This is a genomic window from Pseudomonas sp. SM4, assembly GCF_051913165.1.
GTDB lineage: Bacteria > Pseudomonadota > Gammaproteobacteria > Pseudomonadales > Pseudomonadaceae > Aquipseudomonas.
Genome location: NZ_JBODOE010000003.1, coordinates 446,578 through 503,999 on the forward strand (window position 1 = coordinate 446,578; position 57,422 = coordinate 503,999).

Here is a 57,422-nt window from a genome sequence, read left to right on the forward strand (position 1 = left end):
ACGCTACGACGATACGCATAATGCAATCCTTTCAGAATTCGATGACCCTGTAGGAGCTGCCGAAGGCTGCGATCTGTTGATCTTGATCTTGAACAAGCAAAGTCAAAAGATCGCAGCCTTCGGCAGCTCCTACAGGTTGTTGGTTGATCAGGAGAACCTGATCATCCAGTTACAGATCAGCGAGGGTCGAGACCAGAATCGCCTTGATCGTGTGCATGCGGTTTTCCGCTTGCTCGAAGGCGATGCAGGCTGGGGACTCGAACACGTCGTCGGTCACTTCGATGCCGTTTTTCAGGTGCGGATACTGCTCGGCAATCTGTTTGCCGACTTTGGTATCACTGTTGTGGAACGCCGGCAGGCAGTGCATGAACTTGGTGCGCGGGTTGCCGGAGGCTTTCATCAGCTCGGCGTTGACCTGGTACGGCAGCAATTGCTGGATACGCTCGGCCCAGGCTTCCACCGGTTCGCCCATCGACACCCAGACGTCGGTGTGGATGAAGTCGACGCCTTTGACCGCCGCTTTCGGGTCTTCAGTCAGGGTGATGCGCGCACCGCTTTCTTCCGCATATTTGTGGCAACGCTCGACCAGATCATCCAGTGGCCACAAGGCTTTCGGCGCGCAAATGCGCACGTCCATGCCGAGCTTGGCGCCGACCAGCAGCAGCGAGTTGCCCATGTTGTTGCGCGCATCGCCGAGGTAGGCGTAGCTGATTTCATGGATCGGCTTGTCGGCGTGTTCACGCATGGTCAGCACGTCGGCGATCATTTGCGTCGGGTGATATTCATCGGTCAGGCCGTTGAACACCGGTACGCCAGCGAACTTGGCCAGCTCTTCGACGATTTCCTGTTTGAAACCACGGTACTCGATGGCGTCGTACATGCGCCCCAGCACGCGGGCGGTGTCTTTCATGCTTTCTTTGTGACCGATCTGCGAAGAGTTCGGGTCGATGTAAGTGACGTTGGCGCCTTGGTCATACGCCGCCACTTCGAACGCGCAACGGGTACGGGTCGAAGTTTTTTCAAAGATCAGGGCGATGTTGTTGCCCTTCAGGTGCTGTTGCTCGGTGCCGGTGTATTTGGCGCGTTTGAGGTCGCGGGACAGGTCGAGCAGGTAACGCAGCTCACGTGGGGTGTGGTGTTCCAGGCTGAGCAGGTTACGGTTGTGAATGTTAAAAGCCATGATGGATCTCCTTCGGTGTCGGTTATCCCCCTGGCCGCACGTTGTAAGTGTCGGCCAGGGCTCAGAGGTTTAGTAATCGATCGGGTCGCGGATGATCGGGCAGGTCATGCAGTGGCCGCCGCCACGGCCTCGGCCCAATTCACCGGCGCTGATGGTGATGACTTCCACGCCGGCCTTGCGCAGCAGGGTGTTGGTGTAGGTGTTGCGGTCGTAGCCGATTACCACGCCCGGTTCCACCGCAACCACGTTGTTGCCGTCGTCCCATTGCTCGCGTTCAGCGGCGAAGCTGTTGCCGCCGGTTTCCACCACGCGCAACTTAGGCAGGTTGAGGGCTTTGGCCACGGTGTCGAGGAAGGTGCCTTCCTCGCGGCGGATGTCGATGCCGCCCTGTTTGCTTTCGTCTGGTCGCAGGGTGAAGGCGACGATCTGATTGACCACCTCAGGGAAAATCGTTACGAGGTCGCGGTCGCAGAAGCTGAACACGGTGTCGAGGTGCATCGCCGCGCGGGATTTCGGCAGGCCGGCGACGATGACTTTTTCCACGGCTTTGTTTTTGAACAAGTTCAGCGCCAGTTGGCCGATGGCCTGACGTGATGAGCGCTCGCCCATACCGATCAACACCACGCCGTTGCCGATTGGCATGACGTCGCCACCTTCAAGGGTGGAGCTGCCGTGCTCCTTGTCCGGGTCGCCGTACCAGATTTCGAATTCGGCGTTGGTGAACTGTGGGTGGAATTTGTAGATGGCGGTGGCCAGCAGGGTTTCCTGACGGCGCGCTGGCCAGTACATCGGATTCAGCGTCACGCCACCGTAGATCCAGCAGGTGGTGTCGCGGGTGAACTGGGTGTTCGGCAGCGGCGGCAAAATGAAGCTGGAGTGGCCGAGGAAGTCGCGGAACATCTGGATGGTCTTGCCACCGAAGCTGTCCGGCAGATCATCGGCAGACACGCCACCAATCAGGAATTCGGCGATGTGCCGTGGCTCCAGGCTTTTCAGCCAGGATTTCACTTCGTTGATCAGGCCCAGGCCCACCGAGTCGGCGGTGACCTTGCGCTCGAGAATCCAGTCCAGCGCTTCCGGGATGGCGACGATGTCGGTCAGCAGGTTGTGCATTTCCAGCACATCGATGCCGCGCTCGCGCATTTTGGTGACGAAGTCGAAGTGGTCGCGCTTGGCCTGGGCCACCCAGAGCACGTCATCGAACAACAGCTCGTCGCAGTTGTTCGGGGTCAGCCGCTGATGGGCCAGACCTGGGGAGCACACCATGACTTTGCGCAGTTTGCCGGCTTCGGAATGTACGCCGTACTTAACTTTTTCCGTGGTCATTTCAGATCCTCCAGATAACAAAACAATCAGGGGTTACAGAGTCAGGAAGCCGTCGTAGAGACCGTAGGCCGCCACCAGGGCACCCACGACCACTGCGGCGAAAATCAGCTTCTCGACGTTAGTGAAAATCGGTTGTTTGAGTTCCAGCTTGGCTTTGGCGAACAGGATCGCGCCAGGTGCGTAGAGCAGGGCCGAGAGCAGCAGATACTTGACCCCGCCGGCATACAGCAGCCACACCGCGTAGATCAACGCGATGCCGCCGATTATCAGATCCTTGCGCCGCTCGGCCGCGAAGCCCTCGTAGCTTTCACCGCGCACCGCAAGCAGCAGGGCATAGGCCGCCGACCACAGGTACGGCACCAGAATCATCGAGGTGGCGAGATAGATAAGCGACAGGTAAGTACTGGCCGAGAACAGCGTGATGATCAGGAAAATCTGCACCATCGCGTTGGTCAGCCACAGGGCGTTGACCGGTACGTGGTTGGCGTTTTCCTTACGCAGGAACTCCGGCATGGTGTGGTCTTTGGCAGCAGCGAACATGATCTCCGCGCACAGCAGCACCCACGACAGCAGCGCGCCCAGCAGCGAAATAATCAGACCAACACTGATCAGTACCGCGCCCCAGTGACCGACCACGTGCTCAAGCACGGCGGCCATCGACGGGTTCTGCAGTTTTGCCAGTTCCGGTTGGGTCATTATGCCCAGCGACAGCACGTTCACCAGCACCAGAAACAGCAGCACGGTGATGAAGCCGATCACGGTGGCCTTACCGACGTCCGAGCGTTTTTCGGCGCGGGCCGAGAAGATGCTCGCGCCCTCGATGCCGATGAACACCCACACGGTGACCAGCATCATGTTGCGCACCTGGTTCATCACGCTGCCCAGATCCGGGTTTTTGATGCCCCAGATGTCGGCGGTGAAGATGTCCAGTTTGAAGGCGAACACCGCGATCAACACGAACAGCAGCAGCGGCACGACCTTGGCGACCGTGGTCACCAGGTTGATGAACGCCGCTTCCTTGATCCCGCGCAGGACGAGGAAGTGCACGGCCCACAGCAGCACCGAGGCACCGATCACCGCAGCAACCGTGTTGCCTTCACCGAAAACCGGGAAGAAATAGCCGAGGGTGCTGAACAGCAGAACGAAGTAACCGACGTTGCCCAGCCAGGCACTGATCCAGTAACCCCAGGCGGACGAGAAACCCATGTAGTCACCGAAACCGGCCTTGGCGTAGGCGTAGACACCGCCGTCCAGGTCAGGCTTGCGATTGGCGAGGGTTTGAAAGACAAAAGCGAGGGTGAGCATGCCGACAGCGGTGATGGCCCAACCGATCAGTACCGCGCCGACGTCGGCGCTGGCGGCCATGTTTTGTGGCAAAGAGAATATCCCGCCACCGATCATCGAGCCGACTACCAACGCAACCAGTGCACCTAGTCGTAGTTTTCCGGGAGCTTCAGACATTGCATGACTCCATTGCAGGAGAGAAGAGATCACAGCGTAGTTCTGTTGTCTGTTCAAACAGCTGACTTAGATCAGTGCATGGTCACATTCCATTGTTAATGAATGACTTAGGCAGCCACTGCAGGCATAAAGCTATTGTCTGAAATGCCCGTTCTAGAGGCTTTCTGGTGATGTTCTTGGGAATGGCTATTATTACTTTCGAATTATCACGCTAGTTCTTTTTGGCGGTTTGGCAAATTTTCCGCGTCTGTTTTCAGTACAGAATTGATTTATTAGGATCAGCGCACAAAATTGTCTTAGCGTGCTAGGCGTTAGCGTCATCGGCTATATATAAATGGGTGTTTGTTGGCGTTATCTAATAAACGTACTTACTCTTTACCCATTTAGTTAGTTAAGACATAAACCTGTGGTGAGGGGATTTATCCCCGATGGGTGGCGAAGCCGCCCCAAAGCCTCAGAACTCGTTCTGTCTGATACACCGCACTGACTGGATCTGGGGCGGCTGCGCCACCCATCGGGGATAAATCCCCTCGCCACAGGGGGGCGTTGCATCTGGGGTTTGGGTGGATCTTGGGGTTTCGGTAGAAATTGAGAATTCGTTGATCAGGAAGGGAGATTTGAATGTCGCAACCGACGCAAAAGCTGCGATTAGGCGCGTTGATCGCCCTGGTGGTGGGGTCGATGATTGGCGGGGGGATTTTCTCGTTGCCGCAGAACATGGCAGCACGCGCCGACGCCGGGGCGATCCTGATCGGTTGGGGTATCACCGCGATCGGCATGTTGACGCTGGCGTTCGTCTTTCAGACTCTGGCCAACCGCAAGCCGGAACTGGACTCTGGGGTCTACGCCTACGCCAAGGCCGGGTTTGGCGACTACATGGGGTTCTCTTCGGCGTGGGGTTACTGGATCAGCGCGTGGCTGGGCAACGTCGGTTATTTCGTCCTTTTATTCAGCACCCTTGGCTACTTTTTTCCGGTGTTCGGCCAGGGCAACACGCCGATCGCCATTGCCTGTGCGTCGGTGCTGCTGTGGGCCGTGCATTTTCTGGTGATGCGCGGGATCAAGGAGGCGGCGCTGATCAATCAACTGACCACGGTGGCCAAAGTCGTGCCGCTGATCATGTTCATTGTCATCGCGGCGGTGGCGTTCAAGGCTGACATTTTTACCCGCGACATCTGGGGTACCAGCAACCCGAATTTCGGCGGGGTGATGGATCAGGTGCGCAACATGATGCTGGTCACCGTGTTCGTCTTCATCGGCATCGAAGGCGCCAGCGTGTACTCGGCGCGGGCGGAGAAACGCAGTGACGTCGGCCGCGCCACGGTGATTGGTTTTGTCGGCGTGCTGGCGCTGCTGGTGCTGGTCAACGTGCTGTCGCTGGGAATCATGAGCCAGCCGGAACTGGCCAATCTGCAGAACCCGTCACTGGCGGCAGTGCTTGAGCACATCGTCGGGCCGTGGGGGGCGCTGTTGATCAGCATTGGTCTGGCAATTTCCCTGCTCGGTGCCTTGCTGTCGTGGGCGCTGCTGTGTGCGGAAATTCTTTTCGCCACGGCCAAGGACAAAACCATGCCGGCGTTCCTGAAGAAGGAAAACAAGAACCACGTGCCGGTCAATGCGTTGTGGCTGACCAATGCGATGATCCAGATTTTCCTGCTGATCACGCTGTTTTCGGCGGGCACTTACACCAGCCTGATTTATCTGGCGTCGTCGATGATTCTGGTGCCGTACCTGTGGTCGGCGGCGTACGCGGTGTTGCTCAGCGGGCGCGGCGAAACTTACGAACACGCTTCGGCCGAACGCACCAAGGATTTGCTGATTGGCGGCATCGCACTGGGTTATGCGGTGTGGTTGTTGTATGCCGGTGGGGTGAAGTATTTGCTGCTGTCAGCGCTCTTGTATGCCCCAGGAGTGATTTTGTTTGCCAAGGCCAAGCATGAGGCGGGCGAACCGTTGTTCACCCATGTCGAGAAAGGCATTTTCACCTGCGTGGTCATCGGCGCGGGGCTGGCGGCATACGGGTTGTACAGCGGTGTGCTGTCGTTGTGAGGTTGGCACTGGCTTATCAGCCACCCAATGACTGGCAGGCGATGTTGGGGGGCTCGCGGCCCGTGCGGCGTGTTGAGGCGTGGCGGCCGTATGGGGGATGCGGCGCTGCTGTTGTGGACATCGTTATGCCGGGCTGACCGATCCGGGATTTTTGTTGGCAGAACTGGCCTCATCGCTGGCAAGCCAGCTCCCACAGGTTAAGCGTTGTACAGATAACCTGTGGGAGCTGGCTTGCCAGCGATGGGGCCCGAATTGGCGCTACCACTTTGGTGGGTGTGAACCCAATGCTGTAGCCGGCGACGCCCACTGAATCGGCGTACCGCTGATCTTCACCGGCACCTGCAACCGATGCGCCGGTCCCCATGGGGTCTGTTCCACCAGCACCTGTTGATCCTGCTCATTCTCGGCACGCAGCGTTTCAGTTGTGCCCGACCCAGACTCAATCAACAACTTCGCCGTACGCGCCAGCGACAAACGCGCCGAGCCACCGCGACCATTGCGCAAGCGCTCGGTGAGCAACTTGAGCGCACTCGCTGCCAGCAAATACCCCGTCGCATGATCCAGCGCCTGCACCGGCAACGGCGTCGGTTTGTCAGCTTGCTGCCAACGCTGCCCGGCCTCGGCGATGCCGCTGCTCATTTGCACCAGGCTGTCGAAGCCTCGACGGTTCTGCCACGGGCCGCTCCAGCCGTAGGCATTGAGGCAAACGTCGATCAGCCCCGGCGCCAGTTGGCGGCGGCGTTCTGCGCCGAAACCGAGATGCTCCAGTGCGTCGGCGCGATAGCCATGCAGCAGGATGTCGGCGTCTTTCAACAAACTTTCGAACACCGCTCGATCCGCCGCAACCTGCAGATCCAGTCGCGCACAGCGTTTACCCAAGGTCATTTCCGGGACGACACCGGGCTCATTCCAGGTCGGCGGATCGATGCGCAAAACCTCCGCGCCGAGCCCCGCGAGGAAACGACTGGCGGTAGGGCCGGCGAGCACTCGGGTCAGATCCAACACCTTGATCCCGGCCAATGGGCGTTCCACTGAGCCTTGCCACGATTTCGCATGTTCATCCTGATTAGTGATGAAGTGAACAAGCTGCTCGGCATTCACCGCCAACCCTTGCGGATGCTGTTGCCACTGCGCCCAACTGCGCATTTCGGCGGCGCAACCCTTGGCGTCGACCACCGCTTGCTCCAGCTCCGTGCTCGTCCATTGCGCGACTTTCGCTGCCATCGCTGAGCGGTCAGCGCAGGCACCGAGCACGCGTTCAGCGGCAGCGCGATGATGCGGGGCGTTGGTGTGCAGACGAATCCAGCCGTCGCAGGTTGGGTAATCACCAGCAATCGGGTCCCACAGTGGCGGCACCTGCCAGCCGATCGGGCGCAGTGAACTTGAGAACCAGAACGAGGCCAGGCGACGCTCGACTTCAATGGTGGGCAGTTGGCCGGTTTGCTGATGCAGCAGTTCGCTGACGGCTTGTCCGGCAGCGGCAATGCTCGCGCACGCAAGGTCAGTGACGGCGAACGCCGAGGGCAGGGCGCCGTGATCGGTGAACGGAATTGGCGTGTGCGACAAGCCGAGTGCGGCTTGAATGGACGTGAGTAAATCAGTCATCGAAGGCCCTCCGGAGCGAGAGGGCGATGATAGTGCAAAACAATCCCGAGTCAGATGAAATCCCCGATTGCAGGGTTGCCACTTGACCCTGTGGGAGCTGGCTTGCCAGCGATAGCGGAGGGTCAGTCAACAATGTACTGACTGATCTGCCGCCATCGCTGGCAAGCCAGCTCCCACAGGGGTTTGCGGTGATTTTCGCTAGGTGTTTATACGCGGAACTGGTCCATCAATTTCATCTGTTGGCTGGCCAAGGCATTGAGCTGGCTGCTGATCGCGGCCGATTCAGTGGCTTGGCCGGTCAAGGTTTCGGTCACGGTACGAATCGCCGAAACGTTACGGTTGACCTCTTCGGCCACCGCGCTTTGCTGCTCGGCGGCGCTGGCGATTTGCAGGTTCATGTCGCTGATCACCGTCACCGCGTCGCTGATCTTGCCCAGCGCATCCACCGCCTGACGAATCTGCCCGGCGTTGTTGTGCGCCTGGGTCTGGCTCGAATGCATGGTCGCGACCACGCCACGGGTGCCGGTCTGGATGCGTTCGATCACTACGCGAATTTCTTCCACCGAATCCTGCGTGCGTTTGGCGAGGTTACGCACCTCGTCGGCGACCACCGCAAAACCACGTCCGCTTTCGCCGGCACGGGCCGCTTCAATGGCCGCGTTAAGCGCGAGCAGGTTGGTCTGTTCGGCGATGCTGCGGATCACTTCCAGCACCGAACCGATCTGCTCGCTGTTGACCGCCAGCGCTTCAACTTCAGTCACCGCTTTGCTGACTTCATCGGCCAGTTGGTTGATGTCGCGGGTGCTGCGCTCGATGATCGACATGCCGTCCCTGGCCGACTGATCGGCACCCTTCGCAGCATTGGCCGCGTTCGAGGCGCTGTTGGCAACGTCGTGGGCGGTGGCGCTCATTTCGTTGGAGGCGGTCGCAACCTGGTCGATTTCACGGAACTGTACCTGCATGCCTTCGCTGGTCTGGCGGGCAATTTCCGAGGACTGGTCGGCGGTGCCGCGCGCTTCGGTGATGCTTTGTTTGATCTGCGCGATGGTCGGTTGCAGCTTGTCGAGGAAACGGTTGAACCAGTTGACCAGTTCGCCGAGTTCGTCCTTCTTGCTGTAGTTCAGGCGTTGGGTCAGATCGCCTTCACCGCTGGCAATGTTCTTGAGCATTTCGGCGACGCTGTTGATCGGCCGGGTGACGCCGGACGCGGTGAGCCAAATCAGCAACAGGCCAATCACGCCGGCCACGATGGCGACCAGCAGCGCGGTGATCACGCCGGTTTCCTGTGCGTCATCAAGCACCGCTTGCAGCTTGACCGAGTCGGCCAGCAACACTTGTTTCGGCAGGTCGATGACCACGCCCCAGGCGCGCGCGTTGCCGATCGGATCGACTGGATACACCGCACGGATCAGATCGCCCTGTTCGATGATTTTCGGCGTGCCGGAGGCGAGCAGTTGCAATACGTCCTGGCCATTGGCGCCGAGGGTGTCGCTGATCTTTTTGCCGACCTTGGTCGCGTCCGAACTGTCGGCAGCGAGCACGCCACTGCCGGAGACGATCAGCATGTGCCCGGCGTTGTTGAAGAGGTTGCGTTGCGACTCGACAGCGGCCGCTTGCAGGGCGTCGAGGGCGATGTCGACACCGACCACACCGATGGCCTTGCCGTCGACGATCAGCGGCACGGAAATGGTCGTCATGAGCATTTCCTTGCCACCGACGGTGTCGGCATACGGGTCGAGCAGGCAGGTGCGCTTGTTGTCGCGAGGGCAGGTATACCAGCTGTTGTACGGTGTGCCGCTGACGCTGAGGGTGGTCTTGGTCAGGTCTTCCTCGACCATGATCGTGTTCAGCGAGGAACCGGCGGCGCGACTCCAGTACGTGGCGAAACGCCCGGCTTCGTTGGACTGGCGCGCGGCGTCGTTGGCGAATTCACTGTCCTTGCCGTCGAGGCCGTTCGGTTCGAACGCGAGCCAGATGCCGAGCACCTTGTCGTTGCGCTCGAAGGCGGTTTTCAGGCTCAGGTTCAACTCTTCGCGCAGGGCACCGGCGTCCAGTGAACGCTTGGCGGCCATCACCCGCATGTCCTTGATCTGATCCGCCAGCGCGGTGATCACCAACAGGCTTTCACCAAAGGTCTTCTGCACCCGCACCGCTTGTTCGGCGGCCTTGGCTTGCAGCAGATTCTGCACACTGGCGGTGAGCAACTGGTTGCTGGAGGTGCTGACCAGTTCGTCGTTCTGGTTGGTCTGGTAGATGTTCATGCTGACGATCAGCGCGACCACACCGAGCAGGCACAGACCGGAGAGCAAAACGATTTTCAGGCGAATGGACAGAGAGTCGAACATGGGGCGATCTCGCGAATGAATAAACGGGTGGCTGGCGGACATTAACTATCCGGTTCGCCAAATCCATTCAGCGCCATTTAATGCTCATCGGCGCGAGGCGAGAGGGCATGAGCCGGCTACCGACGAACGGTCATCGCTAAACGTTTGCGCAGGGGAAAGTGCTGGAAATCAGAACAATTTCAGGGAAGTGTCTGCGTGTTTTGGAGGGCACTTGTGGCGAGGGGATTTATCCCCGTTCGGCTGCGAAGCAGTCGTTAGACCAGAGAATACGGTCTGTCAGTGGGACGGGGGGACGGGTTTGGGGCGGGTTTGGGGCCGCTTCGCAGCCCAGCGGGGATAAATCCCCTCGCCACAGGGTTTATGTATGCCGCAGATTTGGAGTGATCTTTGAAAAATCAGGCCGGTTTAGTGATGGTTTCCGGGCGCGACCAGATCCACAGGTTGCCCAGACTCATCCCGGCAATCGCCAGATAAACCGGCCAGCCGTGATCAAGCATCACCAGCATCAACGTCGCGCAGAGCAGCATGCTCACCGTCGCACTGACCTTGGCCTTGCGCGCGATGATCTTGCCGTTGCGCCAGTTACTCAGAATCGGCCCGAACAGCCGATGGTTTTCCAGCCAGGCACTCAGGCGCGGCGAGCTGCGGGTCGCGGCCCAGGCGGCGAGGAGGATGAACTCGGTGGTCGGCAGGCCGGGCACGACAATGGCGATCAGGCCTATGCCGAGGCTGACGTAGGCCAAGAGGCCGAACAGCACGCGGGCGAGTTTTGAGGAGGCGGGTTGCGGCATGGGCTCAGCGGATTGCTTCTGAAGCGGAATGGAGATCTTACAGACTTACGCGCCCCCCCTGTAGGAGCTGCCGCAGGCTGCGATCTTTTGATGTTGATTGCAAGATCAAAAGATCGCAGCCTGCGGCAGCTCCTACAGGGGGATTTGTGTGGCTCAGGCGAGTTCGGCTTCGGTGGCGTAAGCCTGTTCCAGCAGCACGGTGAAGCGGTTGAACGCGTCGATCGCGCCTTGCTCCACTTCGGCTTCTTCTTCAGCACTGAACTGCAGCGAGTCGAGGGTACGCACGAAACTCTTCCAGCCTTCGGCACGACCACCTTCGGGCTCACCGAGGTGACGGGCGCCGAACGTTTCGCTCAGCTCCAGCGCCACGGCACGCTTGATCAGGAACGCTGCGCCGAGCTTCGAACCTTCGGACACAAAGATCCAGCCGAGTGCACGGGCCTTGCTCGGGTTTTTTACTGCGCCGGCGACCGGTGCAGGGACTTCGGTGTCGAGGTCGGCGAGGTCAGCCTTGGCCGCTTCGGCGCGGCAACGCGCGGGCAGGTCAGGCACGATCGCGGTCAGTTCGGCATCGTTGTACAGGTCGACCAGTTCTGACTGGAACAGGTACTGCGCGACCACGAAACGGGCGAAGTTGGCGCGGGTCTCGAACGGCGCATGCGCCTTGACCAGCGCATCGAGCTTGGTGTGCGGCTCGTTGGTGATCTGGTTCAAGCGCTGCGAACGCAGGGCAGGGCGTTGTTCGGTGTCTTGAGCGGTCATGACAAATCCTTGAGAAATTGAGGCGCTTGCTAACGAGACGAACCAGCCAGCGAGCGAGCGTAAAAAAACCTCACGGGGCGGTGCATGAACACGCGCCGTGAGGTTTGCCGGATCAGATGTCCCAGACCAGATTGATCGCGAAGTTGCGGCCCGGTTGGGTCAGGCGATCAAGGTTGGCCGGTTGCGTGACCGAGGCTTCGCCGACGCTGTCGTAACCGCGCACGTCATCCCACTGCCAGTATTTCTTGTCGGTCAGGTTGTAGAGACCGGCGTTGACGGTCACGTCGTCGGTGACTTTGTAGAAGCCCGCCAGGTCGAGCACGCCATAACCCGGGGTCTTGAACTGGGTGCTGGTGCCGTCCGGCGTCTTGAACATGGTGCTGTCGACACGATCCTTGCGCTTGACCAGCGTCCAGCTCAACAGAGCACCGTATTTGTCCTGGTCATAACCGAGACCGAACACGCCGGTCAGCGGGTTGACGCTGTTCAGCGGCTGACCGCTGTCGTCATTGCGGCCATACAGGTACGCCATCGAGCCTTGGGTGTAGAGGCCGGTCGGCGCGCCAAAGGTGTCAAGGTTCAGGCGACCCTTGAGCTCAACGCCTTTGATGGTGGCGTGTTTGATGTTGTTGCTCTGGAACGTGGTCTCGCTGTAGCCCGGAGTGATCGCGTTTTCATCGATGAAATCACGGTACTTGTTGTAGAACACCGCAACATCGAAGGTGCCCGCTTCAAACTGGCCACGCAGGCCGGTTTCATAGCTTTTGCTTTTTTCCGGTTCAAGATCCGGGTTCGGCGCGACCTGGTAGCCGCCCGCGAGGTTTTCAAAGCGACCGTACAAGGCCTTGGCGGTCGGCGTGCGGAAGCCTTCGGCGTACTGACCGTACCAGGTGTAGTTATCGTTGAAGCTGTAGGTCGTGCCGAACTTCGGCGACAGACGATGCCAGGTTTTTTCCTTGTCGCTGACTTGACCGTTACCGCTCTGGTCGGCAGTGGCGAGGAACTCATCGGTGATGTGCGGCTTGAGTTGGGTGTAGTCGTAGCGTGCGCCCGGCAGGAACGTCCAGTTGCCCCAACTGATTTGATCCTGCGCGAACAGGCTGTAGCTGTTGATGGTCGGATCCGGGAAGTCGCTGGCCGGTTTCAAAGTGTCGGTGGCGCTTGGCGCACCGATTACCCGGCAGGCGCCGCTGACGGTCAGGCAGGTGCCGTTGCCGGTGCGCAGTCCGGTGACTTTGTCCTGCTTGATGGTCGTGCCGTAGGTAATGGTGTGATCGGTGTCGGCGATGGCAAATGACTTGTCAGCCTGCGCATCGAATACCCACTGGCGATCCTTGTAATTAGTGTCGCGGTTACGCAATACGGTGCGCGACGGCGCGTAGATTTCCTGGGTGCTCTGGTCGGTCTTGGCGATCTGATAGTTGAGCGACCACTTGATGTTGTCGGCCAGCACAGTGTCCAGCGCGAAGCGGTGTTCCAGACCAAAACGCTCGCGGGTGACGGTGTCGTTGCCGGTGCGCGCCTTGTAGAAACCAAACCCGCGTCCAGCGTTGAACGGGCCACCGACGGCGCTCAACTGGTTGGTGTCGCGGTCGTCTTTGTAGTGTTCGTAGGTCAGGCCGAAGCGCGCGTCGTCAGCGTAGTTCCAGCCGAGTTTGGCCAGCACGTTGGTGGTGCGCACGTCTTCCGGGTTGGCCTCGGTGCGGTTCAGGCCGGTGCCACCGGTTTCGCCGTAGGACTCGGTTTCGTGACCGTTGCGCTGGCTCAGGTGCAGCAAACCGTCGAAGTCACCGGTGCGGCCGGCAACAGTGCCGGAGGTCAGCCAGCTGTCATCGGCCGAGCTGTAACCGGTTTTCAGCCGTGCGCCGACGTCCTGGCCAGGCTTGATGATGTCGTCCGGATCGAGGGTGTAGTAGCTGACGGCGCCGCCAATCGCATTGCTGCCGTACAGCACCGAGGCCGGGCCACGGAGAATTTCGACGCGTTTGACGATTTCCGGGTCGACGTAATTGCGGTTGGTCTGTGCGTAAGGGCCGTTGAAAAAACTGTCCGGCACTTGCACGCCGTCGACCTGAGTCAGGACACGGTCGCCATCGATACCACGAATGTTGTAGCCGGTGATGCCGGCACGCTGACCGGCACCGCCCACCGAAACGCCCGGCTCGTAACGCACCAGATCCTTGATCGAATTGACGTTGTTGCGATCGAGATCTTCGCGGGTCTGCACGCTGACGGTGGCCGGCACGCTGCTCACCGACTGTTCCTGACGCGTGGCGCTGATGGTCACCTGATCCAGATTGAGCGTGCCGCTGGCGTTGCGTTTTTCCAGCACGACGTTGTTGTTGCTCAGCTTGCGGAAGCTCAGGTTGGTCCCCACCAACAGACGCTCGAGGGCTTTTTCCGGTGGCAGCGAACCGCGCACGCCCGGCGACGATACGTTCTGCCCCAGTTCCGCCGGCAAACCGACCTGCCAGCCCGTCACGGCGGTGAAGGCATTGAGCGCCGACACCAGCGGTTGCTGACTGATGGAGAACGAGTAATCACCCATGTTGCGTGCCGGTTGCTCGGTGGCAGCCATCAGTGGCGCGGTGCCGGCCATCAGGATGGCAGCGGTCAGCAGCGACAATACGCGGGAAGGGGATGAGGTCTGGCGGGTAAGGCGTGAGGACATCGATAGCGCTCCGTGTCGCACGAATCTTTATAGGTGCTGATTCACTTCCGAGGATGCGAATCAATTGCATTGGCTATAACGAGACGAACGGGCTTCAGCTATCGAGTAAAAATAATTCTCATTTAGTTCAAGATCACCAGCGCCGGGAATTCCTGCAGGCGCGCCGAGGTGATGTGGGCGAGGGAACGAACGACGTCGAGCGGCTGATCGAGGCGGTAATTGCCGGTCACGGCGACGTCGGCCAACTGCTCGTTGGTGTTGATGATCCAGCCCGGGTAGTAGCGGCGCAGCTCGGCCAGCACTTGATTCAGCGGACAATTCTCGAAAACCAGTCGGCCCTGAACCCAGGCCAGATCGGTCGCAGCATCGAGTTTGGCCGGGCGATCAAAACCGTTCGGGCCGATGCGGATGCTTTCGCCGGCCGACAAGCGCACGCGGGCATCGTTATGGGTCGCGCGCAAATCGACATCGCCGCGTTGCACGTTGACCTGCGTCACGCCATCGAGATAACGCACGGCGAACGCAGTGTCACGCACGCTGGCCTTGACCGGGCCGGCATCGATTTCCAGGGGCTGAGTGCGGCTGCCGGCGATCTCGAAATACGCTTCACCCTGATACAACCGCGCGACGCGCTGTTGATCGTTGATGGTGCTGGAGAACGCCGAGTTGGTGTTGAGCAGGACTTTCGAGCCGTCCTCCAGTTGCAGGCGCTGACGCTCGCCCACCACCGTCAAATGATCGGCCTGCAGGCGCATTGGCAAATTGCTGAAACTGAACAGCCCGAGTACCAGCACAGCGGCCGTGGCCAGTGGTTTCCAGTGCGGGCGCAAACGCTTGAGGAAGGTGACCTTGGCCGGTTTCGCCGCGAGGCTTTGCGCGCATTGAATCACTAACGGGCCGTCCCAGATCGCTTGCGCCTTGGCGAACGCTTCAGCATTCAACGGATCCGCCGCCAGCCAGGCATGGAACTGCCGGGTCTGCTCCTCGTCCGGGCTGCCGAGCACGATGAGCCAGTCGAGTGCCTGGTCCATTGCGTTTGCAGCGTCCTGCGCCGAATCCGGCGAAGGCGAGCGGTGGGTGTCCGTCACGGTGTTTCCTCGGCAGTGTCTGTGCACGGCTGTTTTTTTAGTGAAGCGTAAAAGTCGGGCAAGGGTAACAAAGCCCGATGATCAGTGCAGTCGATCCTGACATTTATGGAAACGTTCAGTCGCCATTCAAGCGTTCGGCGACGCCGATGCAAATGGACATGATCAGTTTCAATTCTTTCTGCACGGTGCTGAGGGACACGTTCAGTTCGTCAGCGATTTCCTGGTAGCTGTTGCCGTGCAGGCGGCTGAGAATAAAAATCTGCTGCTGACGCGGGCTGAGTTGACTGAGGCTCACGTTCAAGCGCTCCAGCAGTTGTTCGGCGTGGGCGGCGTCTTCGGCGCTGCTGGCAGGGGCGGCGATGCTGTGCACAACGTCCTGCGGCACGTCATCGACCATCGTCCGTGAATGAATCTTGCGCGCGCGCAAATGATCCAGCGCCAGATTGCGCGCGGTCTGGAAGACAAAAGGTTCGAGGTGATCGATGGCCCGCTCGCTCAGCGCCCGCGTCACGCGCAGGTAGGTTTCCTGCAGCAGGTCTTCAGCGGTGCTGTGATTGTTGACCATCCGTTCCAGCGTGCGCAGCAAGGACGTGCGCTGGGTGAGGAAGACGTGGTTGAAGCGCGATTGACTCACGGGGGAACCTGATCCATTTCGAGCGAATGATAATGCTTATCATCTAGTTGAATGGTCAAGTATTGTTTTGCGATCAAAGCAGATAAATGTAGGAGCTGCCGAAGGCTGCGATCTTTTGATGTTGATCTTAAAAACAAGATCAAAAGATCGCAGCCTGCGGCAGCTCCTACCTGGATTTACGTTAGGCCATCAGGTGAGCGCACCCCGCCAATGTCGGATTACTCGGCGTTACACAGCGCCAGGCAGTTATCCAGCATGCGGTTGGAGAACCCCCATTCGTTGTCGTACCAGGCCAGCACCTTCAGCAGTTTGCCGCTGGATTTGGTGTGGTTGGCGTCGAAGATCGACGACAGCGGGTTGTGGTTGAAGTCGCTGGACACCAGCGGCAGGGTGTTGAAACCGAGAATCTTCGAGTGCTGGCTCGCAGACTTCATCAGTGCGTTGACCTCTTCGGCGCTGGCTTCTTTTTTCAGCTGTACGGTCAGGTCCACCAGCGACACATTGATCACCGGCACCCGCACCGCCATGCCGGTCAGTTTGCCGGCCAGTTCCGGCAGCACCAGGCCCACTGCTTCAGCGGCGCCGGTCTTGCTCGGGATCATGTTCTGCGTGGCCGAACGCGCGCGGTACGGGTCGGTGTGATAAACGTCGGTGAGGTTCTGATCGTTGGTGTAGGCATGAATGGTGGTCATCAGACCGCTTTCGATGCCCAGCTCACGGTGCAGCACCTGCGCCACCGGTGCCAGGCAGTTGGTGGTGCACGACGCGTTGGAGATGATCTGGTGCGACTGGCGCAGAATGTCGTGGTTCACACCATATACGACGGTGGCGTCGGCGCCTTTGGCCGGGGCCGAGATGATCACTTTGCGCGCGCCGGCAGTAATATGCGCGGCCGCTTTGGCGCGATCGGTAAAGAGACCGGTGCATTCGAACACCACATCAATCTTTTCCGCCGCCCATGGCAGTTCGGCCGGGTTGCGAATGGCGCTGACCGCAATGCGGTCGCCGTTGACGGTCAGGCTTTCATTGTCATGCTCGACTTGCGCGTCAAACGTGCCGTGAACGGTGTCGTATTTGAGCAGATGGGCATTGATCGAGCTGTCGCCCAGATCGTTGATGGCGACGATCTGCAAATCCTGTCGATAGCCTTGGGTATACAGTGCGCGCAGGACATTACGGCCGATGCGGCCAAAACCATTGATTGCGATTCGTAGAGTCATGGAACAGCGCCGCCGTCGTTTTGTTGTTGGAATTACAAGATTATTCGCATAAAAATAGAAAACAAGCCTTTTTAGTGGCAATATTTTGTTTTATCTACAACGAGTGACCTGAATCAACTGGTCCGATTGGTCAAAAAAGCCGTCTGTCATTCCAACAACAACGGCGTTTGATCAGCATAGACAATCAGGTCGCCACATCCGTTAGCCTGGAGTTCTACACATGCATCCCCGCGTTCTTGAGGTCACCGAACGGCTTATCGCCCGCAGCCGCGCCACGCGTCAGGCTTACCTTGCACTGATTCGCGGCGCCGCCACTGACGGGCCGATGCGCGGCAAGCTGCAATGCGCCAACTTCGCCCACGGCGTGGCCGGTTGCGGCAGTGAAGACAAACACAGCTTGCGGATGATGAACTCGGCGAACATCGCCATTGTTTCGTCGTATAACGACATGCTCTCGGCGCACCAGCCGTATGAAGTGTTCCCGGAACAGATCAAAAACGCCCTGCGCGAAATCGGCTCGGTCGGCCAGTTCGCCGGCGGCACCCCGGCGATGTGCGACGGCGTGACCCAGGGCGAGCCGGGCATGGAACTGAGCCTGCCGAGCCGCGAAGTGATCGCCATGTCGACCGCGGTGGCGCTGTCGCACAACATGTTCGACGGCGCGCTGATGCTCGGCATCTGCGACAAAATCGTCCCGGGTTTGATGATGGGCTCGCTGCGTTTCGGCCACTTGCCGACGATTTTCGTACCGGGCGGGCCGATGGTCTCGGGGATTTCCAACAAGGAAAAAGCCGACGTGCGCCAGAAGTACGCCGAAGGCAAAGCGACCCGCGAAGAGCTGCTGGAATCGGAGATGAAGTCCTACCACAGCCCGGGCACCTGCACGTTCTACGGCACCGCCAACACCAACCAGTTGCTGATGGAAGTCATGGGCCTGCACTTGCCGGGCGCTTCTTTCGTCAACCCGAACACGCCGCTGCGTGATGCGCTGACCCGCGAAGCCGCGCACCAGGTCACGCGCCTGACCAAGCAGAACGGCAACTTCATGCCGATCGGCGAAATCGTCGACGAGAAGTCGCTGGTCAACTCCATTGTGGCGCTGCACGCCACCGGCGGCTCGACCAACCACACCCTGCACATGCCGGCCATCGCCATGGCCGCAGGCATTCAACTGACCTGGCAAGACATGGCCGACCTCTCCGAAGTCGTGCCGACCCTGAGCCACGTCTATCCGAACGGCAAAGCCGACATCAACCACTTCCAGGCAGCGGGCGGCATGTCGTTCCTGATCCGCGAACTGCTTGGCGCCGGTCTGTTGCACGAAGACGTCAACACCGTGCTCGGCCACGGCTTGAGCAAGTACACCAAAGAACCGTTCCTTGATAACGGCGAGCTGGTCTGGCGCGAAGGCCCGGTCGACAGCCTCGACGAAAACATCCTGCGTCCGGTCGCTCGTGCGTTCTCGCAGGAAGGCGGTTTGCGCGTTATGGAAGGCAACCTCGGCCGCGGTGTGATGAAGGTTTCCGCCGTCGCGCTGGAAAACCAGATCGTTGAAGCACCGGCGATGGTGTTCCAGGATCAACAGGATCTGGCCGACGCGTTCAAGGCTGGTCTGCTGGAGAAAGATTTTGTTGCCGTGATGCGCTTCCAGGGCCCGCGCTCCAACGGCATGCCCGAGCTGCACAAGATGACGCCGTTCCTCGGCGTGCTGCAGGATCGCGGCTTCAAAGTCGCGCTGGTAACTGACGGGCGCATGTCCGGCGCCTCGGGGAAAATCCCGGCGGCGATTCACGTCAGCCCCGAAGCTTATGTCGGCGGCGCTTTGGCGCGCGTGCAAGAGGGCGATATCATCCGCGTCGATGGCGTCAAAGGCACCTTGGAACTCAAGGTCGATGCCGACGAATTTGCAGCGCGCGAACCTGCCAAAGGCCTGTTGGGCAACAACATCGGCAGCGGACGCGAACTGTTTGGCTTCATGCGCATGGCCTTCAGCTCGGCGGAGCAGGGCGCCAGCGCCTTTACTTCTGCCCTGGAGACGCTTAATTGAAACTGGCTTTGGTCGGTGACATCGGAGGCACCAACGCGCGATTTGCGTTGTGGAAAAACCAGCAACTGGAATCGGTTCAGGTCTTGGCCACGGCCGACCACGCCAGCCCGGAAGAGGCGATCAGCCTCTACCTGAGCGGGCTCGGTCTGGCGCCGGGTTCGATCGGTTCGGTGTGCCTGTCGGTGGCCGGCCCGGTCAGTGGTGATGAATTCAAATTCACCAACAATCACTGGCGGCTGAGCCGTAAGGCGTTTTGCCAAACCTTGCAGGTCGAGCAGTTATTGCTGGTCAACGACTTCTCGGCGATGGCGCTGGGCATGACCCGTTTGCAGCCGGGCGAATTCCGCGTGGTTTGCGAAGGTACGCCGGAGCCGTTGCGCCCTGCGGTGGTGATCGGCCCGGGCACTGGTCTTGGCGTCGGTACTTTGCTTGATTTGGGTGAAGGTCGTTTTGCGGCGTTGCCGGGCGAGGGCGGTCACGTCGATCTGCCGCTGAGCAGCCCGCGTGAAACGCAATTGTGGCAGCACATTCACAATGAGATTGGCCATGTCAGCGCGGAAACCGCGTTGAGCGGAGGTGGATTGCCACGGGTTTACCGGGCGATCTGCGCGGTGGACGGACATGAACCGACACTCGATACGCCGGAAGCGATTACCGCAGCCGGGCTGGCGGGTGATCCGATTGCGCTGGAAGTGTTGGAGCAGTTCTGCTGCTGGCTCGGCCGTGTGGCCGGCAATAACGTGCTGACCACGGGTGGGCGTGGCGGGGTGTATATCGTTGGCGGGGTGATTCCACGCTTTGCCGATTTCTTCCTCGAAAGCGGTTTTGCCCGTAGCTTCGCTGACAAAGGGTGCATGAGCGATTACTTCAAAGGCATTCCGGTGTGGCTGGTGACAGCGCCGTATTCTGGCCTCGTTGGCGCGGGTGTGGCCCTCGAACAGGCTTGATACCGAGTCACCTTCATCGCTGGCAAGCCAGCTCCCACAGGTTTTGTGAACGACACAGATCCTTGTGGGAGCTGGCTTGCCAGCGATGAGGCCAGAACAGACAACAAATCTCCAAGGTTCATCAGGCATAATCCGCCCCAATTCCAACAACAAGGATGCCTTCGAAGTGAGCTCAGTCAACAAGTCGATATTGTTGGTCGATGACGACCAGGAAATACGCGAGTTGCTGGAAACCTACCTGACCCGCGCCGGGTTTCAGGTGCGGGCCACCGCCGATGGCGCCAGTTTCCGTCAGGCACTCAATGAAGCGCCGAGCGATCTGGTGATCCTCGATGTCATGCTCCCCGACGAAGACGGCTTCAGCTTGTGCCGCTGGGTGCGTCAGCATCCGCGTCAGGCGCAGGTGCCGATCATCATGCTCACCGCCAGTTCCGACGAAGCCGACCGCGTGATCGGTCTTGAACTCGGCGCTGACGATTACCTCGGCAAACCCTTCAGCCCCCGCGAACTGCAAGCGCGGATCAAGGCCCTGCTGCGCCGTGCGCAATTTGGCCAGGAACGCAGCGGCAGTGAGGTGCTGGCGTTCGATGAATGGCGGCTGGACATGGTCAGCCATCGTCTCTTTCACACCGACGGCGAGGAAGTGATTCTCTCCGGCGCCGATTTCGCCCTGCTGAAACTCTTCCTCGATCACCCGCAGGAAATCCTCGACCGCGACACCATCGGCAACGCCACCCGGGGCCGCGATCTGATGCCACTCGATCGCATCGTCGACATGGCCGTCAGCCGTTTGCGCCAGCGTCTGCGCGACACCGAAAAACCGCCACGACTGATCCGCACCGTACGTGGCAGCGGCTATCAACTGGCAGCCAATGTGGTTGCCGGCAATGGTCACTGAGTCGCTGCGTAAACTCGCCGCCAAGGTGCCGGTGCCACGCTCGCTGCTCGGGCGGATGTTGCTGCTGACCTTGCTGGCGGTGCTGTTTGCGCAGACGTTGTCCAGCGTGATCTGGGTCTCGCAACTGCGCGCCACCCAGCTTGAAGGCTTGGTCACTAGCGCCCGCAGCCTCGCCCATTCGATGACCGCCAGCGTCAGTTATTTCCGCTCGTTGCCGGTGGCTTACCGGCCATTGGTGCTCGATCAGTTGCGCAGCATGGGCGGCACCCGCTTCGTGGTGACGCTCAACGACAAACCGTTGGGCATGGACGTTTTACCGGTAACACCGCGTAAAGCCGCGGTGATGAAAGCGGTCGACGAAGTGCTGCGCCAGACCTTGGGCCATGACACCGATATTTCGGTGACCTTTGTCAGCCCCGAAGATCTGCGAATCTTCAATGCCGGGCTGAAACTCGATGAGTTGCCACGCTCTTGGGCGCATTACGCGCTGACCCTGGAACCGGTGAACCCGCCCGTGCTGGTCACGCAAATCCAGATGGCACCGGGCGAATGGCTGTACATCGCTTCTTTGCTCCCGGAGCCGTACACCAGCCTCGAAGAACAAGGCCTGCCGTCGCAACAGGTGTGGTTCATCGTCCTCACCAGCGGTTTTCTGCTGCTGTTCATCGGTGTGCTGGTGCACTGGCAGAGCCGGCCGCTCAAGCGCCTGGCACGGGCCGCGCGGGACATGTCGCTGGGCGCCGACGTCGAGCCGGTGGCTGAAGGCGGCGGCAGTGAAGTGGTCGAAGTGGGCCGCGCCTTCAACAGCATGCGCGAGCGCATCAGCCGTTACCTGACCGAGCGCAGCCAGTTGTTCAGCGCGATTTCCCATGACTTGCGCACGCCGATCACCCGTTTGCGTTTGCGCGTCGAATTGCTTGAAGACGAGCAACTGCAAGCCAAGTTCGGCCGCGATCTGGATGAGTTGGAGTTGCTGGTCAAAGGCGCGCTGCAATGCGTGAAAGACACCGACATCCACGAGAACATCGAGCCGGTGGACCTTAACCATGTGCTGGATTGTCTGGTCGAGCCGTATCTGGCGCCGAACGGCAATGGGCGCGTGACTCAGCATGGCCGCGCGCTGGCGGCGTATCCGGGCAAGCCTCTGGCGTTGAAGCGTTGCATCGGCAACCTGATCGACAATGCGTTGAAGTATGGGCAGAACGCGCATCTGCACATCGATGACGATGACAGCGCGTTTGTCTTGCATGTCGATGATGAAGGGCCGGGTGTGCCCGAGCAGCGGCTGGAGCAGGTGTTTGAGCCGCACTTCCGGTTGGCGGGGCAGCAGCAGGGGTATGGGCTGGGGTTGGGGATTGCGCGCAATATTGCTCACAGTCATGGCGGAGAGGTGACGTTGCAGAATTTGCGTGAGGGTGGGTTGCGGGTGACCCTGCAATTGCCGCGTTCGGCGGACTGAAGATCAACAGATCGCAGCCTTCGGCAGCTCCTACACTGATCCCTGTAGGAGCTGCCGAAGGCTGCGATCTTTTGACTCTGCTCTTGCCAATGTCACTGGCTAGTGACAAAACCCGCCCCCTTCGTTACAAGCCCATCCCGGCCCGTTGTTTAGACTCCGCGCAGTCATAACAACAAAAAAGGCCACCCATGGATCGCTTCCAACCCGGCTTCAGCAGTTGGCTGAACGCCCCTGCCCACCAGCAATGGCTCGCCGCTGAAGGCCTGCGCCTGCTGGATTTCGCCAAGGCAGCAAAACTGCCGCAAGGCTTCGGCAACCTCGACGAACGCGGCCGTCTGCCCGCGAACGCGCAAGCCGAAACCATGAACACCGCGCGCATGACCCACAGCTTCGCCATGGCCCACATTCAGGGCCTGCCGGGTTTCGCCGAACTGATCGATCACGGCATCGCCGCCCTGCGTGGGCCGTTACGTGATGCGTTGCACGGTGGCTGGTTTGCGGTCGCCGAACACCGCGACGACAACACCGGCAAGAACGCCTACCTGCACGCGTTCGTCGCGCTGGCCGCGAGTTCCGCGGTGGTCGCCAAACGTCCCGGCGCCCAAGCGTTACTCGATGATGCCATCGACATCATCGACACCTATTTCTGGAGCGAAGAAGAGGGCGCCATGCGCGAGTTCTTCAATCGCGACTGGAGCGAAGAAGAAGCCTATCGCGGCGCCAACAGCAACATGCACGCCACCGAAGCATTCCTCGCACTGGCCGATGTCACCGAAGACCCGCGCTGGCTGGTGCGTGCGCAACGCATCGTCGAGCGGGTGATTCACGGCCACGCTGCCGCCAACGGTTACATGGTCATCGAGCACTTCGACCGCGACTGGCAACCGTTGCGCGAGTACAACCACGACAATCCGGCTGACGGTTTCCGCCCCTACGGCACCACGCCGGGCCACGGTTTCGAATGGGCGCGGTTGCTGTTACACCTCGAAGCTGCACGGGTTCAGGCTGGCATGCTCACCCCCGGCTGGCTGGCGACCGACGCGCAGAAACTCTTTGAGAACAACTGCCGCAACGGCTGGAACGTCGATGGTTTGCCGGGCATCGTCTACACCCTCGACTGGGGCAACAAAGCCGTGGTCCGCCATCGTCTGCACTGGACGCACGCCGAGGCCAGCGCGGCTGCCAGTGCCTTGCTCAAACGCACCGGCGATGAGCAATACGAAAGCTGGTACCGGCTGTTCTGGGAATTCTGCGAAGTGAACTTCATCGATCGTTGCGACGGCAGCTGGCACCACGAACTCAATCCGCAAAACATCCCCAGCGCCGATATCTGGGCGGGCAAGCCCGATCTGTATCATGCCTGGCAAGCCGTGCTGATCCCTCGTCTACCCTTGTCACCGAGTATGGCGACTGCTTTAGCGCAGTTGTCTCAGGGTTCTCCTGTGTAACCATGTGGTGACATTCGCGCGTCCCTTCGTTACCTGCGAAGGGAAACGTCCTGTTTAAACTCTTGTGCAGCGCAAGCACCAGACTTGCATGCATAACAACAAGAAAGGTACATCTCAGATGAATGCGATTTCTCGCCTCGCTACTGTCATTTCTGTCGCCTCCCTGTTCCCGCTCGCAATTCTGCCTCTCAGTGTTTCCGCTGCCGAATCCAAAGGTTCGGTCGAAGTCGTGCACTGGTGGACGTCCGGTGGCGAAAAAGCCGCTGTTGATGTGCTCAAGGCGCAAGTCGAAAAAGACGGTTTTACCTGGAAAGACGGCGCTGTTGCCGGTGGTGGCGGTGCGACTGCCATGACCGTGCTGAAAAGCCGCGCAGTCGCCGGCAACCCGCCTGGTGTTGCTCAGATCAAGGGCCCGGACATCCAGGAATGGGCGTCGACCGGCCTGCTCGATACCGACGTGCTGAAAGACGTCGCCAAGTCGGAAAAATGGGACAGCCTGCTCGACAAGAAAGTCTCCGATACCGTGAAGTACGACGGTGATTACGTGGCCGTACCGGTGAACATTCACCGCGTGAACTGGCTATGGATCAACCCGGAAGTCTTCAAGAAAGCCGGTATCACCAAGAACCCGACCACCCTCGAAGAATTCTATGCCGCTGGCGACAAGCTCAAGGCTGCGGGCTTCATTCCGCTGGCGCACGGCGGTCAGCCTTGGCAGGACAGCACCGTGTTCGAAGCCGTGGTGCTCTCGGTCATGGGTGTTGATGGTTACAAGAAAGCCCTGGTTGATCTGGACAACGGCGCGCTGACCGGTCCTGAAATGGTCAAAGCGCTGACCGAGCTGAAGAAAGTCGCCACCTACATGGACGCCGACGGCAAAGGTCAGGACTGGAACCTGGAAGCGGCCAAAGTCATCAACGGCAAGGCCGGCATGCAGATCATGGGTGACTGGGCCAAGTCCGAATGGACCGCCGCGAAGAAAATCGCCGGCAAGGATTACCAGTGCGTAGCCTTCCCGGGCACCGACAAGGCCTTCACCTACAACATCGATTCGCTGGCCGTGTTCAAGCAGAAGGACGCAGGCACTGCGGCCGGTCAGCAGGACATCGCCAAAGTCGTGTTGGGTGAAAACTTCCAGAAAGTCTTCAGCATCAACAAAGGCTCGATCCCGGTTCGCAACGACATGTTGAACAACATGGAAGCGCTGGGCTTCGACTCCTGCGCACAGACTGCTGCCAAGGACTTCCTGGCTGACGCCAAATCCGGCGGCCTGCAACCAAGCATGGCGCACAACATGGCGACCACGCTGGCGGTGCAAGGCGCGTTCTTTGATGTCGTGACCAACTACATCAACGACCCGAAAGCCGACCCGGCCGACACCGCCAAGAAACTTGGCGCAGCGATCAAGTCCGCCAAGTAATGCTTGGCCCCTGTAGGAGTGAGCTTTTGTGGTGAGGGGATTTATCCCCGTTGGGTTGCGCAGCGACCCCAGAAAGTTGCAGCGGCGCAGTTTCAGAAACACCGCATGCAATGGTTTTGCGACTGCTTCGCAGCCGAACGGGGATAAATCCCCTCGCCACAGGGCTCACTCCTACAGGGAAATGCCCTTGTCATCTTTATTCTGGATTTCCCCATGAGTTCTGTTGCTGTGTTCAGCAAGGCCTCGCCGTTCGATGCATTGCAGCGTTGGCTACCGAAACTGGTGCTGGCGCCGAGCATGTTCATCGTGCTGGTGGGCTTCTATGGCTACATCCTGTGGACGTTCGTGCTGTCGTTCACCACCTCGACCTTCCTGCCCAACTACAAGTGGGCCGGTCTGGCGCAATACGCGCGGTTGTTCGACAACGATCGCTGGTGGGTCGCGAGCAAAAACCTCGCGGTGTTCGGCGGTATGTTTATCGGTATCACTCTGGTGATCGGCGTGTTGCTGGCGGTGTTTCTCGATCAGCGCATCCGTCGCGAAGGCTTTATCCGCACCATTTACCTGTACCCGATGGCGCTCTCGATGATCGTGACCGGTACCGCGTGGAAATGGCTGCTCAACCCGGGCATGGGCCTGGACAAATTGTTGCGTGACTGGGGCTGGGAAGGCTTCCGTCTCGACTGGCTGATCGACCCTGATCGCGTGGTGTATTGCCTGGTGATCGCCGCTGTCTGGCAAGCCTCGGGTTTCATCATGGCGATGTTCCTCGCCGGCCTGCGTGGCGTTGATCAATCGATCATCCGTGCCGCGCAGATCGATGGCGCGAGCATGCCGATGATCTACTGGAAAGTCGTGCTGCCAAGCCTGCGTCCGGTGTTTTTCAGCGCGGTGATGATTCTGGCGCACATTGCGATCAAGAGCTTCGACCTGGTCGCGGCGATGACCGCCGGTGGCCCGGGTTATTCCTCCGACCTGCCGGCGATGTTCATGTATTCCTTCACCTTCAGTCGCGGCCAGATGGGCATGGGCTCGGCCAGTGCGATTCTGATGCTCGGCGCGATCCTCGCGATCATCGTGCCTTACCTGTATTCCGAGCTGAGGACCAAGCGCAATGACTAGTCTCGCTGCCAAACCTGCTATCAGCCTGAGTCGCATCGCAATCTACGCGGTGCTGATCCTCGCTGTCCTGCTTTATCTGGTGCCGCTGGTGGTCATGTTGCTGACCAGCTTCAAGACCCCGGAAGACATCAGCACCGGCAACCTGTTGAGCTGGCCGACCGTGGTCAGCGGCATCGGCTGGGTCAAGGCCTGGGCCACGGTTGACGGTTACTTCTGGAACTCGATCAAGATCACCGTTCCCGCAGTCATCATCTCTACCGGCATCGGCGCATTGAACGGTTATGTGCTGTCGTTCTGGCGCTTCCGCGGTTCACAGTTGTTCTTCGGTCTGCTGTTGTTCGGCTGCTTCCTGCCGTTCCAGACCGTGCTGCTGCCGGCCTCGTTCACCCTCGGCAAAATGGGCCTGGCGAGCACCACCACCGGCCTGGTGTTTATCCACGTGGTCTACGGTCTGGCGTTCACCACGCTGTTCTTCCGGAACTACTACGTGAGCATTCCGGATGCGCTGGTGAAAGCCGCACGCCTGGATGGCGCGGGTTTCTTCACGATTTTCCGGCGGATCATTCTGCCGATGTCGACGCCGATCATCATGGTCTGCCTGATCTGGCAGTTCACCCAGATCTGGAACGACTTCCTGTTCGGTGTGGTGTTCTCCAGCGGTGATTCGCAACCGATCACGGTAGCGCTGAACAACCTGGTCAACACCAGCACCGGCGCCAAGGAATACAACGTTGATATGGCAGCGGCGATGATCGCCGGCCTGCCGACCCTGCTGGTCTATGTGGTCGCAGGCAAGTATTTCGTGCGCGGGCTGACGGCCGGCGCAGTCAAGGGGTAATCATGGCAACGCTCGAACTTCGCAACGTAAACAAGACCTACGGTGCCGGCCTGCCGGACACCCTGAAGAACATCGAACTGTCGATCAAGGAAGGCGAATTCCTGATCCTCGTCGGCCCGTCGGGCTGCGGCAAATCGACGTTGATGAACTGCATCGCCGGTCTCGAAACCATCACTGGCGGCGCGATCATGATCGGTGATCAAGATGTCAGTGGCATGAGCCCGAAGGATCGCGACATCGCCATGGTGTTCCAGTCCTACGCGCTGTACCCGACCATGAGCGTGCGCGAGAACATCGAATTCGGCCTGAAGATTCGCAAGATGCCGCAGGCGGCAATCGACGAAGAGGTCGCGCGTGTGGCCAAACTGCTGCAGATCGAACACTTGCTGAACCGCAAGCCGGGTCAGCTCTCCGGCGGTCAGCAACAGCGTGTGGCGATGGGCCGTGCGCTGGCGCGTCGACCGAAGATCTATCTGTTCGACGAACCGCTGTCCAACCTCGACGCCAAGCTGCGCGTCGAGATGCGCACCGAAATGAAACTGATGCACCAGCGCCTGAAAACCACCACGGTCTACGTGACCCACGACCAGATCGAAGCGATGACTCTGGGCGACAAGGTTGCGGTGATGAAGGACGGCATCATTCAGCAGTTCGGTACGCCGAAAGAGATCTACAACGATCCGGCCAACCTGTTCGTGGCGAGCTTCATCGGTTCACCGCCGATGAACTTCATCCCGCTACGCCTGCAACGCAAGGACGGTCGTCTGCTGGCGCTGCTCGACAGCGGCCAGGCCCGCTGCGAGCTGCCGATGAGCATGCAGGACGCCGGGCTGGAAGATCGTGAAGTGATCCTCGGCCTGCGCCCTGAGCAGATCGTTCTGGCGAACGGCGAGGGCAATGGCCTGCCGAGCATTCGTGCCGAAGTGCAGGTCACCGAGCCGACCGGACCGGACACGCTGGTGTTCGTCAATTTGAATGAAACCAAAGTCTGCTGCCGACTGGCGCCGGACGTGGCACCGCAAGTGGGCGAGAGCCTGACGCTGCAATTCGATCCGTCGAAAGTGTTGTTGTTCGATGCCAACACCGGCGAGCGCCTCGGCACAGCCGGCCAACCGCAGACCGATGCGCGGTCTGCGAACGTGGCGCAATTCAAAGGCCGCTGAATATTTGATGTACGAGAGGGCTTTTGTGGCGAGGGGATTTATCCCCGATGGTCTGCGCAGCAGACCCGGCTTTTGGGGCCGCTTCGCAGCCCATCGGGGCGGTGCGACGTTTCGCTGAATCCCCTCGCCACAGGGCTCACTCCTACAAAGGAGCACGCGGTGGATTGCCCGTAATCCATCGCAATTTATGTAAACCGCGTTAGATAAAAACAGTTAATAACAATAAAGACGAGGATGTAGGGATGAAAATGAAACACGTCAATGCCCGGTTGATCTGCCAAGTGTCAGCTGCGGCGGCATTGGTGCTGGCCGGTAACGCCATGGCGGCGGATGCCTTCAGCTCCGATTCGAAATGGATGACCGGTGACTGGGGTGGCGAGCGGACCAAGCTGATCGAGCAGGGTATCGACATCAAGGCCGACTACGTTGGGGAAGTCGGTGGCAACCTGAACGGTGGCTACAACGACGACAAGACCGCGCGTTACGCTGACCAGTTCGGTCTGGGCGTGGCACTCGATCTGCAAAAGCTGTGGGGCTGGGATAACACCCAGGCGAAGATCCAGCTGACCAATCGTAACGGCTACAACATCTCCAACGACCGCGTTGGCGATCCGCGTGCCGGCACCCTCAGCTCCTCGCAGGAAGTTTACGGTCGTGGCCACATGGTGCGTCTGACCCAATTGTGGATTCAGCACCAGTTCTTCGACAACAAACTCGACGTCAAGGCCGGTTACTTCGGTGAAGGCGAAGACTTCAACACCTTCCCGTGCGACTTCCAGAACCTGGCGTTCTGTGGCTCCCAAGTGGGTAACTGGGCCACCAACATCTGGTACAACTGGCCGGTTAGCCAGGCTGCCATCCGCGTGAAGTACAACATCAACGACGAGCTCTACGCGCAAATCGGTGCGTACAACCAGAACCCGTCGCAGCTGGAACACGGCAACGGCTTCAAACTCAGCGGCAGCGGCACCAAAGGTACCGTTCTTCCGGTTGAATTGGTCTGGTCGCCGAAGGTCAACAGCCTGCCGGGCGAATACCGCGTCGGTTACTACAAGAGCACGGCCGATGCCGACGACGTTCGCGAAGACGTCAACGGTTTCGACGCTGCTACCACTGGCGACGCCTACAAGTCTCACAGCAGCAAAAGTGGCTACTGGTTCGTCGCGCAACAGCAACTCACCAGCCACAACGGTGATGCGACTCGCGGTCTGAACATCGCGGCCAACGCCACGTTCCACGACAAAGACACCAACTTCATCGACAACTACCAGTCGGTGATGTTTGTCTACAAAGGCCCGTTCGACGCGCGTCCGAAGGATGACGTCGGTATCGGCGCGGCACGTATCCACGTCAACGATGACGTGAAGAAAAACGCCGAGCTGCTGAACGTGTCCAACGGTGTGTCGGATTACGACAATCCGGTGTTCTCGCCGATTCGTGAAACCGAATACAACTACGAAATCAACTACGGCTTCCACGTCACCAATTGGCTGACCGTACGTCCTAACCTGCAATACATCACTCACCCGGGCGGTGTGGATGATGTGGACAACGCTTTGGTCGCTGGCCTGAAAATTCAGTCTACGTTCTGACGCGTCTGCGATAAGCTCCTCTCTATGTGCGCATATTTGCGGACAGCCAAGGCTGTCCGCTTTTTTTTGTGACACAGGTCTGATGTGTTGCTTGATGATTTTTGTGGCTGGAGAGTTTTTTGTGGCGAGGGGATTTATCCCCGATGGGCTGCGAAGCGGCCCCAAACACTGCAATCGCGATATCACTGACAGACTGCATCTGCTGGTTTCATGACTGCTGCGCAGCCAATCGGGGATAAATCCCCTCGCCACAAAGTGCTGTGCAAGGCTTTTGGATTGATAAGTACCCCCATGATTTTCAGGACCGTGGCAAATGCATGAGCATCCGCTACAACGCTTTTTCAAATCCCTGCGTGAACAACCGGTGTTCGCCTGGGAGCGCTATCAGATGCGCGACGTGTTGGTGATCGATCACCCGCTGTGTCAGGCGGTGTTCAGTCGTCAGGGCGCGCAGTTGCTGCACTTTCAACCGCGCGGGCAAAAGCCATGGTTGTGGTGCGCGGCGAAGTGGCCGCATGTCGGGGCGATCCGTGGCGGTGTGCCGGTGTGTTGGCCGTGGTATGGCCGTCATCCGAGCGAAAACGCGTGGCCTTCACATGGCTGGGCGCGGTTGCTCGACTGGAAGTTGCTCGACAGCAGCAGCGCCGAAGATGGCGTGCGCCTGCACTGGCAATTAAAGCTGTGTGACTGGCAGGTTGACCTGCATGCGCACCTTGGCGAACGCATGGAATTGCGCCTGAGCACCGAGCATCAGGACGACATGCCGTGCCAGTTGAGCCAGGCTTTGCACGCTTACTGGCGTATTGGCGATGTCGGTGAGATAGCGCTGTCTGGACTCGAAGGGGCGCAGGGTTATGACCAGTTGAATCGCCAGTCTTGCCAGCAGGAAGGCGAGTTGCGGGTAGATGGCGGTTGTCAGCGGGTGTTCCAGCATGACGGTGAATTGCAGCTCAAGGATCACGCCTGGCAGCGCGAATTGTGCATCGATACCGGTGACAGTGCTGACACGGTGGTCTGGCACCCGGGCGCGCGGCCGTTGTTAGGCGTGACGTGGGATGAGATTTCGGAATTTGTCTGTGTGGAAGCGGCCGCGGGCGGGACAGACAGCCTGCACCTGGCGCCGGGGGAGAAGGCGCATTTGAGTTTGCAGGCGTGGGCCGCGGCTTAGTTTTGTGTCGTCTCAGCTGGCCCCATCGCTGGCAAGCCAGCTCCCACAGTTTTATGAGTGTCCGAAAAATTAATGTTCGGCACGAACCCTGTGGGAGCTGGCTTGCCAGCGATAGCGATAGATCAGTCAGCCAAGATTCCGGATCAGTTGAACTCGTCACCCACCGGATACCGGCTGGCATTCAAGCTCTCTTTGATCTTGCGCAAATGCGGCTGGAAATCCACCCCGCGACGCAACGTCATCCCCGTCGCCAAGACATCCAACACGGTCAACTGAATGATCCGCGAGGTCATCGGCATATAGATGTCGGTGTCTTCCGGCAGCGGAATGTTCAGGCTCAAGGTACTCGCCTTGGCCAGCGGCGAGTTCTCCGCCGTCAAACCCAACACCGAAGCGCCGTTCTCGCGAGCAATGCGCGCCACTTCCACCAGTTCACGGGTGCGGCCGGTGTAGGAAATGATCACGAACAGTTCGCCGGTGTGCGCCACCGAAGCAATCATCCGCTGCATCAACACATCGGCGTGCGCGGTGACCGCGAGGTTGAAACGGAAAAATTTGTGCTGCGCATCCAGCGCCACCGGTGCCGAAGCCCCGAGGCCGAAGAAGTGGATTTGCCGGGCCTGAATCAACAGGTCGACCGCGCGGCTGATCAGGTTCGGATCGAGCGCCTGGCAAGCGCTGTCCAGCGAGGCGATGGCGCTGCCGAAAATCTTTTGTGTGTACGCCTCGGGATTGTCATCGGCCTCGACCGCGCGACTGACATACGCCGCGCCGCTGGCCAGGCTCTGCGCCAGTTGCAGCTTGAGTTCGGGGTAGCCGCTGACGCCGAACGAACGGCAGAAACGGTTGACCGTCGGTTCGCTCACCGACGCCGCCTGGGCGAGGGCGGCGATGCTGAAGCGGGTGGCCTGCTGCGGGTTGAGCAGGATCACCTCGGCGACTTTGCGTTCGGCCTTGTTCAGGTCTTCAAGGCGACTCTGGATCTGTTCCAGTAAATTTCGCACGCGGTCCATATGGAATTCCTAATTCACCTGCGCAAAGGTGCGCCGGGCTATGCAAATTGGGCCTTTGATATGGCCCGTCACGGTGGCCTATCCTACTGATGCGTCCGAGCGACCACCACTCGGAATCTGTATTTTGCGAAAATGTTGTGGTTATTACTACATTTTCCCTTGAGTGATGCCTTGAAAAAAGGTATTTGTAGCTTAACTTGATAAAAGAACAAACATCATGCCTTCGATTACGGTTGAACCGTGCACCTTTGCCTTGTTCGGCGCGCTTGGCGATCTGGCCCTGCGCAAGCTGTTTCCCGCCCTTTACCACCTCGATGGCGCCGACCTGTTGCACGAGGACACGCGCATCATCGCGTTGGCCCGTGAAGAAGGTTCCCAACAGCAGCACATGGCGTTCATCGCCGCCGAACTGCGCCGCTATGTAGGCAAAGAGTTGGACGAGGCCGTTGCCGAGCGTTTCCTGGCACGCCTGACCTACCTGCACGTCGACTTCCTCAAATCCGAAGATTACGTGGCGCTGGCTGAACTGGCCGGTAGCACGCAACGCATGATTGCCTACTTCGCCACACCGGCAGCGGTGTACGGCGCGATTTGCGAGAACCTGGCGAAAGTCGGTCTGGCAGAGAACACCCGCGTCGTGCTGGAAAAACCGATCGGCTCCGACCTTGAATCCTCGCGCAAGGTTAACGACGCCGTGGCGCAGTTCTTCCCGGAGAACCGCACCTACCGCATCGACCACTATCTGGGCAAAGAAACCGTTCAGAACCTGATAGCCCTGCGTTTCGCCAACAGCCTGTTCGAAACCCAGTGGAACCAGAATTACATCTCCCACGTGGAAATCACCGTGGCCGAGAAGGTTGGCATCGAAGGCCGTTGGGGCTACTTCGACAAGGCCGGCCAACTGCGCGACATGATCCAGAATCACCTGTTGCAGCTGCTCTGCCTGATCGCCATGGACCCACCGGCCGACCTGTCCGCCGACAGCATCCGTGACGAGAAAGTAAAAGTGCTCAAGGCGCTGGCACCGATCAGCCCGGAAGGCCTGACCACGCAAGTGGTGCGCGGCCAGTACATCGCCGGCCACAGCGAAGGAAAATCCGTACCGGGTTACCTCGAAGAACCGAATTCCAACACCCAGAGCGACACTGAAACTTTCGTCGCTCTGCGGGCCGACATCCGCAACTGGCGCTGGGCTGGCGTGCCGTTTTACCTGCGTACCGGCAAGCGCATGCCGCAAAAGTTGTCGCAGATCGTCATCCACTTCAAGGAACCGTCGCACTACATTTTTGCGCCGGAACAACGCTTGCAGATCAGCAACAAACTGATCATCCGCCTGCAACCGGACGAAGGCATTTCCTTGCGCGTGATGACCAAAGAGCAGGGTCTGGACAAAGGCATGCAACTGCGCAGCGGGCCGCTGCAACTGAATTTCTCCGACACCTGGCGTAGCGCGCGGATCCCCGATGCCTACGAGCGGTTGTTGCTGGAAGTGATGAACGGCAATCAGAACCTGTTTGTCCGTAAAGATGAAATCGAAGCCGCGTGGAAGTGGTGTGACCAGCTGATCGCCGGGTGGAAAAAATCCGGTGACGCGCCCAAGCCGTATGCGGCCGGGTCGTGGGGGCCGATGAGCTCCATTGCATTGATCACGCGGGACGGGAGGTCGTGGTATGGCGATATCTAATGTGCAACTGCCGGCGGGCGTAAATGCCCACGAATTCAACAGTCCGGTGTTGTTGGCCGAAGGTCTGGCGCTGAACGTCGCCAAGCAATTGAGCGAGGCCATTGCGGCGCGCGGCAACGCGGTGCTGGTGGTGTCCGGCGGTCGGAGCCCGGTGGCGTTTTTCCAGCACCTGGCCAAGCAGGATCTGGACTGGTCGAAGGTCATCGTGACCCTCGCCGACGAGCGTTGGGTGCCGGTTGAACACGCCGACAGCAATGCCGGTTTGCTCAAGCAGTACTTGCTCAAAGGTCCGGCGGCCAAGGCGCAGTTCCTCAGCCTTTATAGCGCGGCGGCCAACGTCGAACAGGCGGCCGAACAGGCTGATCGCTTGCTCGCCGAGTTGCCGCCGATTGACGTGCTGGTGCTGGGCATGGGCGATGACGGCCACACGGCGTCGCTGTTCCCCGACAGCCCGAACCTGACCGAAGCCTTGCAGGCCGATGGCACCCGTCGTTGCTGGCCGATGCTGGCGCCGAGCGTGCCGCGTCAGCGTCTGACCATGAGCCGTGCGCTGCTGGCGTCGGCGAAGCACAAGATTCTGTCGATTTCCGGTCAGTCGAAGCTGACCACCCTGAATGCCGCGCTGGCATCCGACGACGTCGCCGCCATGCCGGTGCGCGCGTTTCTGCAACCTACGTTAGAGATTTACTGGTGCCCATGAGCCAAGGAACAGCCGCTATGACAACCCCATCCCCGACCGTTTCCATGGCGGACAAAGTTGCCCTGATCGACAGCCTCTGCGCCAAGGCGCGGATCCTGCCGGTGATCACCATCGCTCGCGAACAGGACGTGCTGCCGTTGGCCGACGCCTTGGCCGCCGGTGGTCTGACCGCGCTGGAAGTGACCCTGCGTTCGCAGTTCGGCCTCAAGGCCATCCAGATCCTGCGCGACCAGCGTCCGGAACTGATGACTGGTGCCGGCACCGTGCTCGATCGCAACATGCTCGCGGCGGCAGAAGCGGCCGGTTCGCAATTCATCGTCACCCCAGGCATTACCCGAGACCTGCTGGAAGCCAGCGTCGACAGCCCGATTCCGCTGTTGCCGGGCATCAGCAACGCCTCCGGCATCATGGAAGGCTACGGTCTGGGTTATCGCCGCTTCAAGCTGTTCCCGGCTGAGGTCAGCGGTGGCGTCGCGGCAATCAAGGCCCTCGGCGGCCCGTTCGGCGAAGTGAAATTCTGCCCGACTGGCGGCGTCGGCCCAGCCAATATCAAGAGCTACATGGCGCTGAAAAACGTCATGTGCGTGGGCGGTAGCTGGATGCTTGATCCAGAGTGGATCAAGAACGGCGACTGGGCGCGGATTCAGGAATGCACCGCCGAAGCGTTGGCGCTGCTGGACTGATTGATACCAAACACTTCGTTGTGTGTTCTACGGCTTTACGGTGCGCTCGGTCGGCGCACCGTTTTTTTTGCCCACAGAAAAGCCAACATCAAAAGATCGCAGCCTGCGGCAGCTCCTACATGGCAACGAGGCTGCGGGATGCGATGTAGGAGCTGTCGAGTGCAACGAGGCTGCGATCTTTTGATCTTGCTTTCAAATGGCGACGCCAAAAGATCGCAGTCCGGAGTTACGACGCGATACATAGTTACCGCACACAGGCGTTTGCATGGCGCTAATCTGCGTTCATCTTATGGAAGAGAGAACGTGTCATGGATCGAGACTCTGCAACAGCCTCACTGAACCCCGTTTATCAACTGGCCCCCGAGCAGATCGCCGGGCCGTATTTCCGTAACCCGCAACTGTTGCGTCGCAACATCAGCGAAGGCGCTGACGGCTTGCCGCTGCTGCTGCGCCTGACCATCGTCGATGCAATGACCGGTGAGCCCGTCAGTGGGGCGCTGGTCGACATTTGGCATTGCAATGCGCGCGGGGCGTATTCGGGCTGGAGCCGGATCAACCCGGACCTGGAAGTCGACTCCGACGACATCGGCTCGATCCCGCGCACCGACGATGACACGTATCTGCGCGGCAGCCAGTTTTGCGATCACAAGGGCAGGGTGCGTTTCACCACGATCTATCCGGGCTTCTACGCCGGTCGTGCGCTGCACATTCATGTCGCGGTGCGCATCGTCAGTGGCAACGAGTTTCTCGAAGAACGTAACGTGGCCTGGGTCGGGCAGCTGTATTTTCCTGAAGTTGTCTCGCGCTCGGTGCTCAACGCCAAGGCCTATCGTGGCCGGGCAACGACGGCGCTGAACAATGCGCAGGACAGCATTTATGCCGACATGGGCGGCGAGGCCTCGACCTTGACGGTCTGGCCGATCGGCCGCGATTCCCACGAGGACGGTTTCTTCGGCCACCTCACGATCGGCATCGACACGTTTGCCGCGTCTTCGCAGATCAAACCCGAGGACTTCGACAAATATACCGTCTAGCCAATCAGCGCAGTTCGTTCAGCGCGCGGGTCAGCAGTTGCATGTCACCAGCGGTGGTCGTCAGCCCAGGGGTGATGCGGATGCACGGCCCGCACGCAGCACCGTTGCGCACCACGGTAAATAGATTGAAATCATTGAGCAGGCGCTCGGCCATGGCCTGCTGATCGTCATGGCGGCTGAAACGCAGCGCGGTGATCCCGCAATACAAGCGTGGATCGTCCGGCGTCATCACTTCGATGCCCGGCAAGTGCCGCACGGCGCTGACCCACAGGTTGCGCAGGTAGTTGAGTCGCGCGCCTTTGGCCGCAGCGCCACCGAGTGAACGATGTTCTTCGAACACCAGCGGCAGAGTCATCAGCGCCGGAATGTTCGGTGTGCTGTAAGAGGTGCGGGCGCGGATGTCATTGATCGGGTAATGCATCTCGCCCATGTCGGGGTCGATGTCGGCCAGGCGTTGTGGCGCGATATAGAGGAAACCGAGGGTCAGTGGTGCGCCGATCCACTTGTGCAGGTTGTAGCCGGCGAAGGCGATACCCAATGCCTCGAAATCGAACTCGATCTGCCCCAGGGCGTGGGCGCCATCGAGGATGACGTCGACCCCGTACTCCTTGGCCAGCGCGGCGATGGCTTGCACTGGCATCACCAGCCCGGTGCGGTGGGTAACGTGGGTCAGGGCCATCAGCTTGAGTTTCGGATGGCCGATAAATACCTCGCGGTACGCCTCCAGCAAACTGTCGAAACTCGCCGGATGGGTGTGGGCAATCTCGATCACCTCGACGCCGCGATGCTTGGCCAGCCAGCGCATGGCGCCCTTGACCGTGTCGTACTCCAGGTCGCAGATCAGCACCTCATCACCCGGCTGCAGGCGGTTGTAGTTGCGGATCAGCGACTGCAAACCTTCGGTGGCATTGCGCGTGAACGCTACGCTTTGCGCGCGCACACCAATCAGCTCGGCCAGTTGTGCGCGGATATCGAGGTTGTCGTGCTGCTCAAAACGCTGGCGCACGTACACCGAGTTGCTGGTGTTGATCAGCTCGATGTTGCGCTGATACTCCTCGATCACCGTGCGCGACATACGCCCGAAGTAACCGTTCTCCAGGTTCACGGGACCGGGTTGCACATCGTATCGGTCGGCAAACGTCTGCCAGAAGGCTTCGTCACGGGCGCGGCGGGTGTTGTCAGGCATGGCGGCTGGCTCTATAGAGGAGGGCGCTTCAGTGGCGCGGGGCAGGTTTGCCATGTTTGGCGCGTAGCGGTTCGAGCAAGTCAGACAAGCCGTTGTGGTCGATCTCCTGCATCAAAGCGAGCAGGCCACCGAGTTCGCCATGGGGAAAACCTTCGCGGGCGAACCAGTTCAGGTAAGGCCCCGGCAGGTCGGCAATGATCCGGCCCTTGTATTTGCCGAAGGGCATTTCGCGGGTGATCAGCAGTTCGAGTTTTTCGGGATTCATCAATGAGATCGTCTGGCTTCAAATCAGCTTGGAAAATACAGGCATTCTGCATGCAGGCCAAATGACAGATCATGCAAATAACCGCAATACAGATAGTTCAATTGTATTTAAGTTGCTGATTTATAAGGGTTTGTTGGTTTTGAAAAAGCTGGCACGCACACTGCAATATCCCTTGCATCTTCCACCGATCGCAAGGAATTGAAAAATGACCGACGTTAATAAAGAAGCCATCTCTGTACTCAATGACCTGATTGAAACCAGCAAGGACGGTCAGGAAGGGTTCAAGACTTGCGCCGAAGACATCAAGCATCCAGAACTGAAAACCTTGTTCGTGACCCGCTCTGCCGATTGCGCCACCGCTGCAGCTGAACTGCAGGCCGAGGTTCGCAAGCTGGGCGGTGATCCGGAAACTTCCACCAGCGTCAGCGGTGACCTGCACCGTCGCTGGGTCGACGTCAAAGCCATGTTCACCGGCAAAGACGAAGAGGCTGTACTGAACGAAGCCGAGCGCGGTGAAGACCACGCCCTGAAGGCTTATCGTGAAGCCATCGAGAAAATCAACAAGCACAACCTGGTGGGCATTCGTGATCTGGTTGAGCGCCAATACCACGGCGTACAGCGCAACCACGACCAGGTGAAAGCCCTGCGTAACCAGGCTCGCGCACGCTCGTAAGCGTACGCCAGTAACAAAAAACGCCAGCTAGTCTGGCGTTTTTTTATGGGTGTTTTGAAAGCACAAGATCGCAGCCTGCGGCAGCTCCTACAGTGAACGCATTCCCCTGTAGGAGCTGCCGAAGGCTGCGATCTTTTCAATCAGCCAATGCTGATGGCCGGCAAAGTAGGCAGCGTTACAGTCTGTTGCTTGCGCGGCGCCAGAATCTCCGCCTCACCGTCCACCACCAACTCATCACGCTGGTTGAACACGCGAGTGGCAATGCGCACACGAAACTTCGGCAGCTTCTCGAGAATTTCCAGTCGCACGGTCAGCGTGTCGCCGATTTTCACCGGCTTCTGAAAGCTCATCTGCTGACCGATATAAATAGTGCCCGGCCCAGGCAGCTCGCACGCCACCGCGGCACTGATCAGCGCGCCGCTGAACATGCCGTGCGCGATTCGCTCCTTGAACATGCTGGCCGCTGCAAACTCGGCATCCAGGTGCACCGGGTTGTGGTCGCCCGACATCGCGGCGAACAGCTGAATGTCACGCTCTTCGACGGTCTTGCTGTAGCTGGCGGTCTGGCCGACTTCAAGGGCTTCGTAAGGGATGTTGGTAACCTGGGTCATCGGTCTTGATTCCTCTGATGGATCAAATCAATCCACAAAAAATTTATTCGCTGCGGTGAGGGCGCGGATGGCTCAGGACCTGATCAATCCAGGCCAGCACATCGGCGATCACTTCGTCGCGGTTGGTTTCGTTGAACAATTCGTGCCGCGCCTGCGGGTAGATCTGCAGTTGCAGGTTCTGGCTGCCGGCTGTGCGCAATGCGTTGGCCAGATCTGTCAGACGCTTGCCGTCACTCACCGGATCACATTCGCCGCCGATCACCAGCAATGGCAGGCCGGGGTCGATCTGGGCGAGATTGGACGCTTTGCTGATTTGCTGCAAGCCGCCGAGCAAGTCGATCCACAGCTGATTGGTGCAACGGAAGCCGCACAGCGGGTCGGCGGCGTATCGATCGACTTCGGCCGGGTCGCGGCTCAGCCAGTCGAACCGTGTGCGCACCGGCTTGAACTTGTTGTTGAACGAGCCGAACGACAACCACTCGATCAGCGCACTGCGACCCTTGCCGCCCTGCCGCAGTTTTTCCAGGCGGGCGATCTGCCGCGCCGCGCCATACAGCGCCACCGGCTGGAAATTCGAACCGCTGAGAATTGCCCCATGCAGGCTGGCGCTGTGGTGCAGCAGATAACCCTGGGCGAGATAGCTGCCCATGCTGTGGCCGAGCAGGATGATCGGCACGCCGGGATGCTGTTGGCCGATGTGCTGATTGAGGCTGGCGAGGTCACCGAGGACTTTGCACCAGCCGTCTTCATCGGCGAAATGCCCGAGCGTCCCATGATCGGCAGTTTTGCCATGTCCACGCAGATCCGCGGCGTACACCCCATATCCTTTGTCGCAAAACGTGTCGGCCAAACGCGCGTACCGAGCGCTGTGTTCCGCCATGCCATGGGCCAGCAGAACCACCGCCTTGAGCGGCGCGCGAGGCAGCCAGCGATTGACGTACAGGCGGCTGCGGTCACTCGCGTCCAGCCATAGGGTGTCGTGGGTCATGGCGATTCCTTTGCTCTGAGTCGGCACATTGTATAGCGCGTCTGATCAGCCCACGCCACGGCACGAAGATTCACACGATCAATGACGGCTTTGCCCGTATTTGCCTCAATGGCCATAACTGCTAGTGTCCGTGAAGCTCCGCTTTTTCAGAAATGACAGAAAGCGGCCCGGATCGGCTCAGGTAAAGAGGACAAGAACAATGCAACCTGATTTCTGGAACGACAAGCGCCCGGCCGGCGTACCGCTGGACATCGACATGGGCGAGTTCAAGTCGGTGATCGAGGTGTTTGAACGTTCCTGCAAGAAGTTCGCGGATCGCCCGGCGTTCAGCAACATGGGCGTGACCCTGACCTACGCTGAACTCGAACGCCAGAGCGCCGCCTTCGCCGGTTACCTGCAAGCGCACACCGATCTGGTGCCGGGCGATCGCATTGCGGTGCAGATGCCCAACGTCCTGCATTACCCGATTGCGGTGTTCGGTGCGTTACGCGCCGGGCTGATTGTGGTCAATACCAACCCGTTGTACACCGCGCGGGAGATGCGTCACCAGTTCAAGGATTCCGGCGCGCGCGCATTGGTTTACCTGAACATGTTCGGCCAGAAAGTCCAGGAAGTGCTGCCTGACACCGACATCCAGTACCTGATCGAAGCGAAGATGGGCGACCTGATGTCCACCGCCAAGGGCTGGCTGGTCAACACCGTGGTCAGCAAAGTGAAAAAAATGGTCCCGGAGTATTCGCTGCCGCAAGCGATCTCCTTCAAGAGCGCGCTGCGCATGGGCCGAGGCCTGGGCATCAAGCCGCTGAAGGTCAGTCTCGACGACACCGCCGTGCTGCAATACACCGGCGGCACCACCGGCCTGGCGAAAGGCGCGATGCTGACCCACGGCAATCTGGTGGCGAACATGCAACAAGTGCGTGCGTGTCTGGCGCAGCTCGGGCCGGACGGTCAGCCACTGCTGCGCGAAGGTCAGGAGGTGATGATCGCGCCGCTGCCGCTGTACCACATCTATGCCTTCACCGCGAATTGCATGTGCATGATGGTCTCCGGTAACCACAACGTACTGATCAGCAATCCGCGCGACATTGCCGGCTTCATCAAAGAGCTGAAGAACTGGCGTTTCTCGGCACTGTTGGGTTTGAACACGCTGTTCGTCGCACTGATGGAGCACCCGGATTTCAAGACCCTGGACTTCTCCAGCCTGAAACTCACCAACTCCGGCGGCACTGCGCTAGTGAAAGCCACCGCCGAGCGTTGGGAGCAGATGACCGGTTGCCGCATCACCGAAGGTTACGGTCTGACCGAAACCTCGCCCGTGGCCTGCACCAATCCGTATGGCGACCAGTCGCGCCTCGGCACGGTCGGCCTGCCAGTGCCGGGTACCTTGCTCAAAGTCATCAACGATGACGGCGTCGAGCAGCCGATGGGCGAGCGCGGCGAGCTGTGCATCAAGGGCCCGCAGATCATGAAAGGCTACTGGCTCAAACCGGAAGCCACCGCCGAAGTGCTGGATGCCGAGGGCTGGTTCAAGTCTGGCGACATTGCGGTGATCGATCCGGACGGATTTGTACGGATTGTCGATCGCAAGAAGGACATGATCATCGTCTCCGGTTTCAACGTGTACCCGAACGAGATCGAAGACGTGGTGATGGCCCATCCGAAAGTCGCCAATTGCGCGGTGATCGGCGTGCCGGACGAGCGCTCGGGCGAGGCGGTGAAGCTGTTTGTGGTGGCGCGGGAGACCGGCGTCAGCCTTGAAGAGTTGAAGGCTTACTGCAAAGAGAATTTCACCGCATACAAGGTGCCGAAACACATCGTGCTGCGTGAGTCGTTGCCGATGACGCCAGTGGGTAAGATCCTGCGCCGTGAGTTGCGCGATATCGCTTAACGCTTGAAAACAAAAAGATCGCAGCCTTCGGCAGCTCCTACAGGAAACACATCCCATGTAGGAGCTGCCGAAGGCTGCGATCTTTTGCTTCTAAGCCCCTAATTCCGGGGCTTTCAAAGTGTTATAGGATTTTTGCTCTAAAATGACCGTTAGCAAGTCTTGAGTCACAAACATGACTGTATGGGCCGCTTTTGGCTCTAGTCGACCCTCGGCAAAGCTGCTACTCTCGGCGCGCTTTGTGACTTCTCGGCCTATCTAAAAGCCAGATTCACCAATACAAAACAAACACCAATAATAATCGCATCAAATGCGGTGAAGAATTCGCGTTGCTGAGGAGTGGGCTTCCATGATCGAAGACTTTTGGAAGGATAAGTACCCCGCTGGAATTGCTGCCGACATCAATCCAGACGAGTACCCGAATATTCAGGCAGTGTTGAAGCAGTCCTGCCAACGCTTCGCCAACAAACCGGCTTTCAGCAACCTGGGCAAGACAATCACCTACGGTGAACTGTACGAATTGTCCGGTGCGTTTGCCGCGTATCTGCAACAGCATACCGACTTGCAGCCCGGTGATCGAATCGCCGTGCAATTGCCCAACGTTCTGCAATACCCGGTAGCCGTCTTCGGTGCCATCCGCGCCGGGCTGATCGTGGTCAACACCAACCCGCTGTACACCGCGCGGGAAATGGAACACCAATTCAACGACTCCGGTGCCAAAGCCCTCGTTTGCCTGGCCAACATGGCGCATCTGGCCGAAGCCGTGGTGCCGAAAACCGGCGTCAAACACGTCATCGTCACCGAAGTCGCCGACCTGCTGCCGCCGATCAAGCGCCTGCTGATCAACAGCGTCATCAAGTACGTGAAGAAAATGGTCCCGGCCTATCACTTGCCCAAGGCCGTCAAGTTCAATGACGTGCTGAGCAAAGGCCAGGGCCAGCCTGTGGCCGAAGCCAACCCGGACAGCGGCGACGTTGCGGTGCTGCAATATACCGGTGGCACCACCGGCGTTGCCAAGGGTGCGATGCTGACCCACCGCAACCTCGTCGCCAACATGCTGCAGTGCAAGGCGCTGATGGGGTCGAACCTCAATGAAGGTTGCGAGATCCTGATCACGCCGCTGCCGCTGTACCACATCTATGCGTTCACCTTTCATTGCATGGCGATGATGCTGATCGGCAACCACAACATCCTGATCAGCAACCCGCGCGACCTGCCGGCGATGGTCAAGGAACTGTCGAAGTGGAAGTTCAGCGGTTTCGTCGGCCTCAACACATTGTTCGTGGCGCTGTGCAACAACGAAGGTTTCCGCAAGCTGGACTTCTCGGCGCTCAAAGTCACCTTGTCCGGCGGTATGGCCCTGCAACTGGCCGCTGCCGAGCGCTGGAAAGCGGTGACCGGCTGCTCGATCTGCGAAGGTTACGGCATGACCGAAACCAGCCCGGTGGCCACGGTCAACCCGATCCAGAACATCCAGATCGGCACCATCGGCATTCCAGTGCCGTCGACCCTGTGCAAAGTCATCGACGACGCCGGTGTCGAGCAGCCGCTGGGTGAAATTGGCGAGCTGTGCATCAAGGGTCCGCAAGTGATGAAGGGCTACTGGCAGCGTCAGGAAGCCACCGATGAAATGCTCGACAGCGAAGGCTGGCTGAAAACAGGTGACATCGCGCTGATCCAGCCGGACGGCTACATGCGTATTGTCGATCGCAAGAAAGACATGATTCTGGTCTCCGGTTTCAACGTTTATCCGAACGAACTGGAAGACGTGCTGGCGACCCTGCCGGGCGTGTTGCAGTGCGCGGCGATCGGCGTGCCGGACGAGAAGTCGGGCGAGGCGATCAAGATTTTCATCGTTGCCAAACCGGGTGTCACCCTGACGAAAGAGCAGGTGATGGATCACATGCGTGCCAACGTCACGGGCTACAAGGTGCCGCGTTCGGTGGAATTCCGCGATGCGCTGCCGACCACCAACGTCGGCAAGATCCTGCGCCGCGAGTTGCGTGATGAAGAGCTGAAGAAGATCAAGGCCAAGTCCACCGCCTAAACCAAAAAGCCCCGCATCAGCGGGCTTTTTGTTGCAGATCAACAGATCGCAGCCTGCGGCAGCTCCTACATTTTGGAATGCGTTCCCTGTAGGAGCTGCCGCAGGCTGCGATCTGTTGATTTACTGACGGAACGGCGCGAAATTCACGTTGGTCCCCGCCGGACGCATGTCCTGCAGATACGAATCCTTGTCCGCACTCAATTCCAGGCTCAACGCCGCTTTGCGCTTGCCTTCATTGCGAATCACCAGCCCTTCGAGCTTTTCACGCAAAAACACCGTTGGCACTTTCAGGTGCAGCAGTTCGTCGGTGGCCGGCGTGTGCATCAGCAGGTGAATCCACTCGTACTGACCAATCGCCAGACGCGACACCGGCAGGTCGAACCACCAGATGTTGCGGTTGCGGTTCAGTTCGGCGAAGTGGCAGTTGTTGGTGCCGAGCACAGCGCCACCCAGTTCCTTGTTTCTACGGGCGATGGCGAGCGTTTTATCGAGTTTCATAACATTCCTGCGGGATCGGTTCATTGGCGCACGGCGCCCATATGTTGCGCATTCTCGTGGCAATGCACCCAAACATAAAGCCCAACCTGCTCGTCGCGACGAAATGATCCGGCGAAAAATAAATGAAACTTGGCGCAAACCCGGCCAGTCAATCATTACGTACTGACTTTTCCTCCTAATTGCACCAAGGAGAAACACCATGAGTAGCACAGGCGATAAAGTAAAAGGCATGGCCAACGAAGCAGTCGGCAACGTCAAGCAAGGCGTCGGTAAAGCCACCGACAACACCAAGCTGCAAGCCGAAGGCAAGATTCAAGAGAAGAAAGGCGAAGCCCAGCAAGCAGTCGGCAAAGCCAAGGACGCGGTCAAGAAAGGCGTCGACAAGGCGTAATCCAGCCTTGAACGAAACACACGAACGGCCATCCAAGGATGGCCGTTTTTGTGTCGAAATCCTGCTGACACCCGGCAAGGTTCGCCAAACAGGCTACCTTGATGTAAAAAACGGCCCCTGAGTCGCCACGACTTCAAACCTGTATAGCGGCGAAAGGAGACGCGAATGATATTTCCGGACATGAAAGGTCTGCCCCTGCACCGGGTGATGGTGCGCACGGTCACTGAATTCGTCGATGACGAAATGTCGACCTACGCCTCGGCACTGGCCTACCAGATGCTGTTCTCGCTGTTCCCGTTCATCCTGTTTCTGATCGCCCTGATCGGTTTCCTGCACCTGCCGGACTTCTTCTCCTGGCTGCGCCTGCAATCGGAACTGGTGTTGCCGCCGCAGGCACTGGAGCAAGTCAACCCGGTAATCGACCAGCTGCAGCAATCCAAGGGCGGTCTGCTCTCGGTCGGTATCGTTATCGCTCTGTACACCGCCTCCGCTGGCGTGCGCCTGATGATGAGCGCGATGAACGCCGCGTATGACGTGGTCGAAGGGCGGCCGATCTGGAAGCGTTTCCCGCTGTCGATTTTCTACACCGTCGGTATTGCCGGCATGTTGCTGGTAGCCGCCGCGTTGATGGTGCTCGGGCCGCAAGTGATGGGCTGGATTGCCGCGCAGGTTGGTCTGGAAGAAGTCATCGTGACCATTTGGACCATCGCGCGCTGGCCGGTGATCGTGATTCTGATGATGGTTGCCGTGGCACTGATCTACTACGTGATGCCTGACGTCAAACAGGAATTCCGCTTCATCACGCCGGGCTCGGTATTGGCCGTGGTGGTGTGGATCATCGCCTCGTTGGGTTTCGCGTTCTACGTGAAAACCTTCGCCAACTACAACGCGATGTATGGCAGCATCGGGGCGATCATCGTGCTCTTGCTGTACTTCTACATTTCCGCCGCGGTGCTGCTGCTCGGTGCGGAGATGAACGCGGTGATCGAGCACATGTCCAGCGAGGGCAAGGATGCGGGCGAAAAAGTCCCCGGCGAACTCGATGAACAACCCAAACAACACGTCTCGGGCCTGGGCCGCGATCATTCGCTCAAGCCGGACACTGACGAAGTCTGATCATGATCCGTGAAATTCTCAAAATGGGCGACGAGCGCCTGCTGCGCATCGCCCCGCCGGTGCCGCCGGAAATGTTCAACAGCGCCGAGTTGTGGCAACTGATCGACGACATGTTCCAGACCATGGAAAGCGTCGGTGGCGTTGGCCTGGCCGCGCCGCAGATCGGCGTTGATCTGCAACTGGTGATCTTCGGTTTCGAGCACAGCGAACGTTACCCCGACGCCGAAGCCGTGCCGCAGACGATCCTGATCAACCCGCTGATCACGCCGTTGAATCCGTTGATGGAGGAGGGGTTTGAAGGGTGTTTGTCGGTGCCGGGGTTGCGCGGTGCGGTGGATCGTTTTCAGCAGATTCGCTACGAGGGTTTTGATCCGAAGGGCGAGCCGATTGTGCGCGTGGCTTCGGGGTTTCATGCGCGGGTGGTGCAGCATGAATGCGATCACCTGATCGGCCGGTTGTACCCGTCGCGCATCACCGACTTCAGCAAGTTCGGCTTCACCGAAGTGATGTTTCCGGATCTCGATCCCACGGTTGACGATTAACCAGAATCAAAAGATCGCAGCCTTCGGCAGCTCCTACAGGGATAGGTGTAGGAGCTGCCGAAGGCTGCGATCTTTTGATCTTCACCCCAGGCCCATCGCAATCATCGGCTTGCTCCGCGCATAGCGGCTCAATCGCTCTGCCATCGCTTGCGGCAGGGCGGGGTCATAACTGAACCCGCGCCGCTCATAAAAACCACGCAAGTCCGGATGGCAGAACAGCCACACCGGCTCCGTCACATCCTGCACCGCCGCCGCAATCAATTGTGCAGCAAGCCCTTGCTCTCGGCACTGCGGATCAACCAACAACCCCGTCAACCAATGCCCACCCGCCACCGGCCGCAAGCACAGTGCCGCCACAATCTCACCCCGTCGCGCCACCCACAATTGCGCCTCGCGCACCGCTTTCATCGACGACTGGTGGCTGCGGTAAAACTTGTTCATCAACGGCCAGAGTGACGCGTCGAGCAGGCTGTACTGGGTATCGGGCATGGGGTCTGACTGTCGGTGGGCAAAGCGGCGATTATAAAAGAACGCGGGCCTGTGGATAGGTGTATACCTGACCTCACATCCCCTGTGAGTGGAGTACGCATCATGTCCAAAGGTATGGATTCAAAAAAAGCCGCGAAGAAGAAACCGGCCAAGACCGCGATTGAAAAACGTGCGGAGAAGAAGGCCAAGAAAGTCGACATCTTCGGTCACTGATCACGCCTTTCGGAAGCCCGGTTCTCGGGCTTCCCTGTTGATTGAAAATAATCTGCAAGATTCTCGGTGGTCGTTGCACAGAAAGGGAAGGAACCCGCAGCGAGCAACGCCATGCCCCATTATTTCGACGCCGCCCACCGGCAACACATCGAAACCCTGCGCCAACGCTTCACTGCCCGCACCGAATGGCCGACCTGGTTGCTGCTGATCGCGGTGTATGGCGGCTGGTTTGCCATCCTTCTCAATAGCCATAGGCTCGGTCCCGGCCTGAGTACGTTGCTGCTGATTCCGCTGCTGGTGTTGTGGCTGTCGGTGCAGCACGAATTGCTCCATGGCCATCCGACCCGCTCCAAAGCGCTGAACAAAATCCTCGGTTATGCGCCGTTTGCGGTGTGGTATCCGTACACGCTTTATCGCGACAGCCATCTGTTGCATCACCGCGACGAGGACTTGACCGTGCCCGGCGTCGATCCAGAAAGCCGCTACCTGAGCGCAGCACGCTGGCAGGGCCGTCCACTGTTCGCGCGCAGCCTGCACTGGCTGAACAAAACCGTACTCGGTCGCTTCGTGATCGGTGCGCCGCTGGCACTGATCGCACTGGCCACAGAAGAACTGCAACGGCTGAAAAACGCCGAGCGCCAGGCGTGGTTGATGTGGCTGACCCACGGCGCGCTGACCTTATTGATGCTCGGATTTATCGCCCGCTACAGTGCGCTGCCCGTGTGGCATTACGTGCTCCTGATCAGCGTGCCGGCACTGTCGATCGCGATGATTCGCTCCTACTATGAACATCGTCCGCACGCGCAACCGCAGCAGCGCAGCGTGCTCAACGAGGCTGCGTGGCCGTGGCGCTGGCTGTTTCTCAACCTCAACTTTCATCTGGTGCACCACGACTTGCCGGGGTTGGCGTGGTACGACTTGCCCAAGGTCTACTGGCGACATCGCGAGCAGTGGCTGGCGCGCAGCGGCGGGTTTCTGGTGCAAGGGTACGGGCAGTTGTGGCGCGAGCATGGCATCAAACCAATCGACAGCCCCGAGCATCCCTATCACTGAGCCAAAACCACCACCGTCCCCTGTAGGAGTGTGCCTGCTCGCGATAGCGGTCTGTTTGTGACATCTACTGTGCATGACCCACCGCTATCGCGAGCAGGCTCACTCCTACATTTGGACATTCGTTGTCAGGGAATATGTGAATGACCCAATACCACGCCGAACTCTTGATGTACACCGCCCCCGAGCCCATCCGCGTGGCCAACGAACGCTGGCTCGCGCGCATCCTTGAGCACCTCGGCCACACACGCCTGAACGCTGAAACCCTGTCATTGCCCGAACTCTGGTTATCCCCCAATTTGCTGCTCACACAAACCTGCGGTTATCCGTTGATGACAGCGTTAAAAGGCCAGGTTCGAGTGATCGGCCGCCCGCGCTACGAACTCCCCGATGCCAGCGCCGGCAATCATTGCAGCCTGCTCCTCAGCCGCGTCGATGATCCACGCGAAACCTTGCCAGCCTTTCGCGACAGCCGCGGCGTGATCAACAGCGACGACTCCAACAGCGGCATGAACCTGTTGCGTCAACGCCTCGCCCCGCTGCATCGGGATGGGCAATTCTTCTCCACGGTCGGTATCAGCGGCGGTCACCGTGAAAGCCTGCGCTGGTTGCGTGAAAGGCGCGCAGATCTGGCCGCCATCGACAGCGTCACCTTCGCCTACCTCGCGCGGCATGCGCCTGAGGAAGTCAGGGGATTACGTGTTGTTGGACGCAGTGCGTTCAGTCCGACCTTGCCTTTTATCACCGTTGCCAGTGCTACGGATGAACAGATAGAGCGGCTGCGGCAGGTGATGAATCAGTCGTTGCACGAACTTCCGGATGTTGTGCAAACGTTGGGATTGCCAGAGGTGTTGGCGGCGGGTGAGGGTGATTATCAGGTGGTGCTCGACTATCAGCGTGAGGCTGAGGAGTTGGGGTATGGCCACTTGCGTTGAAAGATCGCAGCCTTCGGCAGCTCCTACAGGAGCATGTAGGAGCTGGCGAAGGCTGCGATCTTTTGATCTTATATTCATAAAATGCATATAAAAATGATATTTAAATATTATTAATGCATAAGGCGCTTTGCTACGATCGCGCCACCGGAACACCGGACATTCAGCGACCCCTAACCCAGGAGCCCCTATGTCCGGCGCCGACCTTTCTCATCGCCAGCACCTCGACGGCTTGTTCCGCGCCCATCACCACTGGCTCTGCGCCTATCTGCGTGGTCATCTGCGCGACGTCGCCAGTATTGAAGACATCGCTGCCGAAACCTTCGCGCAACTGCTCGAAGCCCCTGCGCTGCAAGCGATTCGCGAACCGCGCGCACTGCTGACGACCATTGCCCGGCGCTTGCTCTTCCAGCGCTGGCGCCATGCTGATCTGGAGCGGCGGCATTTGCCCTCGATCGAGACGCAAACCAGCGCATCCCCGGAAGACATCGCGCACTTCAGTCAGGCACTGTCTCGCCTCGATCGCAGCCTGCAGCGGCTGCCCGGCAAAGTCCGCTCGACCTTTTTGCTCGCGCGCATCGACGGCCTGACTTACCCGCAAATCGCCGCTGAACTGGGCATCTCGCAACGTTCGGTCAGCGTCTACATGAGCCGTTCCCAGGCCCTGTGCAATCGCCACAGCGCCCGTCAATTCCTACAAGAAAAGAGGTCTGCATGAGATCGATCAAAACCCTGCTCGGCCGTTCGTTGCTGGCGCTGAGCCTGAGCGTCGGCGCCGTCTCGGCGGCTGAGAAAGCCGCGCCGATTCACTTCGGCGATATCACCTGGGAGAGCGGCAGTTTCATCACCGAAGTGCTGCGTCTGATCGTTGAAAAAGGCTACGGCTACCCGACCGACACATTGCCTGGCAGCACCGTCAGCCTGGAGGCAGCGCTGGCCAAAAACGATATTCAGGTGATCGGCGAAGAATGGGCCGGGCGCAGTCCGGCGTGGGTCAAAGCCGCTGCCGAGGGCAAGGTGTTTGGCCTTGGTGACACGGTCAAAGGCGCGACCGAAGGCTGGTGGGTGCCGGAGTATGTGATCAAGGGCGACCCTGAGCGGGGGATCAAGGCTGTGGCACCGGAGCTGAAATCGGTGGCGGATCTGCCGCGCTACAAAGAGCTGTTCCGCGATCCGGAAGACCCGAGCCGCGGGCGTTTCCTCAACAGCCCGACCGGCTGGACCTCAGAGATCGTCAACAGCCAGAAGCTCAAGGCGTATGCGCTCAACGACAGCTTCGTCAACTTCCGCACCGGTTCCGGCGCGGCGCTGGACGCTGAGGTGGCATCGTCGATCAAACGCGGCAAACCGGTGCTGTTCTACTACTGGTCGCCGACGCCGCTGCTCGGGCGTTTCAAACTGGTGAAACTGGAAGAGCCGCCATTCGATGCCGAAGCCTGGAAAACCCTGGCCGATGCCAATAACCCCAACCCCAAGGGCACCCGCTCGATGCCGGCAAGCCTGGCAATTGGCGTGTCGGCGCCGTTCAAGGCGCAGTATCCGGAGCTGGTGACGTTTTTCGAGAAGGTCGATCTGCCGATTGATCTGTTGAACCAGACACTGGCGCAAATGAGTGAAAAACGCTTACAGCCGCGGGCAGTGGCCGAAGCGTTTCTGCGCAATCAACCCCAAGTCTGGAAGCTCTGGGTCCCGGCAGAAGTAGCCACCCAAGTCAGCACCAACCTCTAACCGCGCCCCCTGTAGGAGCTGCCGCAGGCTGCGATCTTTTGACTTTGATTTTTTTCAAGATCAAAAGATCGCAGCCTGCGGCAGCTCCTACAGAGGGAATGCATTTCTCGCTGAACCGTTTTTTGTGCAAAAAGTGCCAGAGTCTGGCCGACTAGTGGCCTTGCGCACGGCCTCGCGCTGGCTATGCTCCCCTGTAACTAACTATGTCGACCGTGCACGGTTAGTGCAGGAATTCATGCTGCCAGAGTGCGCAAGTCAAGGCACCGACACTGAACCAACAAGGAGCATCTTGTACATGGAAGTTCTTCAACGCGTTAGGGCTGGCCCGCGTGCGGGCTATCAAGAGAAGGATGTCTTGATTAGAGCGTCGCTGCATGGACACTCCGATTGATCATCATTTATCACCTGACAACTTCCTCCCGTGGAGGAATGCGTGTGCCTGTTCTGTGGAACGTAGTGGTGGATCGTGAAAGAACTGAACTTTCATCAAATCAAAAGTCCGCGCGGAAGGTGATACAACCATGTTCAACCTACATCACAAGGCTGACCTGCAGGAAATCGAGCGTTTCAGCTGCGCCCTGACCGAGGCCAATGCCAAGTTGGCGGCGATCAGCCGTTCGATGGCAATGATTGAATTCAGCCCTGACGGCATCGTCCTGGATGCCAATGAAAATTTCTGCAAGACCATGGGTTACAGCGCTGAAGAAGTGCGCGGCAAACATCACCGGGTGTTTTGCGAAGAAGCGTTTTACCGCAGCGAGGAATACGCCAAATTGTGGCGCGACCTGGCCCGGGGTGAACCGATCAGCGGCACGTTTCTGCGCTTGAACAAGGGCGGCAAGGAAGTCTGGCTCGAGGCCAGTTACATGCCCGTCTATGGCCCGGATAAACAGGTCAGAAGTGTGATCAAAGTGGCGGCGGACATCACCGCCCGGGTCAACAAGGAACACGAAGAAGAAAGCATGCTCGCGGCGATCAGTCGCTCGATGGCGGTGATCGAGTTCACCCCGGAAGGCAATGTCATCACTGCCAACGACAACTTTCTGAAAACCATGCAGTACTCGCTCAACGAAGTCGTCGGCCATCACCATAGCCTGTTCTGTCATCGGTCTGAGTCCGAGTCGGCGCAGTACAAGGCGTTCTGGGCATCGCTCAATCGCGGCGAATATCACTCCCATCGTTTTGAGCGCAAGAACAAGTCCGGGCAGATGGTGTATCTGGAGGCCTCGTACAACCCGCTGTTCGACGCCAAGGGCCGCTTGTACAAAGTGGTCAAGTTCGCCAGCGACATCACCCATCAGATGACCACCCTGCAAAACGCTGCCGAATCGGCCCACAGCACGTCGGTGCAAAACGACGCCTGTGCGCAGAAAGGCTCGCAAGTCGTGCAGCAGACGGTGCAGATCATCCAGGACATTTCCCGCGACCTCAACGAAGCCGCAGTGAGTATCGATGCGGTCAGCAAGCAGTCGGACATCATCGGCACCATCGTCCAGACCATTCGCGGCATTGCCGATCAGACCAACCTGCTGGCACTTAACGCTGCGATTGAAGCGGCGCGGGCCGGCGAACATGGGCGCGGGTTTGCGGTGGTGGCCGACGAGGTGCGCAGCCTCGCGGCACGAACCAGCCAGGCGACGCTGGAGATTGTCGATGTGGTGCGCAAGAACCATGATTTGTCGTTGAGCGCGGTGTCGAGCATGCAATCGAGTTTGAGCCGCACCGGGCTTGGCGTGGAATTGGCGAATGAGGCGGGGGCGGTCATTCAGGAAATCCAGCAGGGGTCACGGCATGTGGTGGATGCGATCAGTCAGTTCAATGAAACCCTGCAACTAAACTGAACCCGCTGAAAAAAGCGCTTATTCCTGGCCAGAGGACGGCAAGGAATGAGCGCCAGTGGGTATCGAGACCTGGAAGTCGCTATTGGAACTTCAAGCCTTTTTTAGCGGTTCAACAGTAATATCGATGGTGCCTTCAACTTGCCATTCCCTACCAAAATCATCCGGCAGGATTGCTTTGAAATTGCCCTTATAGGTGCCCTCCAGATGATTTACTTCAAGCATTCCCGTCAGATCTTTGGACACGGAATATAAGTTATCGGCATAAATGATGGATGCCGTCAGGTCATCAAGTATGTGAGTGTCGGTATCGATCCCGTCTTTGAATTCGAACGTCAGGGTTTTGCCCTGATTGTCATTGGTTCGAATGACTTTGGTAGGAATAGGCGGCGCATTCGGAATGACGATAAACGACGTGGCCGCGTAGTCTGCCCTTGCCGGGGCGCCCGCCAGGGTAAATTTAGCGTTAAGGGTGTTAGCCATGGATATCTCCTTATATCTGCAGTGAGGCGGGAATCTTATTGTTCCCGCCCCCGGATCATTGGCTTCACCGCCCTGGACGTCTACTGTCAGAAATTACAGGTAGCGTCGTTATCTGCCGCCATCCAGAAGAGCGGCCATAAAAAAAGAGCCCGTATTCAGGGCTCTTTTTTTCAGACGACGTCAAAGCGTAGCGAGTAGTTTATCCGCCATCTTGTCGCTGTCCTTGACGTCGTTGACGTTCTCTTTCTCCGATTGTGCCAGTTGCATTTTGTCCTGCAAACGCTGGGCAATCTCTTTGCTGATCGCCAGTTGTTTCTCCGGCGGCATGTTGGCGATGTCTTCCTCGGTAATGCCCAGGTCCTTGAGGATGCTGTCGCGCAGGCGCTGTTCCGGCGTCTTGCTCATGTAGTCCTTGAACTCGTCGGTGGCGCTTTTGCCGGCGACGGAAGTGGCATCGGTGGACTGCAGGTTGACGCGGGTCTTGGCGAACGCCTCGTCGACGTTATCGCTGATGCGCGTGGCTTCGCTGACTTGTTGGGTGGCAATCTGCGTGGCTGAAGCCTGTACCTTGCTGGTGGCTTCGGTGCTTTGCGTCTGTACCTGGTTTTGCAGGGTTTGCAGCATCGCGCCATGCAGGCCGCCTTGCAGACCGGCCGCCGCCGTGGCGGTGGCGTCTTCGGCTAACCGCTTGGGCAGCGGCAGCACTTCCATTTGTTTGGCACTGACCAACATGATGAATTGACCTGTAGGTAATGACTGACGGCCATACTCAGCAAATACCATGCCCTTGGAACAAAACCTTTTATTTCAAGGGCTTGATCAGAGTGTTGGACGAGAGATCGGCCATCCTTTGCCGCCGGGTGGCAGGGGATCACCGCCAGGTTTCAACGATGGGCAATGTTTTCCAGCGCCAGATTGCGGGTGCGCGGGCCGAACCAGCCGATGGTCAGCATCACGATCAACATGCTGCTGGCAATGAACGCCAACACGCCCGGCGTGCCGAAGCTGTCGAGAAAAAAGCCGATCAACAGACTGCTGAACACCGTCGACAAGCGACTGAACGAATAGCAGAAGCCCACTGCCCGTGCGCGGATATTGGTCGGGAACAGTTCGCTCTGGTACGAGTGATAACTGAAGCTCAGCCACGCGTTGCAGAAGGTGATCATCACGCCGCAGAAGATCAGCCCGAATGCGCTGGTCTGCAGGGCGAACAACGTACCGAAGGTCATTGCGCCGAGGGCGGAGCCGACGATCTGCCATTTGTTTTCGAAACGATTGGCGAACTTCACGAACAGCAACGGCCCGAGCGGGTAGGCGAGGGTGATGATGAAGGCGTACATCAAACTGTGCGTGACGCTGACCCCCTGACCGGAGAGCAACGCCGGCAACCAGTTGCCGAAACCGAAGAAACCGATGGCCTGGAAGATGTGGAAAACAATCAACATCAGTGCGCGACGGCGATAGGGTGGCTGCCAGATGTCGGCGAAGCGGCCCTTGCCTTCGACGTCGACCGGAACGGTTTCAGGAGCGTCCAGCGGCTTCCCATGATCCTTAGCGCAACGCGCCTCGACGTGGTCGAGAATCCGGTTGGCCTCATCAAAGCGGCCATTCTGCGCCAGCCAGCGCGGCGATTCCGGCAGACGCTTGCGCAGCCACCAGATAAACAGCGCGAACACCGCGCTCGCCAACACCACCCAACGCCAGCCGGACACGCCGAACGGCGCCTGCGGCACCAGCCACCACGACATCAGTGCCACCGCCGGCACCGAGAGAAACTGCACGAAAAACGCGAAGGCAAACGCCGAACTGCGCATGCGTTTGGGCACCAGTTCCGAGAGGTAGGCGTCGATGGTCACCAGTTCGATGCCCAAACCGATGCCGACCAGAAAACGCATGCCGATGATCCCCAGTGCGGAACTCTGAATGCCCATCAACACCGTCGCCACGGTGTACCAGACCAGCGCGAAGGTGAAGATCGCTCGACGGCCGAAGCGATCCGCCAACGGGCTGAGCAGGCTGGCGCCGAGGAACAGGCCGAGGAACGTCGCCGAAGCAAACGCCGCCTGATCGGAGAATCCGAACACGCCTTGATTGCCGGTGGCGAAGATTCCGTCACGGATCAGGCCGGGGCTGATGTAGGCCGTCTGGAACAGGTCGTAGAGTTCGAAAAATCCACCGATCGACAGCAGCGCCACCAACCGCCAGATCGTCGCGACGGCCGGGAGGCGGTCGATGCGGGCGGACACTTGGGCGGCGCGTATCGGGTCGATGCCGTCGCTTTGCGCGGCGGCGGAGGCATGTGCAGTCATGGGCAGGTCCATTTTTTATTGATGGAAAAGCTTAGCCTGCTATCGGAGTTTACGGATTGTGAATATCGGCGGTTTATCCGGATAAACCGCTGATTTCTCGCAATATCTGCTTACCAATTAACGATTTATGCCGCAGCCGCCGAATCGGGCAGCGCCGAGGCCGGCAAACCGAAAATCCGGTCAAACAGCCAGTTGAAGGCGAACGTGTAGCACGGGATGAAAATGATCAGCGCCAGATCCAGCAGAAACGCCTGCACCAGACTGATGTTCATCCACCAGGCGATCAACGGAATCAGGAACACGATCAAGGTCAATTGAAAACCGATGGCGTGGGCGATGCGGCGTTTGACCGTGCGCGTGCGCGAGACCTGACGGCTTTCCCAGCGCTCGAAGAGTGAGGTGTAAATGAAGTTCCAGGTTACGGCGATGGTGGTGATGATCACCGCCAACGGCCCGGTGCTGCCCGGGGAGGTGCCGGACAACAGCGCCAGGCCGAGAGCGGAGAAGGTCATGCCGATCACTTCGTAGAGCGACACGTAGACCAGTTTGCGTTTGACGCCTTGCATGCGGTTTTGCCTCTTTCTTGCCGTTTGTTGGCCAGCAGGGCTGGCGAAGGCGACGAAAGATAGCTTCAATGGTGCTGACAGAAGAAGTCAGCTACTTTCAGTTTTGTTGATAGGTGTTCGGAGTGAATTTTAACAGCGACAGCATTGAGCTGTTTCTAGCCGTGATTGAACGCGGCTCGTTTTCTGCGGCGGCTCGTGCGTTGGGTCGAGTGCCTTCCGCCGTCAGCATGAGTATTGGCAACCTGGAAGCCGAACTCGGTTATCTGCTGTTCGACCGCAGCCATCGCGAGCCGCAACCCACGGCGATGGCGTTGTCCTTGGTGCCGCACGCGCGACTGATCGCCGAGCAACTCAAGCAACTGCAAGTGCACGCGGTGGAGTTGTCGCTGGGGCTGGAAAGCAAGTTGTCGATTGGCGTGGTCGCAGACATTGACCGGCGGCGTTTGCTGGCGGCGATCAAAGTGATCGCCGAGCGCCATCCTTTGCTCGATATCGAAGTGCTGACAGCGCCGCAGGATGACGTGCTGGCGATGCTGCACAGCGGCCGGGTCAGCGTGTGCCTGGCGTTCGCCGGGTTGAGCATGAACGTGCTGGAACGTTTTCAGTTTGTCGGCAGCGAACGGATGATCGCCACGCTGGCAGCGGACAGCCCGTTATTGCAGGGGCAGGATTTGTTCCTCGAGGATCTGGTGCATGTGCGGCAGATCATCGTCGCCAGTCGCGACTTGCCGATCAGTGAGACGCGGCCGTTGGTGGCGCAGTCGTATTGGCGTGCCGACAGTCTTGAGACGGCGATGGAAATGGTCGAGGCGGGATTGGGCTGGGGCAATTTTCCGCTGTCGGTGGTGCAGTTGCGACTGGACAACGGAAGGCTGAAACGCCTGAATTTCCGCAACATCGAAAACGGCCTGGTGATGCCGGTGCACGCGGTGTGGCTCAAGAGCCAGCCCTTACAGAAAGGCGCGCTGGCCCTTGTCGAGTCATTGGGTAACCCCCTGTAGGAGCTGCCGAAGGCTGCGATCTTTTGATATTGACTCTAAAAGATCAGATCAAAAGATCGCAGCCTGCGGCAGCTCCTACCGGGATCGTGTTTCACCCCGGGATTTGTGCCCACCACAAAAACCTGTGGGAGCCATTGGGTAACCCCCTGTAGGAGCTGCCGAAGGCTGCGATCTTTTGATGTTGCTTCTAAAAGATCAGATCAAAAGATCGCAGCCTGCGGCAGCTCCTACCGGGATCGTGTTTCACCCCGGGATTTGTGCCC

The 57,422-nt window shown here is 59.1% G+C and carries 50 protein-coding genes and 3 pseudogenes (1 of these 53 running past the window's edge); 29 read left to right on the plus strand and 24 right to left on the minus strand.

The window, feature by feature from the left end; translation table 11 throughout:
* The 4 genes from arcC to arcD (ACQ4MY_RS07720) form a co-directional block, all read right to left on the minus strand.
* Positions 1-19, minus strand: the start of a protein-coding gene (arcC, locus tag ACQ4MY_RS07705) for a carbamate kinase (protein ID WP_401241947.1). The gene continues 911 nt to the left of window position 1, outside the view; 19 of the gene's 930 nt are visible here — the first part of the coding sequence; its start codon is at positions 17-19; the stop codon falls past the left edge of the window.
* Between the two features lie 150 nt (positions 20-169).
* On the minus strand, positions 170-1,180 hold the full coding sequence (locus ACQ4MY_RS07710) for an ornithine carbamoyltransferase (protein ID WP_008086805.1): 1,011 nt from the start codon (positions 1,178-1,180) through the stop codon (positions 170-172).
* A gap of 69 nt (positions 1,181-1,249) precedes the next feature.
* Positions 1,250-2,506 carry an arginine deiminase gene (arcA, locus tag ACQ4MY_RS07715; RefSeq protein ID WP_008086806.1) on the minus strand — a complete coding sequence of 419 codons (1,257 nt, stop codon included), beginning with the start codon at positions 2,504-2,506 and terminating at the stop codon, positions 1,250-1,252.
* Between the two features lie 33 nt (positions 2,507-2,539).
* Positions 2,540-3,967, minus strand: a complete 1,428-nt coding sequence (gene arcD, locus ACQ4MY_RS07720; RefSeq protein ID WP_008086807.1) for an arginine-ornithine antiporter — start codon at positions 3,965-3,967, stop codon at positions 2,540-2,542.
* A 621-nt stretch (positions 3,968-4,588) separates the two neighbouring features.
* On the opposite strand from arcD (ACQ4MY_RS07720), the gene arcD (ACQ4MY_RS07725) reads away from it, so the two are divergent.
* On the plus strand, positions 4,589-6,016 hold the full coding sequence (arcD, locus tag ACQ4MY_RS07725) for an arginine-ornithine antiporter (protein ID WP_008086808.1): 1,428 nt from the start codon (positions 4,589-4,591) through the stop codon (positions 6,014-6,016).
* Positions 6,017-6,274: 258 nt separating this feature from the next.
* Here the strand turns inward: arcD (ACQ4MY_RS07725) and ACQ4MY_RS07730 are convergent, their stop codons facing one another.
* The 9 genes and pseudogenes from ACQ4MY_RS07730 to gap all read right to left on the minus strand — a co-directional run bounded on the left by ACQ4MY_RS07730 (position 6,275) and on the right by gap (position 17,132).
* Positions 6,275-7,621, minus strand: a complete 1,347-nt coding sequence (locus ACQ4MY_RS07730) for a CoA transferase (RefSeq protein ID WP_440094634.1) — start codon at positions 7,619-7,621, stop codon at positions 6,275-6,277.
* Between the two features lie 206 nt (positions 7,622-7,827).
* The gene (locus ACQ4MY_RS07735) at positions 7,828-8,583 is read right to left on the minus strand and encodes a methyl-accepting chemotaxis protein (protein ID WP_440094767.1); all 756 of its coding nucleotides are present in this window, start codon (positions 8,581-8,583) and stop codon (positions 7,828-7,830) included.
* 102 nt (positions 8,584-8,685) lie between these two features.
* Positions 8,686-10,008, minus strand: a pseudogene (locus ACQ4MY_RS07740) (PDC sensor domain-containing protein); the annotation flags it as partial.
* 353 nt (positions 10,009-10,361) lie between these two features.
* On the minus strand, positions 10,362-10,757 hold the full coding sequence (locus tag ACQ4MY_RS07745) for a YbaN family protein (protein ID WP_008086813.1): 396 nt from the start codon (positions 10,755-10,757) through the stop codon (positions 10,362-10,364).
* Positions 10,758-10,910: 153 nt separating this feature from the next.
* On the minus strand, positions 10,911-11,519 hold the full coding sequence (locus ACQ4MY_RS07750) for a biliverdin-producing heme oxygenase (RefSeq protein ID WP_440094636.1): 609 nt from the start codon (positions 11,517-11,519) through the stop codon (positions 10,911-10,913).
* 112 nt (positions 11,520-11,631) lie between these two features.
* Positions 11,632-14,190 carry a TonB-dependent receptor gene (locus ACQ4MY_RS07755; protein WP_440094638.1) on the minus strand — a complete coding sequence of 853 codons (2,559 nt, stop codon included), beginning with the start codon at positions 14,188-14,190 and terminating at the stop codon, positions 11,632-11,634.
* Between the two features lie 122 nt (positions 14,191-14,312).
* Positions 14,313-15,278: a FecR family protein gene (locus ACQ4MY_RS07760; RefSeq protein ID WP_440094639.1), complete on the minus strand. Its 966-nt coding sequence runs from the start codon at positions 15,276-15,278 to the stop codon at positions 14,313-14,315.
* A gap of 115 nt (positions 15,279-15,393) precedes the next feature.
* On the minus strand, positions 15,394-15,912 hold the full coding sequence (locus tag ACQ4MY_RS07765) for an RNA polymerase sigma factor (protein ID WP_008086680.1): 519 nt from the start codon (positions 15,910-15,912) through the stop codon (positions 15,394-15,396).
* Between the two features lie 218 nt (positions 15,913-16,130).
* Positions 16,131-17,132 (minus strand): type I glyceraldehyde-3-phosphate dehydrogenase, encoded by a 1,002-nt coding sequence (gap, locus tag ACQ4MY_RS07770; RefSeq protein ID WP_007917884.1) that lies wholly within the window; start codon positions 17,130-17,132, stop codon positions 16,131-16,133.
* A gap of 220 nt (positions 17,133-17,352) precedes the next feature.
* Between gap and edd the strand changes: the two genes are divergently transcribed.
* From edd to ACQ4MY_RS07825, 11 genes are all read left to right on the plus strand, one after another.
* Positions 17,353-19,179: a phosphogluconate dehydratase gene (gene edd / locus ACQ4MY_RS07775; RefSeq protein ID WP_008082799.1), complete on the plus strand. Its 1,827-nt coding sequence runs from the start codon at positions 17,353-17,355 to the stop codon at positions 19,177-19,179.
* Complete coding sequence (locus ACQ4MY_RS07780; RefSeq protein ID WP_440094640.1) at positions 19,176-20,126, plus strand: glucokinase; 951 nt, start codon at positions 19,176-19,178, stop codon at positions 20,124-20,126. Before edd ends, ACQ4MY_RS07780 begins: the two co-directional genes overlap by 4 nt.
* A 166-nt stretch (positions 20,127-20,292) precedes the next feature.
* Positions 20,293-21,024 carry a response regulator gene (locus tag ACQ4MY_RS07785; RefSeq protein ID WP_025112821.1) on the plus strand — a complete coding sequence of 244 codons (732 nt, stop codon included), beginning with the start codon at positions 20,293-20,295 and terminating at the stop codon, positions 21,022-21,024.
* A complete protein-coding gene (locus ACQ4MY_RS07790) occupies positions 21,014-22,483 on the plus strand; it encodes an ATP-binding protein (protein ID WP_008082803.1) in 1,470 nt (489 codons plus the stop codon). The genes ACQ4MY_RS07785 and ACQ4MY_RS07790 overlap by 11 nt, the downstream gene beginning before the upstream one ends.
* 188 nt (positions 22,484-22,671) lie before the next feature.
* Positions 22,672-23,931: a D-mannose isomerase gene (locus tag ACQ4MY_RS07795; protein ID WP_440094642.1), complete on the plus strand. Its 1,260-nt coding sequence runs from the start codon at positions 22,672-22,674 to the stop codon at positions 23,929-23,931.
* A gap of 118 nt (positions 23,932-24,049) precedes the next feature.
* Positions 24,050-25,351 (plus strand): ABC transporter substrate-binding protein, encoded by a 1,302-nt coding sequence (locus tag ACQ4MY_RS07800; RefSeq protein ID WP_158832197.1) that lies wholly within the window; start codon positions 24,050-24,052, stop codon positions 25,349-25,351.
* Positions 25,352-25,564: 213 nt separating this feature from the next.
* Positions 25,565-26,473, plus strand: coding sequence for a carbohydrate ABC transporter permease (locus tag ACQ4MY_RS07805; RefSeq protein WP_008082808.1), 909 nt, complete (start codon positions 25,565-25,567; stop codon positions 26,471-26,473).
* Positions 26,466-27,311 (plus strand): carbohydrate ABC transporter permease, encoded by an 846-nt coding sequence (locus ACQ4MY_RS07810; protein WP_077574252.1) that lies wholly within the window; start codon positions 26,466-26,468, stop codon positions 27,309-27,311. The genes ACQ4MY_RS07805 and ACQ4MY_RS07810 overlap by 8 nt, the downstream gene beginning before the upstream one ends.
* A 2-nt stretch (positions 27,312-27,313) precedes the next feature.
* The gene (locus tag ACQ4MY_RS07815) at positions 27,314-28,474 is read left to right on the plus strand and encodes an ABC transporter ATP-binding protein (RefSeq protein WP_422607883.1); all 1,161 of its coding nucleotides are present in this window, start codon (positions 27,314-27,316) and stop codon (positions 28,472-28,474) included.
* A 242-nt stretch (positions 28,475-28,716) separates the two neighbouring features.
* On the plus strand, positions 28,717-30,066 hold the full coding sequence (locus ACQ4MY_RS07820) for a carbohydrate porin (RefSeq protein WP_440094645.1): 1,350 nt from the start codon (positions 28,717-28,719) through the stop codon (positions 30,064-30,066).
* Between the two features lie 313 nt (positions 30,067-30,379).
* Positions 30,380-31,234 (plus strand): D-hexose-6-phosphate mutarotase, encoded by an 855-nt coding sequence (locus tag ACQ4MY_RS07825; protein ID WP_440094647.1) that lies wholly within the window; start codon positions 30,380-30,382, stop codon positions 31,232-31,234.
* Between the two features lie 143 nt (positions 31,235-31,377).
* Here ACQ4MY_RS07825 and ACQ4MY_RS07830 read toward each other — a convergent pair whose 3' ends face one another.
* A complete protein-coding gene (locus ACQ4MY_RS07830; protein ID WP_171057240.1) occupies positions 31,378-32,238 on the minus strand; it encodes a MurR/RpiR family transcriptional regulator in 861 nt (286 codons plus the stop codon).
* A 226-nt stretch (positions 32,239-32,464) separates the two neighbouring features.
* Between ACQ4MY_RS07830 and zwf the strand changes: the two genes are divergently transcribed.
* The 4 genes from zwf to ACQ4MY_RS07850 all read left to right on the plus strand — a co-directional run bounded on the left by zwf (position 32,465) and on the right by ACQ4MY_RS07850 (position 36,348).
* Complete coding sequence (zwf, locus tag ACQ4MY_RS07835) at positions 32,465-33,931, plus strand: glucose-6-phosphate dehydrogenase (protein WP_077574250.1); 1,467 nt, start codon at positions 32,465-32,467, stop codon at positions 33,929-33,931.
* Positions 33,918-34,631 carry a 6-phosphogluconolactonase gene (pgl, locus tag ACQ4MY_RS07840; protein WP_440094649.1) on the plus strand — a complete coding sequence of 238 codons (714 nt, stop codon included), beginning with the start codon at positions 33,918-33,920 and terminating at the stop codon, positions 34,629-34,631. Before zwf ends, pgl begins: the two co-directional genes overlap by 14 nt.
* Positions 34,632-34,648: 17 nt before the next feature.
* On the plus strand, positions 34,649-35,314 hold the full coding sequence (locus ACQ4MY_RS07845; protein ID WP_008082815.1) for a bifunctional 4-hydroxy-2-oxoglutarate aldolase/2-dehydro-3-deoxy-phosphogluconate aldolase: 666 nt from the start codon (positions 34,649-34,651) through the stop codon (positions 35,312-35,314).
* Between the two features lie 308 nt (positions 35,315-35,622).
* Positions 35,623-36,348, plus strand: a complete 726-nt coding sequence (locus tag ACQ4MY_RS07850; protein ID WP_008082816.1) for an intradiol ring-cleavage dioxygenase — start codon at positions 35,623-35,625, stop codon at positions 36,346-36,348.
* A 4-nt stretch (positions 36,349-36,352) separates the two neighbouring features.
* On the opposite strand, the gene ACQ4MY_RS07855 is transcribed toward ACQ4MY_RS07850, so the two are convergent.
* Positions 36,353-37,534 (minus strand): aminotransferase class V-fold PLP-dependent enzyme, encoded by a 1,182-nt coding sequence (locus ACQ4MY_RS07855; protein WP_440094651.1) that lies wholly within the window; start codon positions 37,532-37,534, stop codon positions 36,353-36,355.
* Between the two features lie 28 nt (positions 37,535-37,562).
* Positions 37,563-37,799 (minus strand): DUF3820 family protein, encoded by a 237-nt coding sequence (locus ACQ4MY_RS07860; protein ID WP_003227425.1) that lies wholly within the window; start codon positions 37,797-37,799, stop codon positions 37,563-37,565.
* A 205-nt stretch (positions 37,800-38,004) separates the two neighbouring features.
* Between ACQ4MY_RS07860 and ACQ4MY_RS07865 the strand changes: the two genes are divergently transcribed.
* Positions 38,005-38,472 (plus strand): ferritin-like domain-containing protein, encoded by a 468-nt coding sequence (locus ACQ4MY_RS07865; RefSeq protein ID WP_008082820.1) that lies wholly within the window; start codon positions 38,005-38,007, stop codon positions 38,470-38,472.
* Between the two features lie 140 nt (positions 38,473-38,612).
* Here the strand turns inward: ACQ4MY_RS07865 and ACQ4MY_RS07870 are convergent, their stop codons facing one another.
* On the minus strand, positions 38,613-39,083 hold the full coding sequence (locus ACQ4MY_RS07870) for a MaoC family dehydratase (RefSeq protein WP_003227420.1): 471 nt from the start codon (positions 39,081-39,083) through the stop codon (positions 38,613-38,615).
* Between the two features lie 43 nt (positions 39,084-39,126).
* On the minus strand, positions 39,127-40,071 hold the full coding sequence (locus ACQ4MY_RS07875) for an alpha/beta hydrolase (protein WP_008082822.1): 945 nt from the start codon (positions 40,069-40,071) through the stop codon (positions 39,127-39,129).
* Between the two features lie 199 nt (positions 40,072-40,270).
* Between ACQ4MY_RS07875 and fadD2 the strand changes: the two genes are divergently transcribed.
* Both fadD2 and fadD1 read left to right on the plus strand, forming a co-directional pair.
* Positions 40,271-41,959 carry a long-chain-fatty-acid--CoA ligase FadD2 gene (fadD2, locus tag ACQ4MY_RS07880; RefSeq protein WP_008082825.1) on the plus strand — a complete coding sequence of 563 codons (1,689 nt, stop codon included), beginning with the start codon at positions 40,271-40,273 and terminating at the stop codon, positions 41,957-41,959.
* Between the two features lie 346 nt (positions 41,960-42,305).
* Positions 42,306-44,003 (plus strand): long-chain-fatty-acid--CoA ligase FadD1, encoded by a 1,698-nt coding sequence (gene fadD1, locus ACQ4MY_RS07885; RefSeq protein WP_440094655.1) that lies wholly within the window; start codon positions 42,306-42,308, stop codon positions 44,001-44,003.
* 120 nt (positions 44,004-44,123) lie between these two features.
* Here the strand turns inward: fadD1 and ACQ4MY_RS07890 are convergent, their stop codons facing one another.
* Positions 44,124-44,501: a hypothetical protein gene (locus ACQ4MY_RS07890; RefSeq protein WP_008082340.1), complete on the minus strand. Its 378-nt coding sequence runs from the start codon at positions 44,499-44,501 to the stop codon at positions 44,124-44,126.
* 199 nt (positions 44,502-44,700) lie between these two features.
* On the opposite strand from ACQ4MY_RS07890, the gene ACQ4MY_RS07895 reads away from it, so the two are divergent.
* The 3 genes from ACQ4MY_RS07895 to def all read left to right on the plus strand — a co-directional run bounded on the left by ACQ4MY_RS07895 (position 44,701) and on the right by def (position 46,550).
* Positions 44,701-44,892: a CsbD family protein gene (locus ACQ4MY_RS07895; protein WP_008082339.1), complete on the plus strand. Its 192-nt coding sequence runs from the start codon at positions 44,701-44,703 to the stop codon at positions 44,890-44,892.
* 165 nt (positions 44,893-45,057) lie between these two features.
* On the plus strand, positions 45,058-46,008 hold the full coding sequence (locus ACQ4MY_RS07900; RefSeq protein WP_008082338.1) for a YihY/virulence factor BrkB family protein: 951 nt from the start codon (positions 45,058-45,060) through the stop codon (positions 46,006-46,008).
* A gap of 2 nt (positions 46,009-46,010) precedes the next feature.
* On the plus strand, positions 46,011-46,550 hold the full coding sequence (def, locus tag ACQ4MY_RS07905) for a peptide deformylase (RefSeq protein WP_440094658.1): 540 nt from the start codon (positions 46,011-46,013) through the stop codon (positions 46,548-46,550).
* Between the two features lie 81 nt (positions 46,551-46,631).
* On the opposite strand, the gene ACQ4MY_RS07910 is transcribed toward def, so the two are convergent.
* A complete protein-coding gene (locus ACQ4MY_RS07910) occupies positions 46,632-47,039 on the minus strand; it encodes a GNAT family N-acetyltransferase (protein WP_008082333.1) in 408 nt (135 codons plus the stop codon).
* A 324-nt stretch (positions 47,040-47,363) separates the two neighbouring features.
* Here ACQ4MY_RS07910 and ACQ4MY_RS07915 point away from each other — a divergent pair, with 324 nt between their 5' ends.
* The 6 genes and pseudogenes from ACQ4MY_RS07915 to ACQ4MY_RS07940 form a co-directional block, all read left to right on the plus strand.
* Complete coding sequence (locus tag ACQ4MY_RS07915) at positions 47,364-48,305, plus strand: fatty acid desaturase (protein WP_440094660.1); 942 nt, start codon at positions 47,364-47,366, stop codon at positions 48,303-48,305.
* Positions 48,306-48,445: 140 nt separating this feature from the next.
* Entirely contained in the window at positions 48,446-49,237 is a 792-nt protein-coding gene (locus tag ACQ4MY_RS07920) for a phosphate/phosphite/phosphonate ABC transporter substrate-binding protein (RefSeq protein WP_440094662.1), read from the plus strand.
* Positions 49,238-49,424: 187 nt separating this feature from the next.
* Positions 49,425-49,952, plus strand: coding sequence for a sigma-70 family RNA polymerase sigma factor (locus tag ACQ4MY_RS07925; RefSeq protein WP_440094664.1), 528 nt, complete (start codon positions 49,425-49,427; stop codon positions 49,950-49,952).
* A complete protein-coding gene (locus ACQ4MY_RS07930) occupies positions 49,949-50,962 on the plus strand; it encodes an ABC transporter substrate-binding protein (RefSeq protein WP_440094666.1) in 1,014 nt (337 codons plus the stop codon). Before ACQ4MY_RS07925 ends, ACQ4MY_RS07930 begins: the two co-directional genes overlap by 4 nt.
* Positions 50,963-51,483: 521 nt before the next feature.
* Positions 51,484-52,260: pseudogene (locus ACQ4MY_RS07935) on the plus strand (PAS domain-containing protein); the annotation flags it as partial.
* A gap of 114 nt (positions 52,261-52,374) precedes the next feature.
* Positions 52,375-52,803: pseudogene (locus ACQ4MY_RS07940) on the plus strand (methyl-accepting chemotaxis protein); the annotation flags it as partial.
* 90 nt (positions 52,804-52,893) lie between these two features.
* On the opposite strand, the gene ACQ4MY_RS07945 reads toward ACQ4MY_RS07940, so the two are convergent.
* The 4 genes from ACQ4MY_RS07945 to ACQ4MY_RS07960 form a co-directional block, all read right to left on the minus strand.
* Positions 52,894-53,283: a hypothetical protein gene (locus ACQ4MY_RS07945; protein ID WP_440094667.1), complete on the minus strand. Its 390-nt coding sequence runs from the start codon at positions 53,281-53,283 to the stop codon at positions 52,894-52,896.
* Between the two features lie 180 nt (positions 53,284-53,463).
* Positions 53,464-54,015, minus strand: a complete 552-nt coding sequence (locus tag ACQ4MY_RS07950; RefSeq protein ID WP_008082322.1) for a hypothetical protein — start codon at positions 54,013-54,015, stop codon at positions 53,464-53,466.
* A 152-nt stretch (positions 54,016-54,167) separates the two neighbouring features.
* The gene (locus ACQ4MY_RS07955) at positions 54,168-55,592 is read right to left on the minus strand and encodes an MFS transporter (protein ID WP_440094669.1); all 1,425 of its coding nucleotides are present in this window, start codon (positions 55,590-55,592) and stop codon (positions 54,168-54,170) included.
* 125 nt (positions 55,593-55,717) lie between these two features.
* Positions 55,718-56,158, minus strand: a complete 441-nt coding sequence (locus ACQ4MY_RS07960; protein WP_053122973.1) for a PACE efflux transporter — start codon at positions 56,156-56,158, stop codon at positions 55,718-55,720.
* A gap of 122 nt (positions 56,159-56,280) precedes the next feature.
* Here ACQ4MY_RS07960 and ACQ4MY_RS07965 point away from each other — a divergent pair, with 122 nt between their 5' ends.
* A complete protein-coding gene (locus ACQ4MY_RS07965) occupies positions 56,281-57,159 on the plus strand; it encodes a LysR family transcriptional regulator (protein ID WP_440094671.1) in 879 nt (292 codons plus the stop codon).
* The last annotated feature ends 263 nt before the right edge of the window (positions 57,160-57,422 follow it).

Coding starts and splice junctions, on each gene's coding strand:
- ACQ4MY_RS07710 (WP_008086805.1), bottom strand. CDS start 1,180: ATGGCTTTTAACATTCACAACCGTAACCTGCTCAGCCTGGAACACCAC.
- arcA (WP_008086806.1), bottom strand. CDS start 2,506: ATGACCACGGAAAAAGTTAAGTACGGCGTACATTCCGAAGCCGGCAAA.
- arcD (WP_008086807.1), bottom strand. CDS start 3,967: ATGTCTGAAGCTCCCGGAAAACTACGACTAGGTGCACTGGTTGCGTTG.
- arcD (WP_008086808.1), top strand. CDS start 4,589: ATGTCGCAACCGACGCAAAAGCTGCGATTAGGCGCGTTGATCGCCCTG.
- ACQ4MY_RS07730 (WP_440094634.1), bottom strand. CDS start 7,621: ATGACTGATTTACTCACGTCCATTCAAGCCGCACTCGGCTTGTCGCAC.
- ACQ4MY_RS07735 (WP_440094767.1), bottom strand. CDS start 8,583: ATGCAGGTACAGTTCCGTGAAATCGACCAGGTTGCGACCGCCTCCAAC.
- ACQ4MY_RS07745 (WP_008086813.1), bottom strand. CDS start 10,757: ATGCCGCAACCCGCCTCCTCAAAACTCGCCCGCGTGCTGTTCGGCCTC.
- ACQ4MY_RS07750 (WP_440094636.1), bottom strand. CDS start 11,519: ATGACCGCTCAAGACACCGAACAACGCCCTGCCCTGCGTTCGCAGCGC.
- ACQ4MY_RS07755 (WP_440094638.1), bottom strand. CDS start 14,190: ATGTCCTCACGCCTTACCCGCCAGACCTCATCCCCTTCCCGCGTATTG.
- gap (WP_007917884.1), bottom strand. CDS start 17,132: ATGACTCTACGAATCGCAATCAATGGTTTTGGCCGCATCGGCCGTAAT.
- edd (WP_008082799.1), top strand. CDS start 17,353: ATGCATCCCCGCGTTCTTGAGGTCACCGAACGGCTTATCGCCCGCAGC.
- ACQ4MY_RS07790 (WP_008082803.1), top strand. CDS start 21,014: ATGGTCACTGAGTCGCTGCGTAAACTCGCCGCCAAGGTGCCGGTGCCA.
- ACQ4MY_RS07795 (WP_440094642.1), top strand. CDS start 22,672: ATGGATCGCTTCCAACCCGGCTTCAGCAGTTGGCTGAACGCCCCTGCC.
- ACQ4MY_RS07800 (WP_158832197.1), top strand. CDS start 24,050: ATGAATGCGATTTCTCGCCTCGCTACTGTCATTTCTGTCGCCTCCCTG.
- ACQ4MY_RS07805 (WP_008082808.1), top strand. CDS start 25,565: ATGAGTTCTGTTGCTGTGTTCAGCAAGGCCTCGCCGTTCGATGCATTG.
- ACQ4MY_RS07810 (WP_077574252.1), top strand. CDS start 26,466: ATGACTAGTCTCGCTGCCAAACCTGCTATCAGCCTGAGTCGCATCGCA.
- ACQ4MY_RS07815 (WP_422607883.1), top strand. CDS start 27,314: ATGGCAACGCTCGAACTTCGCAACGTAAACAAGACCTACGGTGCCGGC.
- ACQ4MY_RS07820 (WP_440094645.1), top strand. CDS start 28,717: ATGAAAATGAAACACGTCAATGCCCGGTTGATCTGCCAAGTGTCAGCT.
- ACQ4MY_RS07825 (WP_440094647.1), top strand. CDS start 30,380: ATGCATGAGCATCCGCTACAACGCTTTTTCAAATCCCTGCGTGAACAA.
- zwf (WP_077574250.1), top strand. CDS start 32,465: ATGCCTTCGATTACGGTTGAACCGTGCACCTTTGCCTTGTTCGGCGCG.
- pgl (WP_440094649.1), top strand. CDS start 33,918: ATGGCGATATCTAATGTGCAACTGCCGGCGGGCGTAAATGCCCACGAA.
- ACQ4MY_RS07845 (WP_008082815.1), top strand. CDS start 34,649: ATGACAACCCCATCCCCGACCGTTTCCATGGCGGACAAAGTTGCCCTG.
- ACQ4MY_RS07850 (WP_008082816.1), top strand. CDS start 35,623: ATGGATCGAGACTCTGCAACAGCCTCACTGAACCCCGTTTATCAACTG.
- ACQ4MY_RS07855 (WP_440094651.1), bottom strand. CDS start 37,534: ATGCCTGACAACACCCGCCGCGCCCGTGACGAAGCCTTCTGGCAGACG.
- ACQ4MY_RS07860 (WP_003227425.1), bottom strand. CDS start 37,799: ATGAATCCCGAAAAACTCGAACTGCTGATCACCCGCGAAATGCCCTTC.
- ACQ4MY_RS07865 (WP_008082820.1), top strand. CDS start 38,005: ATGACCGACGTTAATAAAGAAGCCATCTCTGTACTCAATGACCTGATT.
- ACQ4MY_RS07870 (WP_003227420.1), bottom strand. CDS start 39,083: ATGACCCAGGTTACCAACATCCCTTACGAAGCCCTTGAAGTCGGCCAG.
- ACQ4MY_RS07875 (WP_008082822.1), bottom strand. CDS start 40,071: ATGACCCACGACACCCTATGGCTGGACGCGAGTGACCGCAGCCGCCTG.
- fadD2 (WP_008082825.1), top strand. CDS start 40,271: ATGCAACCTGATTTCTGGAACGACAAGCGCCCGGCCGGCGTACCGCTG.
- fadD1 (WP_440094655.1), top strand. CDS start 42,306: ATGATCGAAGACTTTTGGAAGGATAAGTACCCCGCTGGAATTGCTGCC.
- ACQ4MY_RS07890 (WP_008082340.1), bottom strand. CDS start 44,501: ATGAAACTCGATAAAACGCTCGCCATCGCCCGTAGAAACAAGGAACTG.
- ACQ4MY_RS07895 (WP_008082339.1), top strand. CDS start 44,701: ATGAGTAGCACAGGCGATAAAGTAAAAGGCATGGCCAACGAAGCAGTC.
- ACQ4MY_RS07900 (WP_008082338.1), top strand. CDS start 45,058: ATGATATTTCCGGACATGAAAGGTCTGCCCCTGCACCGGGTGATGGTG.
- def (WP_440094658.1), top strand. CDS start 46,011: ATGATCCGTGAAATTCTCAAAATGGGCGACGAGCGCCTGCTGCGCATC.
- ACQ4MY_RS07910 (WP_008082333.1), bottom strand. CDS start 47,039: ATGCCCGATACCCAGTACAGCCTGCTCGACGCGTCACTCTGGCCGTTG.
- ACQ4MY_RS07915 (WP_440094660.1), top strand. CDS start 47,364: ATGCCCCATTATTTCGACGCCGCCCACCGGCAACACATCGAAACCCTG.
- ACQ4MY_RS07920 (WP_440094662.1), top strand. CDS start 48,446: ATGACCCAATACCACGCCGAACTCTTGATGTACACCGCCCCCGAGCCC.
- ACQ4MY_RS07925 (WP_440094664.1), top strand. CDS start 49,425: ATGTCCGGCGCCGACCTTTCTCATCGCCAGCACCTCGACGGCTTGTTC.
- ACQ4MY_RS07930 (WP_440094666.1), top strand. CDS start 49,949: ATGAGATCGATCAAAACCCTGCTCGGCCGTTCGTTGCTGGCGCTGAGC.
- ACQ4MY_RS07945 (WP_440094667.1), bottom strand. CDS start 53,283: ATGGCTAACACCCTTAACGCTAAATTTACCCTGGCGGGCGCCCCGGCA.
- ACQ4MY_RS07950 (WP_008082322.1), bottom strand. CDS start 54,015: ATGTTGGTCAGTGCCAAACAAATGGAAGTGCTGCCGCTGCCCAAGCGG.
- ACQ4MY_RS07955 (WP_440094669.1), bottom strand. CDS start 55,592: ATGACTGCACATGCCTCCGCCGCCGCGCAAAGCGACGGCATCGACCCG.
- ACQ4MY_RS07960 (WP_053122973.1), bottom strand. CDS start 56,158: ATGCAAGGCGTCAAACGCAAACTGGTCTACGTGTCGCTCTACGAAGTG.